Here is a 57,671-nt window from a genome sequence, read left to right as displayed (position 1 = left end):
TGGACTTTTTCTGTTTTTCCGGGTTCACCGTCAGTTCCTCGGCCAGGGCAAACAGCATTCTTATCGCTTCTGGCTTATTGGCCGTTGATTCGCCGCCAAGCACCTCTCCAGTTTCTGGATTGACGCCATTTGCTAGCGCTTTTAACATCGCCGATATCTTCATTGCCTCTCCTTGAATAATTTAACTAATCCATTAACACTCATAGAAATCAATCAATACCCGCAGACAAAGAACAAATCTTATATTTTGAATAAATAAAACTAATCCTTTTTCATTCAACTTAGAAAATCTCAATCGTGATGCAGTGCACAAAACGCTACCCTTTGCCGGTATTCTGAGGGGACAAACATGCTGCTACACATTCTTTATTTGATTGGTATCACCGCGGAAGCCATGACCGGGGCACTGGCCGCCGGACGTCGCCGGATGGATACGTTTGGCGTCATTATTATCGCCACTGCCACGGCGCTGGGCGGCGGTTCAGTCCGCGATATTCTGCTGGGCCACTACCCCCTCGGCTGGGTAAAACACCCTGAGTACGTAGTGATTGTTGCCATCGCTGCAGTACTCACAACCATCATGGCTCCCGTAATGCCACACCTACGCAAACTCTTTTTGGTGCTGGATGCACTGGGGCTTGTTGTCTTTTCTATCATCGGTGCGCAGGTTGCTTTGGATATGGGCGAAGGCCCAATCATTGCGACCATTGCCGCCGTTGTCACCGGCGTCTTTGGCGGTGTGCTAAGAGATATGTTCTGCAAACGAATTCCCCTCGTGTTCCAGAAAGAACTGTACGCAGGTATCGCCTTTGCTTCAGCCGTGCTGTATATCGCGCTACAGCACTACGTCAGCAGCCATGACGTCGTGGTGATAGCAACCTTATTATTCGGCTTTAGCACTCGGCTACTGGCGCTGCGCCTGCGGCTTGGGCTACCAGTATTCCATTACAAGCACGCCGATCACTGATGACCAAAACCCGGGATGTTATGCTGGCTAAGGAAGGCGGCCAGGGCAACCACCTGTGGATGCTTCATAAAATCGACTAGCTGCCTTGCCCGCTTAGCCCCCACTCCGGGTAAAGCTTGCCATCGGGATTGATCCCAGCCGCCAAGCTGCTGCCAGTGTTTGTCTTTAAGAACGGCATGCGCACTTCGCGGCAGCGGCATCCCTAAGGCCACTACCCAGCGAATAAACGGCTGTTTTCGGGACAACGAAAATTGATGCCATAACAACTCGGCTTTTTTCACCGAAATGCCTGGTAAACCAGACAGCATGGTCTTGTTCAAATCCAGCCATGAGAAAATGTGCTGAAAGCGTGACGTCATATGTAGATAGCGCCAGGTGCTTTGACTAACGCCCGCTAAATCCAGAACTCGCTTTTGGCCCATCCCCGTCAGGCGGGCAATAAATTGCTCTGCGCATTCAGATGAAGCATAAAGGCAAGTTACCGGTGTAAAAGCCACCATTTCCGGTATGGATGTGTCTCGCTGGCTGACGCGCCAGACGACTTCATCCATCCGAGGAATTCCCTGTCCCGCCAGACTTATTTTTACTTTATCACCCGCAACAACATCCCATTCCTGCCAGCGTTTTAGTGAGCCGATATTTACCCGTCGAACACGTTTATCGTCGAGCAGAACCTCTTCCAATTCAAGCACGACGGACACCTTGCCCGTTTGCCCCACGGCAAAATCAACGTTACGAACCACCGCGATTTGCTCAGCCGGCGGATATTTCCACGCTATGGCCCAGTCACCCTGCCCCGGCTGCCAGAATTTAGCCTCGGGTTCACGTTCCTGACGAATTACAATCCCATCCGTGACAAAGGGAAGCGGCTGGCGAAACCACCCCTCACGCAAGCGGGCAATTTCATCAATGTTTGCTACAGGTTGGGACCATAGAGCGGTCAGGGAAAAACCTGCGTCACGCAAAATATTGCTCTTTTCAGCAAGGCTTTCAGGGCCATCAGGCCAGGCCCAGATAAAAATACCCAGTGCGTTAGGATCGCTAACTGCTCCAGTACGAAGCATTTCCCCGGCAACTTTAGCTCTCGCATTCACGCCTCCTGCCAGGCTTTGAATATGGCCCTCCCGTTTCAGGAAAAGCTCGCCTTGCAATACGCTGTTCGCAAGTGGCCCAGATAAATGAAGTGGTATGGAATTAATACCAGCAGTTTTGTGTGTCCAGTCCTCTCCTTTAACACCGTTGCCACGGCTTAGCATCTTCACCAGTCGGCCGTGTTGATAGACCAATGTGATAGCCACCCCATCGACTTTGGGTTGCGCCCATAGGTTCTGTCGGCCTTTAGCCCATAACTCGACGGCACGTTTATCCGGTAACTTTTTTAGCCCCGTATGCGCAACAGGGTGAGACGAGCTCCCTGCCGAGCCCATCCTTGCAGATTCAGCCTCATTTCCCTGTTTAATGCAGCGCCGCCAGGCGGACAGTGTCTCTTTTAAATCATCGTAAACGGCATCACTCACCAGACTCTTTCCCTGCTGGTAATAGGCGTCATCCCAGAGAGATAACTGGTGTGCAAGGCGTTCAATCTCCTTCTGCGTTCTGACTTCAGGCCACGCTGGGCATGATGCTGTTACCGTAGATGAAATCCCCAGTAAAATGGCGAAAATTGCTAACGCTATCCCTTTCATACCACCCCCATTGTTTTCTCAGGGGAGGTATAACCGGGTCCAGCATCAATCACGAGCATGAAAGATCCCGTACACGAGGCGGGTCCCTAAAAACTAACCTCGTTGCATCGCGAGTGACAAAAAAGCGGAAAACATCACGTAAAACACGAGAAAAAACGTGTCGGACAATGACAAAACCTACGTACTGAGGCAGCGGTGTGTATAATATGCCGGTAGACGCTCTTCCCTTTATGCATACCGATTAAGTTAGAACTCATGGCTCAAGGCACGCTTTATATTGTTTCCGCTCCAAGTGGCGCGGGTAAATCCAGCCTCATCCAGGCTTTGTTAAAGACACAACCACTGTATGACACCCAGGTTTCCATCTCGCACACCACTCGCGGTGTACGCCCAGGTGAAAATCACGGGGAACATTACTTCTTTGTCAGCAAAGACGAATTCCAGCAGATGATCGCTGAAGACGCTTTCCTTGAGCATGCGGAAGTGTTTGGCAACTATTACGGTACGTCACGCCAGGCGATCGAAAATGTCCTGGCAACGGGCGTGGATGTATTTTTGGATATTGACTGGCAGGGCGCAGAGCAGATTCGTCAGAAAATGCCGCAATCCCGCAGCATCTTTATTCTGCCGCCGTCAAAAGACGAACTGGATCGCCGCCTGCGTGGTCGCGGCCAGGACAGTGAAGAGGTGATTGCAAAACGTATGGCGCAAGCCGTTGCGGAAATGAGTCACTATGCGGAGTATGATTACCTTATCGTTAATGATGACTTCGATACTGCCCTGTCTGATTTAAAGATAATCATTCGTGCCGAGCGTCTACGAATGGGTCGCCAAAAGATGCGGCATGACGCTTTAATCAGCAAACTATTGGCAGACTGACACCAGTTTCAGTATCATGCCCAGTCATTTCTTCACCTGTGGAGCATTTTAATTATGGCACGCGTAACCGTTCAGGACGCTGTAGAGAAAATTGGTAACCGTTTTGACCTGGTACTTGTGGCCGCGCGTCGCGCTCGTCAGATGCAGGTTGGCGGTAAAGATCCGCTGGTACCGGAAGAAAACGATAAAACGACCGTTATCGCACTGCGTGAAATCGAAGAAGGGTTGATCACCAACCAGATTCTCGATGTTCGTGAGCGCCAGGAACAGCAAGAGCAGGAAGCCGCAGAACTGCAGGCCGTAACTGCTATTGCTGAAGGTCGTCGTTAATTAGCCTGCGGGTAGCCCTTGTATCTGTTTGAAAGCCTGAATCAGCTGATTCAAAACTATCTGCCAGAGGAGCAAATTAAGCGCCTCCGGCAGGCATACCTTGTCGCACGTGATGCTCACGAGGGACAAACACGTTCAAGCGGTGAACCCTATATCACCCATCCCGTCGCCGTTGCCTGTATCCTGGCCGAGATGAAACTCGACCATGAAACGCTAATGGCAGCGCTTCTGCATGATGTGATTGAAGACACCCCGGCCACCTACCAGGATATGGAACAACTGTTTGGCAAAAGCGTTGCCGAACTGGTGGAAGGGGTTTCTAAGCTAGATAAACTGAAGTTCCGCGATAAGAAAGAGGCTCAGGCCGAAAACTTCCGCAAAATGATCATGGCGATGGTGCAGGATATCCGCGTCATTTTGATCAAGCTTGCTGACCGTACGCATAATATGCGCACGCTTGGATCATTGCGCCCGGATAAACGTCGCCGTATTGCCCGTGAAACCCTCGAAATTTACAGCCCACTCGCTCACCGCCTCGGTATTCATCACCTGAAAACCGAACTGGAAGAGCTTGGCTTTGAAGCGCTTTATCCGAACCGCTACCGCGTCATTAAAGAAGTGGTAAAAGCGGCTCGAGGTAACCGCAAAGAGATGATTCAAAAAATCCTCTCTGAGATCGACGGGCGTCTTCAGGAAGCAGGCATTGCCTGCCGCGTGAGCGGTCGCGAAAAGCACCTTTACTCCATTTACTGCAAGATGACGCTCAAAGAGCAGCGTTTCCATTCAATCATGGATATCTACGCGTTCCGCGTCATTGTCCACGACATGGATACCTGCTACCGCGTCCTCGGGCAGATGCACAGCCTCTATAAACCTCGTCCAGGTCGGGTGAAAGACTACATCGCCATTCCGAAAGCGAACGGCTATCAGTCTCTGCACACCTCAATGATTGGGCCGCACGGCGTCCCGGTTGAAGTGCAAATCCGTACTGAAGATATGGATCAGATGGCGGAAATGGGGGTTGCTGCGCACTGGGCTTATAAAGAGCAAGGTGAAAGCAGCACAACGGCACAAATCCGCGCTCAGCGCTGGATGCAAAGCCTGTTAGAGCTGCAGCAAAGTGCCGGTAGCTCATTTGAATTTATCGAGAGCGTAAAATCCGATCTGTTCCCGGATGAGATTTACGTTTTCACCCCGGAAGGGCGCATTGTAGAACTGCCTGCAGGCGCAACGCCGGTGGACTTCGCCTACGCGGTACATACCGATATCGGTCACGCCTGCGTGGGCGCCCGTGTTGATCGTCAGCCTTATCCGCTTTCACAGTCGCTGACCAGCGGGCAAACTATCGAAATCATTACCGCACCGGGTGCGCGTCCAAACGCCGCATGGCTTAATTTTGTCGTCAGCTCCAAAGCACGCGCCAAAATTCGCCAAATGCTGAAAAACCTGAAGCGTGATGATTCCGTGAGCTTAGGGCGTCGCCTGCTCAACCATGCGCTCGGTGGCAGCCGTAAACTGGCTGAAATTCCAGCCGAAAATCTCCAGCGTGAACTGGACCGTATGAAGCTTGCATCGCTTGACGACCTGCTGGCCGAAATTGGCCTCGGGAACGCAATGAGCGTCGTCGTGGCGAAAAACCTGCAAGGGGAATCACCAGTTGCTGCTCAGCCAGGCACGGTGCCTGCAACAAACCACAGCAACTTGCCAATCAAAGGTGCAGACGGCGTTCTGATTACCTTCGCCAAGTGCTGCCGCCCGATTCCGGGAGATCCTATCGTCGCTCACGTCAGCCCGGGTAAAGGGCTGGTTATCCACCATGAGTCTTGCCGAAATATTCGTGGCTACCAGAAAGAGCCCGAAAAATTCATGGCCGTGGAGTGGGATAAAGAGACCGAGCAGGAGTTTATCACCGAGATCAAGGTGGATATGTTTAACCACCAGGGTGCACTGGCGAACCTGACCGCGGCAATCAACACTGCGGGCTCGAACATCCAGAGCCTCAATACCGAAGAAAAAGACGGCCGCGTATACAGCGCCTTCATTCGCCTGACAGCCCGGGATCGCGTCCATCTGGCGAACATCATGCGCAAGATCCGCGTGATGCCAGATGTGATTAAAGTGACCCGCAACAGAAACTAGAGTTATGAATCCTCAACGTTATGCGCGTATTTGCGAGATGCTCGCCAGACGCCAGCCGGACCTGACCGTTTGTATGGAGCAGGTGCACAAGCCCCATAACGTCTCCGCTATTATCCGCACCGCCGACGCCGTGGGCGTGCATGAAGTGCACGCCGTTTGGCCGGGAAGCCGTATGCGCACGATGGCGTCTTCTGCCGCAGGAAGTAATTCCTGGGTTGAAGTTAAAACGCATAAAACTATCGGCGAAGCCGTCGGTCAGCTCAAAAGCAACGGCATGCAAATTCTGGCCACTCATCTTTCCGATAAAGCCGTCGACTTCCGTGAGATAGACTACACGCGCCCCACCTGCATTCTGATGGGCCAGGAAAAAACCGGCATTACCGAAGAGGCGCTCGCGCTTGCCGACCAGGACATCATTATTCCTATGATCGGTATGGTGCAATCCCTGAACGTGTCCGTTGCCTCAGCGCTGATCCTGTACGAAGCCCAGCGCCAGCGCCAAAACGCAGGCATGTATCAGCGTGAAAACAGTACGTTACCGGAAGCTGAGCAACAGAGACTGCTGTTTGAAGGTGGCTATCCTGTGCTGGCGAACGTTTCCCGCCGGAAAGGCTTACCGTACCCACATGTGAATCAGCAGGGTGAGATAGAAGCTGATGCCGCATGGTGGGCCACGATGCAGTCGGCGAAATAAGCCATGAAAGGCCGCCTGCTGGATGCCATCCCGCTAAGCACGCTTGCCGGAGTGGGCGCCAGCCAGAGCGGCAAGCTGGCCAAAATCGGCCTGCATACAATCCAGGATCTGCTGCTGCACCTGCCGCTTCGCTACGAAGACCGGACCCATCTTTACCCCATTAACGACCTTCAGCCGGGCCTGTACGCCACAGTAGAAGGCGAAGTGCTGAACAGCAATATCACCTTCGGCGGCCGCCGGATGATGACCTGCCAGATTAGCGACGGCACCGGCATTCTCACGATGCGTTTCTTCAATTTCAACGCCGCGATGAAAAACAGCCTTTCCGCCGGCAAGCGCGTGCTCGCTTACGGTGAAGCCAAACGCGGCAAATACGGTGCCGAGATGTTCCACCCTGAATACCGCATTCAGGGCGATCTCAGCACGCCGGATCTGCAGGAAACGCTCACGCCGGTTTACCCAACGACCGAGGGCATCCGCCAGGCTACGCTACGTAAGTTGACCGATCAGGCACTCGAGCTGCTGAATACCTGCGCAATTACCGAACTTCTGCCCGCCGAACTGAGTCAGGGCATGATGAGCCTGCCGGAAGCATTACGCACCTTGCACAGACCGCCGCCTGACATGAAACTGGCCGATCTGGAAACCGGTAAACATCCCGCGCAGCAAAGACTGATCCTTGAAGAACTGCTTGCCCATAATCTGAGTATGCTGGCGCTACGAGCCGGGGCACAACGCTACCATGCTCTGCCTCTGGTGAACCACGACGAGCTAAAAAACCAGTTGCTTGCTGCCCTTCCCTTTAAGCCTACCGGGGCTCAGGAACGGGTGGTTGCAGAAATAGAGCGCGATATGGCGCTGGACGTGCCCATGATGCGTCTGGTGCAGGGCGATGTAGGCTCCGGTAAAACACTGGTTGCCGCACTGGCAGCCCTTCGTGCCATCGCACACGGCAAGCAGGTTGGCCTGATGGCCCCCACCGAGTTGCTTGCGGAACAGCACGCGAATAACTTCCGTCAGTGGTTTGAACCATTAGGAATCGAGGTAGGCTGGCTGGCCGGGAAGCAAAAAGGCAAAGCCCGAATTGCGCAACAGGAAGCCATCGCCAGCGGCCAGGTTTCGATGGTGGTCGGCACTCACGCTATTTTCCAGGAACAGGTTCAGTTTGCCGGGCTGGCGCTGGTTATCATTGATGAGCAGCACCGTTTTGGCGTGCACCAACGCCTGGCGCTGTGGGAAAAAGGTCAGATTCAGGGCTTCCATCCTCATCAGCTGATCATGACCGCAACGCCGATTCCCCGCACGCTGGCGATGACCGCCTACGCCGACCTCGATACGTCAGTCATCGATGAACTGCCGCCGGGACGAACGCCTGTCACTACCGTGGCAATAGCGGACACCCGCCGCAGCGAGATAATCGAGCGAGTACGCAACGCCTGCCGCGACGAAAAACGCCAGGCATATTGGGTTTGTACGCTGATTGAAGAGTCTGAATTGCTGGAAGCCCAGGCTGCGGAAGTGACCTGGGAAGAGCTAAAAACCGCCCTCCCGGAACTTAACGTTGGTCTGGTACACGGGCGCATGAAGCCGCAGGAAAAACAGGCAGTAATGCAGGCCTTCAAGCAGGGCGAACTGCATCTTCTGGTCGCCACCACGGTGATTGAAGTCGGTGTGGATGTCCCCAACGCCAGCCTGATGATCATCGAAAACCCTGAGCGTTTAGGGCTTGCGCAACTCCACCAGCTGCGCGGCCGCGTAGGTCGTGGGGCGGTAGCCTCTCACTGCGTGCTGTTGTATAAATCCCCGCTATCCAAAACGGCACAGCTTCGCCTGCAGGTGCTGAGAGACAGCAACGATGGTTTTGTGATTGCGCAAAAAGACCTGGAGATCCGCGGGCCTGGCGAGCTGCTTGGGACTCGCCAGACGGGTAACGCAGAATTCAAGGTGGCCGATCTGCTGCGGGACCAGGGGATGATTCCGCAGGTTCAGCGCCTGGCGCGCCATATTCACGAACGCTATCCTGAACAGGCGAAGGCGCTGATCGAACGCTGGATGCCGGAAACCGAACGCTACTCCAACGCTTAAGCAAACAGCGGCAGCATCAGGAACAGCTTGATCACCACCGCATTCACGATGTCGATAAAGAACGCCCCCACCATCGGCACCACCAAAAACGCCATATGGGACGGGCCAAATCGCTCGGTAATCGCCTGCATATTAGCAATCGCCGTCGGCGTGGCGCCCATGCCAAACCCACAGTGGCCGGCGGCCAGCACGGCGGCATCGTAGTTTTTGCCCATTAAACGCCAGGTGACAAAAATGGCGTACAGCGCCATAAACAGCGTTTGTACGGCCAGAATAGCCAGCATCGGTAACGCCAGAGAGGCCAACTCCCAAAGTTTCAGGCTCATTAACGCCATCGCCAGGAACAGTGACAGACAAACGTTGCCCAACACGGAAACCGCCCGTTCGAAGACCCGATAGAAGCCCACGGCGGCAAGTAAATTACTGAGAATCACACCAATAAACAGTACGCAGACAAACGTCGGCAGCTCAAAAGGTGTGCCCTGCAATAATCCAGCAACGACGCGCCCCACTGTCAGGCAGATAGCAATCAACGCGATGGTTTCAATCATCACCAAAGAGGTAATGACTCGCCCGATGTCTGGCTTTTCAAACGCGCCGGGGATCTCGTTGTCTTCCGGCGCGCCATTCGGCGTAGACGAATGTTTAACCAGGTAGCGGGCAACCGGGCCACCAATTAAACCACCCAGCACGAGGCCAAAAGTCGCACAGGCCATAGCGACTTCCGTCGCATTCTGGAAACCATAGCGTTCGGTAAAGAGTTTGCCCCAGGCGGCACCGGTACCGTGCCCGCCGGACAACGTTATCGAACCTGCCAGCAGCCCCATCAGCGGATCGAGCCCCAACATGCTGGCCATACCGATGCCAATGGCGTTCTGCATAACCAGTAACCCAACGACGATAAACAGGAAAATTCCCACCACTTTCCCGCCCTTGCGCAAACTGGCGATATTGGCATTCAGGCCGATGGTGGCGAAGAAAGCGAGCATCAGAGGATCTTTGAGGCTCATATCAAACTCAATTTCCCAACCCATGCTTTTTTTCAGGACAAGCAGGGCGATTGCCACCAGCAGCCCACCGGCCACGGGTTCAGGAATAGTGTATTTTTTGAGAAAAGGGACCGAGTGGACCATTTTACGCCCCAGAAGCAGCACTAACGTGGCGGCCACCAGGGTAGAAAGGGTATCAAGATGAAACATTGCAGTGCTCCTTTTATTGCGCATCGATCGGTCGCGCGCTTAATTATCCTTCGCTGTTATTTCCTTCAGGGATGAAATCAGCCGGCACATTTTAACCAAAAAATGCGCCTTCGTTATAACTAATGCTCAATTTATGATATTTCGCTCTTATCACCTCAGGCTAGCAATCGTTTGCTTTTACCGTTCAGTCCGTTAAAATCAGCGCTTTTCCAGCCATGAGATCGTCACTGATGTCCGTGAATGTCGTAGAGTCAGACAATGCGCAACCGGTTGCGCAGACTCATCCGAGCGAATTAATTTATCGCCTTGAAGACCGCCCGCCGCTGCCACAAACCCTTTTTGCCGCCTGCCAACACCTGCTGGCGATGTTTGTGGCTGTGATTACCCCGGCATTGTTAATTTGCCAGGCGTTGGGGTTACCGGCATCGGACACACAGCACATAATCAGCATGTCTTTGTTTGCCTCTGGCGTGGCCTCAATTATTCAAATCAAAGCCTGGGGGCCGGTAGGTTCTGGTTTGCTGTCGATTCAGGGCACCAGCTTTAACTTTGTCTCTCCGCTGATTATGGGCGGCATGGCGCTGAAAAATGGCGGTGCGGACGTGCCGACTATGATGGCGGCACTCTTTGGCACGCTGATGCTTGCCAGCTGCACGGAAATGCTGATTTCACGCGTGCTGCATCTTGCTCGCCGTATTATTACCCCTCTGGTTTCCGGCGTGGTGGTGATGATTATCGGCCTGTCCCTGATTCAGGTTGGGCTGACCTCTATCGGCGGTGGCTATGGCGCCATGGCAGATCACACGTTTGGCGCACCGAAAAATCTGCTGCTGGCAGGCGCAGTTCTACTGGTCATTATCCTGCTGAACCGCCAGCGCAATCCTTATCTGCGTGTAGCGTCCCTGGTTATCGCGATGGCCGTGGGCTACCTGCTCGCCTGGGCGCTGGATATGCTACCCGCCACAACCCAGGCCGCTAACACCGACCTCATCATGGTTCCTACGCCGCTGTATTACGGACTTGGCATCGACTGGAGCCTGCTGATTCCGCTGATGCTGGTATTTATGGTGACCTCGCTGGAAACCATCGGCGACATCACAGCGACCTCCGACGTATCAGAGCAGCCGGTTTCCGGCCCGCTGTACATGAAGCGCCTGAAAGGCGGCGTACTGGCCAATGGTCTGAATTCCTGCGTTTCTGCCGTGTTCAATACTTTCCCTAACTCCTGCTTTGGCCAGAACAACGGGGTTATTCAATTGACCGGCGTTGCCAGCCGCTATGTGGGCTTTGTCGTCGCGCTGATGCTGATCGTGCTTGGTCTGTTCCCGGCAGTCAGCGGCTTCGTGCAGCATATCCCTGAGCCCGTTCTCGGCGGCGCAACGATTGTGATGTTCGGCACCATTGCCGCTTCCGGGGTGCGTATTGTCTCCCGCGAACCGCTGAATCGCCGTGCGATTATGATCATCGCCCTGTCGCTCGCCGTTGGCCTTGGCGTATCCCAGCAGCCGCTGATCCTTCAGTTCGCGCCTGACTGGCTGAAAACCCTGCTCTCTTCAGGCATTGCTGCCGGTGGGATCACTGCCATCGTGCTGAACCTGATTTTCCCGCCAGAAAAAGAATAATCCTTTCACGCGCCGGCAATGATTTTTTGCCGGCGCGAAATCTCCTTTGACAATCCCCTCCTTGAGCTAAAGCGGTAAATCGGGCATAACACCCTTAGCGAAACTGAAAGGGGTGGAAGGCAATGAAATTCCTCGGAAAGCTGGTTCTTATTCTGCTGGGCCTTGTCATACTGGCGCTGGTTGCCTTTTACATCCTGCTGCAAACCCGCTGGGGCGCGGGACAAATCAGCAGTTGGGTGAATGAAAAGACGAACTACCACCTCTCTTTCAACGAGATGGCGCATGACTGGTCTTCGCCCACCCACCTGGTCTTCCATAACGTCACTTTTGGCCGCGCGGGCCAGCCAGCAACGCTGGTCGCGAAGAACGTGGATATTGGTCTGAGTACGCGACAGTTTTCTCAGCCTCTCTATGTCGACACTATTTTGCTGCAGCAAGGGACGTTGAATCTCAGTGCAAACGCAGTTCCACTCCCACTCAAGGCAGATAAACTGCAATTGCAGGATATGGCAATTAACAGCCCGGATAGCGAGTGGAATCTCAGCGCCCAGCGCGTTGAAGGTGGTGTTTCTCCCTGGCAGCCTCAGGCAGGGAAAGTGCTTGGGAATAAAGCCACTATTGCCTTCAGCGCGGGCTCACTGACGCTCAATGGCGTCAACGCCAGCAATGTCCTGCTACAAGGGACGCTGGATAATGAACAAGTCACGCTGACCACTATCGGGGCGGATGTTGCCCGCGGTTCATTAACGGGAAGCGCTCACCGCAATAGCGACGGCTCGTGGCAGGTGGGCAGCCTGCGCCTCAACGATATTCGTCTGCAAACGGCAAAATCACTCACCGATTTTCTTGCGCCAGTCACATCTGTTCCCTCGTTAACTATCGATCGCCTTGAAATAACCGATGCGCGACTGGAAGGGAAAGAGTGGGCGGTAAGCGACCTTGCCCTTAGCCTGCGGAATCTGACGCTGGCGAACGGGGGATGGCAAAGCGATGACGGCCAGTTGTCGATGAACGCCAGCGAATTCATTAACGGTTCTCTGCATTTGCAGGATCCGATCGTGAACGTCGATTTTGCCCCGGCAGGTGCCACGCTCCGGCAATTTAGTTCGCGCTGGGAGGGCGGCCTGGTTCGTGCTTCCGGGCAATGGTTGCGCGACGGCAATCAAGCGGTGATGGATGAAGTGGTCGTAGGCGGGCTGGAATACACGCTCCCGTCCAACTGGAAAGCCCTGTGGATGGAGAAATTGCCTGACTGGCTGAACAGCGTTACCGTGAAAAAGTTCTCCGCTAACCGTAATCTGATTATCGATATCGACCCGAACTGGCCATTCCAGCTCACCGGGCTGGATGGCACCGCAACGAATATCCAGCTGGCACGAGATCACCAGTGGGGGATTTGGTCCGGCAATGCCTCGTTTAATGCCGCAGCAGCCACCTTTAACCGGGTTGACGTGCGGCGCCCGTCGCTGTCGTTAACGGCAAACCAGAGCCAGGTCGCGATTACGGAGCTAAGTGCCTTCGCGGGTGAAGGCTTACTGGAAGCCACGGCAAACGTAAGCCAGACGCCTCAGCGAGCGGTGAGCGTTAGTCTGAAGGGCCAGAGCGTGCCGGTGAATGTGTTACACGCCTGGGGCTGGCCTGCTCTGCCGCTGGAGGGGAACGGAAATCTGCAGCTTTCGGCGACTGGTCAGATGGCCGCTGGCACCGCGCTGAAGCCCACCGTAAATGGCACCTTGCAGGCCACCAGCACCAGCGGGCAACAGATTCAGCAGACTATGCGCCACGGAGATGTGCCCGCCGCGTAGTCTGCATCCTGACCTATTCCTCTTCGTTTCCGCCCTCTTCCAGAGGGCCGAACGGCTTAGCAGGCAACACCAGATAGACGCCTTCAAACACCGCGCCGGGCGTGTCATTGCCGTAGAGTTCGACTTCAAGCGCTACGCGAGCTTTGCGGCCCCGGGCCAGCCTGTCCAGATCGCCACTCAGCGACCCCAGGTCAGCCGTGGCCCCCGGTTTTCCGGTGATCGGTTTGCTATAACGGATATGGGCATCGGCCAGAATAATCGTCCCGCCGAGATGGCGCTCACGCAGCATCAGCCAGATTAGCCCCCAGCCGGTTAACGTGGCCAGCGAGAACAAACTCCCCGCGAAAAGCGTATGGTGCGGGTTTTGATTTCCCGTTTCCGGCATCGTGGTAATGAATTTTTGCCCGGTATACTGCTGAATACGCACGCCCATTTTCTCGCTCAGCGGAATATGTTCGTACCAGGCCTGCTGAAGCTGCCCGCACCAGTCGCCCCGGTGAAGGATATCGTCAAGCGTAGCCACAGGCTTGATCATCAGGAAATGGCGTACCGGCGTGGTTTGCGGAGTAGTGATTTCCCCCTGATTCACAAAGCCAAGCTTGGCAAAAAACGGGACTGCATCTTCACGTGCGCTACAGGTCACGCGCTTAACGCCTTCCTGGCGCGCCACGGACTCCAGCGCCATCGCCACCAGCGTCCCTAAGCCTTTATCCTGAACCGACGGATGCACCGCCATAAAGCGAATCGCGGCTTCGTTATCGGCATTGATATAGAGGCGGCCCACGGCAACAGTATTCCCCTCTTCATCGACTACCATCTGGTGATGCGCCATGGCATCCCAGGCATCGCGCTCTGAACCTTTTGGCTGGTGAAGCGGTTTGCGCAACATTTCCCAGCGGAACTGATAATAACGTTCTAGTTCTTCTTCTGTTTGTGGCACACGAAGGTGATACATACATTGTTCTCTCGTTGCGCGAGCCGGATGGCGAGGCTTACACCTGCAGCCAGAACGTCACCGGCCCGTCATTAATTAGCGAAACCTGCATATCGGCGGCGAATCGCCCGGTTGGGGCGTCGATACCTTGTTGTTTGCAGCGCTCGACAAAATATTCATAAAGGGCTTCGGCCTGCTGTGGCGCTGCGCCACCGGAGAAGCTCGGACGCATCCCGCGTTCCGTGTCAGCCGCCAGCGTAAATTGAGACACCACCAGCAGGCTGCCACCCGCTTGCTGAACGTTCAGGTTCATCTTGCCCTGCTCGTCGCTGAAAATTCGATACCCTAATACACGCTCGCACAGGCGATTGGCTTTCTGTTCGTTATCTTCTTTTTCGACACCCAGCAACACCAAAAGTCCGGGACCAATTTCACCCGTCACTTCACCCTCCACGGTGACGCTGGCACGGGTTACGCGCTGAATTAATGCAATCATTGTTCTTCCAGTTCTTCCTGCTCTGCAGCCTGTCTCAATTTACGGTAGTCGCCCAACGAAGCGGTAATTTCCGCCCCCAGCAACACGATACACCAGGTCCAGTAGACCCAGACAAATAATATGGGGATCACCGCCAGCACGCCGTAAATCAGCTGGTAAGAAGGGAACATGGTGATATAGAGGGCAAAACCCTTCTTGCCCAACTCAAACAGTAACGCGGCAACCAGCGAGCCTATCATCGCATCCTTTGCCCGCACGCTGGTTGTCGGCACCAGGCTGTAAAGCAGCCAGAACGCAAGCCAGGAAAGCAGCAGAGGGAAAATACGCAGCACTTCATCAAGCATGCTGTTGAGTTCTGAGGCCCAGCGTAGAGAAAGGAGGTACGAGCTTATCGCCAGGCTGGCCCCGGCCAGCAGCGGGCCAAGCGTCAGGATCATCCAGTAAATGGCAAAGGAGTACACTTTCGGCCGCACGCGCTTACTGCGCCAGATGGTGTTCAGCGCGCTGTCTACCGCATACATCAGCAGCAGCGAGGTGACGATAAGCCCAATGGCCCCCACCGCCGTCATCCTGTTGGAGTTCGCAACAAACTGTTCAATGTAGCGCTGAATTACGTCACCGGTGGCGGGCATAAAATTGGCAAAGATGAAGTGACGCAGCTGAACGCTGATATCGGCAAACATCGGGAAGGCGGCAAACAGCGCAAAAACAACCGCTACCAGCGGCACCAGAGACAGCAATGACACATAGGCAAGGTTACCTGCCAGGGTCGTCATATTGTCCTGGTCGATACGCTGCCACAGCAGTTTGCCCCAGGCCCAAAGCGGCCTGAGGCGATGCACAGTTTTACGGGGCACGCTTTTGATCATCCCTGTTTAGCAAACCAGTCCGGGATAGTCTGCTTGTCGATCACCTGAATGCTCGTGATGCCCAACGCTCGTGCACCATGAATATTGTCGGCATTATCATCGAAGAATACGGCCTGATCGGCAGAGAAGCCTTCTTCCTGCAGCACCTTGAGGTAGATTTCCGCGTCCGGCTTGCGCATCCCCATTTCCTGGGAGAGGTAGATTTTGTCAGCCGACTGCGCCACTTCCGGGTATTCATCAGGCCAGAAACCGGTATGCAGGCGGTTGGTGTTGGAAAGGACCACCACGCGATGTCCCTGCTCGCGAAGCTTCTGCATGACGCCAATGGTCTCTTTGCGCAAGCCAATGAAAATCGCCTGCCAGCCCGCGGCAAACTGCTCGTAGCTGAGCGCTACGTCCATTTCATGGCATAAACGTTCGGCAAAGACTTCGTCCGTTATCTGCCCACGTTCATGCTGATGGAAGGTTTCTCCCATCGCGAAACTTTTCTGCAGGTTGGCTAACGGCACCCGGCTGTAATCGCTCCAGACACCGAGCACGCGATTAAAGTCGATATCAACGATGACGTTACCTAAATCAAAGATATACAGCATGCGCACCTCCTTTCCGACATGGAGAAATAACTGTAGCGGGAAAGGCTGACTTTGACTATCAGAGGAAGGCGAGGTTGCGCATTCTAAGGCAGAAATAAAAAAGCCCCGCCTTTACAGGCAGGGCTTCAGCAGACTGCAGAAAAGAAACTTAAGCTTCTTTGCTACCACGACCCGCACGTTTACGGTCGTTTTCAGTCAGGTGGCGCTTACGGATACGCACGGACAGCGGAGTCACTTCTACCAGTTCGTCATCATCGATGAACTCCAGAGCTTGCTCCAGGGTCATTTTCTGCGCAGGAACCAGGGTGGTCGCTTCGTCAGTACCGGAAGCACGCATGTTGGTCAGCTTCTTACCGGTCAGGCAGTTTACGGTCAGGTCGTTAGAACGACTGTGAATACCGATGATCTGGCCTTCGTAAACTTCAGCCCCGTGGCCCAGGAACAACTTGCCGCGATCCTGCAGACCGAACAGCGCAAACGCAACCGCTTTACCCTGACCGTTAGAGATCAGTACGCCGTTCTGGCGCTGGCCCACTTCGCCCTGACGGATATCGTCATAGTGGCTGAAGGTGGAGTACAGCAGACCGGTACCGGAGGTCATGGTCATGAATTCGTTACGGAAGCCGATCAGACCACGGCTTGGGATAACGTAGTCAAGACGCACGCGGCCTTTGCCGTCTGGATTCATGTTTTTCAGGTCGCCTTTACGCTCACCGAGCGCCTGCATCACGGCACCCTGATGCTGCTCTTCAACGTCCAGAGTCACGTTCTCGAACGGCTCTTGTTTACGGCCGTCGATTTCGCGGAAGATAACTTTCGGACGGGATACCGCCAGCTCGAAACCTTCACGACGCATGTTTTCGATAAGAACAGACAGGTGCAGTTCACCACGACCGGAAACGCGGAATGCGTCCGCATCTTCGGTTTCTTCAACGCGCAGCGCAACGTTGTGAACCAGCTCTTTGTTCAGACGATCCAGAATCTGACGAGAGGTCACGAACTTACCTTCTTTACCGCAGAACGGAGAGGTGTTGACGTTGAAGAACATGGAAACGGTTGGTTCATCTACGGACAGCGCTGGCAGCGCTTCAACATTTTGTGGATCGCAAATGGTGTCGGAGATGTTCAGTTCGCCCAGGCCGGTGATAGCGATGATGTCGCCAGCTTCAGCTTCGGTAGACTCGATACGCTCCAGACCCAGGTGAGTCAGTACTTTACCGACTTTACCGTTACGGGTTTTCCCTTCGCTATCAATGATAGTGATCTGCTGGTTTGGCTTCACTTTACCGCGTTTGATGCGGCCGATGCCGATTACGCCAACGTAGTTGTTGTAGTCCAGCTGGGAAATTTGCATCTGCAGTGGACCATCGAGGTCAACGCTTGGTGCCGGTACGCGATCAACGATAGCCTGGTACAGCGGGGTCATGTCTTCCGCCATATCAGTGTGATCCATACCCGCGATGCCGTTCAGTGCGGATGCATAGATGATTGGGAAGTCGAGCTGTTCGTCGGTCGCATCAAGGTTAACGAACAGGTCAAAGACCTGATCCACAACCCAGTCAGGACGCGCGCCAGGGCGGTCAACTTTGTTGATAACCACGATCGGCTTCAAACCATGGGCAAACGCCTTCTTGGTTACGAAGCGCGTCTGCGGCATTGGGCCATCCATTGCGTCAACCACCAGCAGAACGGAGTCAACCATTGACATTACGCGCTCAACTTCACCACCGAAGTCGGCGTGTCCTGGGGTATCAACGATGTTGATACGGTAGTCATTCCATTTGATAGCGGTGTTTTTAGCGAGGATGGTAATCCCACGCTCTTTCTCCAGGTCATTGGAGTCCATCACGCGTTCAGTAGTTTCAGCACGCTCACTGAAGGTACCAGACTGCTGCAGCAGCTTATCAACCAGGGTAGTTTTACCGTGGTCAACGTGCGCGATGATGGCGATATTACGCAGATTTTCGATCACAACTTTGCCTCAGGCATTAGAAATAGCGCGTTATTGTACACGTATTAATCGAAGGACAGAACAGGATCACAAAGAACCTTTACAAACAATGCAGAAAGTAAGGGTTTGTGATCGCTTTCACGGAGCTAAAAAGGGAGCCATAACGTAAATTGCACCAATATGGTGCTCAGGTTTCATACTGAAGCACTATATTGGTGCAAATTATTCATCCTGGTGCAGCCCTTTTGCACTATGGTGCGCATGATAGCGCCTTTTTAGGGTGATTTAAAAGTTGGCACAGATTTCGCTTTAAACATTTCATGGCGAAAAGCCACATTAAGAAGTGTTTGATTACCTCGTTACCACGACGACTACACCAATCCGGGAGAGTTTAAGTATGTCCGCTGAACACGTTTTGACGATGCTGAATGAGCATGAAGTTAAGTTTGTTGATCTGCGCTTTACCGACACTAAAGGTAAAGAACAGCACGTCACTATTCCTGCTCATCAGGTAAATGCTGACTTCTTCGAAGAAGGCAAAATGTTTGACGGCTCCTCGATTGGTGGCTGGAAAGGTATCAACGAATCCGACATGGTGCTGATGCCAGACCCAACGACGGCGGTTATCGACCCGTTCTTCGCGGACTCTACCCTGATTATCCGCTGTGACATTCTCGAGCCAGGCACCATGCAGGGCTACGACCGTGACCCGCGTTCTATTGCAAAACGCGCTGAAGACTACCTGCGCTCTACCGGCATCGCAGACACCGTTCTGTTCGGGCCAGAGCCAGAGTTCTTCCTGTTCGACGACATTCGCTTCGGCAGCTCTATCTCCGGCTCCCACGTTGCTATCGATGATATCGAAGGCGCATGGAACACCGGCACCAAATACGAAGGCGGTAACAAAGGCCATCGTCCAGCGGTGAAAGGCGGTTACTTCCCAGTGCCACCGGTCGACTCTTCTCAGGACCTGCGTTCTGCTATGTGTCTGACCATGGAGCAGATGGGCCTGGTTGTTGAAGCTCATCACCACGAAGTGGCGACCGCTGGTCAGAACGAAGTGGCTACCCGCTTCAACACCATGACCAAAAAAGCTGACGAAATTCAGATCTACAAATACGTTGTGCACAACGTGGCTCACGCTTACGGCAAAACTGCGACCTTTATGCCAAAACCAATGTTTGGCGATAACGGTTCCGGCATGCACTGCCACATGTCTCTGTCCAAGAACGGCGTAAACCTGTTCTCCGGTGACAAATATGCTGGCCTGTCTGAGCAAGCGCTGTACTACATCGGTGGTGTTATCAAACACGCTAAAGCGATCAACGCCCTGGCGAACCCAACCACCAACTCCTACAAGCGTCTGGTCCCAGGCTACGAAGCTCCAGTTATGCTGGCTTACTCTGCCCGTAACCGTTCTGCTTCTATCCGTATCCCAGTTGTTGCGTCTCCGAAAGCACGTCGTATCGAAGTGCGCTTCCCGGACCCAGCGGCTAACCCATACCTGTGCTTCGCAGCGCTGCTGATGGCCGGTCTGGACGGTATTAAGAACAAGATCCACCCTGGCGAAGCCATGGATAAAAACCTGTATGACCTGCCGCCAGAAGAAGCGAAAGAGATCCCACAGGTTGCTGGCTCTCTGGAAGAAGCACTGAATGCACTGAGCGAAGACCGTGAGTTCCTGACTGCGGGCGGCGTATTCACCGACGACGCTATCGATGCTTACATCGCTCTGCGCACTGAAGAAAACGACCGCGTGCGCATGACTCCGCATCCGGTAGAGTTCGAGCTGTACTACAGCGTCTAATAGTTTAGAAATCCAACGAATTTCGTGTTGCAGTAAGGCGGCAACTGAGTGAATCCCTGGGAGCATAGCTAACTATGTGACCAGGGTAAGTGAGGGCAGCCAACGCAACTGTAGCGCGAAGGGCGTTAGGAGTTTTTGTTGCCGTGGAAACTTTGGCCCATCTTCGGATGGGCTTTTTTCTCCATCGGCCCCCCTTGTGACGCTGTTTTTTGTCACCCAAAGACTATAATGCACTAAAACGGTGCACGGAGACTGCTGTATGGCAACTGGCGCGCTGCCCGATGCTGGGCAGATTCTGAATTCTCTCATCAACAGCATCCTGCTCGTGGATGACGAGCTGGCGGTTCACTACGCCAACCCTGCGGCTCAGCAACTGCTGGCGCAGAGTTCACGCAAGCTGTACGGCACACCTTTGCCGGATCTCTTGAGTTATTTCTCGTTGAATATTGGCGTCATGCAGGAAAGCCTGATGGCAGGCCAGGGGTTTACCGACAACGAGGTGACGCTGGTCATTGATGGCCGATCGCACATTCTTTCTCTGACGGCGCAAAAGCTGCCGGAAGGGTACATCCTGATGGAAATGGCGCCGATGGATAATCAGCGTCGATTGAGTCAGGAACAGCTGCAACATGCGCAACAGATTGCTGCCCGAGATTTAGTTCGCGGCCTTGCGCATGAGATTAAAAACCCGTTAGGCGGCTTACGTGGCGCGGCGCAACTGCTGAGTAAAGCGCTTCCTGACCCGTCGCTGACGGAGTACACCAAAGTCATTATTGAACAGGCGGACCGCCTACGTAATCTGGTGGATCGTCTGCTAGGGCCTCAGCAGCCGGGCATGCACGTCACCGAAAGCATTCATAAAGTGGCCGAGCGCGTGGTGAAGCTTGTGTCGATGGAGCTGCCGGATAACGTCACTCTTGTACGGGATTACGATCCTAGTTTGCCGGAGTTTGCGCACGATCCTGACCAAATTGAGCAAGTTTTACTGAATATCGTTCGCAATGCGCTGCAGGCGCTGGGAAGCGAAGGGGGCGAAATTATCTTGCGTACCCGTACCGCTTTCCAGCTGACGCTGCACGGTTCTCGCTATCGCCTCGCGGCACGCATAGATATTGAAGATAACGGCCCGGGTATCCCGGCACATTTGCAGGACACGTTGTTCTACCCGATGGTCAGCGGACGAGAAGGCGGCACAGGGCTGGGTCTTTCCATCGCGCGTAGCCTGATCGACCAGCATTCGGGGAAAATCGAATTCAACAGTTGGCCTGGTCATACCGAGTTTTCGGTTTACCTGCCTATTCGGAAGTAGAGGTCATTATGCAACGAGGGATAGTTTGGGTCGTTGACGACGATAGCTCCATCCGCTGGGTCCTTGAGCGCGCGTTAACCGGAGCCGGATTAAGCTGCACCACCTTTGAGAATGGCAATGAGGTGCTGGACGCGCTGGCGACCAAAACCCCGGACGTGCTGCTGTCGGACATTCGTATGCCCGGCATGGACGGTCTTGCCCTGTTAAAGCAGATCAAGCAGCGCCATCCGATGCTGCCAGTTATCATCATGACCGCGCATTCGGATTTAGACGCGGCCGTTAGCGCCTATCAACAAGGGGCTTTCGACTATCTGCCAAAACCGTTTGATATTGACGAGGCGGTAGCGCTGGTTGAACGCGCTATCAGCCACTATCAGGAACAGCAACAGCCTCGAAATGCGCCGGATAACGGGCCAACGACTGACATTATCGGGGAAGCCCCGGCGATGCAGGACGTGTTTCGTATTATTGGCCGTCTGTCGCGCTCCTCCATCAGCGTACTGATTAACGGCGAATCCGGGACTGGTAAAGAGCTTGTGGCGCACGCGCTGCACCGCCATAGCCCGCGGGTTAAATCGCCGTTTATCGCGCTCAATATGGCGGCTATTCCCAAAGATTTAATCGAATCAGAACTGTTCGGGCATGAAAAAGGGGCTTTTACCGGCGCCAACCAGATTCGCCAGGGGCGCTTCGAACAGGCTGACGGCGGCACGCTGTTTCTCGACGAAATAGGTGATATGCCGCTGGACGTTCAGACTCGTTTACTGCGCGTGCTGGCCGACGGCCAGTTTTACCGCGTGGGCGGCTACGCGGCGGTTAAAGTAGATGTCCGTATTATTGCCGCAACCCACCAGAACCTTGAGCAGCGGGTGCAGGAAGGCAAGTTTCGTGAGGACTTGTTCCACCGCCTGAACGTGATTCGAGTACACCTGCCTCCCCTTCGCGAACGTCGGGAAGATATTCCGCGTCTGGCACGCCATTTCCTGCAAGTGGCCGCACGCGAACTGGGCGTAGAAGCAAAACTGCTGCATCCCGAAACGGAAAACGCCTTAACGCGTCTGGCCTGGCCCGGCAACGTGCGCCAGCTGGAAAACACCTGTCGCTGGCTGACGGTCATGGCAGCGGGTCAGGAAGTGCTTATTCAGGATCTCCCGAGCGAGCTGTTTGAAACGACAGTGACAGAAAGCGGCGGGGTCACGCAGACCAACCCGGACAGTTGGGCCATGCTGCTGGCACAGTGGGCGGAACGAGCGTTGCGTTCCGGTCATCAGGATCTGCTTTCTGAGGCTCAGCCGGAAATGGAACGCACGCTGCTAACCACTGCGCTGAGACATACTCAGGGGCATAAACAGGAAGCAGCTCGCCTGTTGGGCTGGGGCCGAAACACGCTGACTCGTAAGCTAAAAGAGCTGGGTATGGAGTAAAGCCTGGCCATTTTGTAAAGAAGCAAATCAGCCCGCAAACTGCTGCTATTTTGTACTTTACTGTCGCACCGGGTTAAGTATGATCGGGCGCGTTCAGGCAGGAGAGTCAGTTATGTTGGAATCCATGATTCATATGGTAACGCGTGGCGCTGAAGCTGGTGCAGCCGCGGGCCATTCGCCGCAGACGGCGGTAGCCGCGGTGATGTGCGCGTTACTGGTGAGCTTCTTTAGCTAAAAGAGAAGGCGGGGAAACCCCGCCTTTTTTATATCACTCTGGAAAACTGCTGCAGGCGCGCCTTTTGCCTCAGGTAGGCATCAAAGCACATGCAAATGTTGCGAATCAGCAGGCGTCCCTTGCCGGTCACCTGAATCCCCTGCTCACTGACCTCCACCAGCCCATCTTTCGCCAGCGGCGCCAGCAGGCCTAAGTCCTCGGCAAAGTAATCCGCAAACGTCAGCGACCACGCCTGCTCAATGTCGGCGAAGTTCAGCTGGAAGTTGCAGATCAGCGCCTTGATAACATCGCGGCGCATGCAATCGTCCCGCGTGAGCGCCAGGCCACGCCACAGCGCATTGCCCTGCTCATCCACCTGCTGATAATAGCGCTTCAGCTCTTTCTGGTTCTGGGCATAGCAGTCACCGATCATGCTAATGGCCGACACGCCAAGCCCCAGCAGATCGGTATCCCCTTGAGTGGTATACCCCTGGAAATTACGGTGTAGCTTGCCTTCCCGCTGGGCAATCGCCAGTTCATCGTCCGGGCGGGCAAAGTGATCCATCCCGATAAACTGGTAACCAGACCCCGTCAGCGAGGCGATGGTTTCCTGCAGAATATCCAGTTTCTGCTGCGCGCTCGGTAAGTCAGCGTCTTTAATCTTGCGCTGGGCAGCGAATAGCGTCGGCAGGTGAGCATAGTTGAAAACGCTGAGGCGATGCGGGCTTAGCTCGGCCACGCGCTTAAGCGTGAAGGCAAAGCTTTCCGGCGTTTGCTTTGGCAGGCCGTAAATCAGGTCAATGTTGGTGGAAGTAAACCCCAGTGCCCGCGCGCGCTCGATCAGCGCGAAGATAAACTCTTCATCCTGCTCTCGGTTGACGAGGCGCTGCACTTCTTTATTGAAGTCCTGAACGCCCATGCTAAGACGGGTAAAGCCTTCCTGCCGAAGATGGTCGAGCACATCCAGTTCAATTTCGCGCGGATCAACTTCAATAGACAGTTCCGCGTCATCATTAAAATGGAAATTGCCACGCAACAACGCCATCAGGCGGCTTATTTGCGCTTTGCTCAGATAAGTTGGCGTCCCGCCGCCCCAGTGCAGCTGGCTCACCTGTCGGCCCGTAAACAGCGGCGCACGGTGGATGATTTCCTGCTCCAGCGCATCGAGATACTGATCGGCCTTGTGCTGCTGGCGGGTCACAATTTTATTGCAGCCACAGAAATAGCAAAGCTTGTGGCAGAACGGGATATGCACGTAAAGCGACAGAGGTCGCTCCGGGTAACGGGCAACCGCCTGCAAAAATGCTTGTTCGCCAAAGGCTTCAGAAAATTCCAGTGCGGTTGGATAAGAGGTGTAACGCGGCCCTGAATAATTATATTTCTGGATCAGAGCCAGATCCCAGTCAATTAACTGCTCAGACATACTCACTCCTTGCGGTGTTGTCGCCGGCGCCGACGAGGCGAAGCTGGCCCGCTCGTTCCACGAGCCATAACCCTTCGCCGCAGCGAATTCTGCAGCCGCGACAGCCGCCGTAGTTTAACGAATAACCACAGCAGATAACACACCAGCGGAATAACCATAAGAAGAACAGGTAATCCCATAGGAGTAAACGTCAGTTACCGCCCTTCAGCAGACGCATCAAATCATCCGCTTTTTCTTCTTCCTCTTCATCGTCTTCCCAGGCGATACCGAGCTGTTCCATCAACGCATCGATGCGATCGAGCTTCGCATCCACCCAGGACTGCTCTTCTTTACTCAGGGTTTCGCCCGCTTCCAGACGCTCGAGCAGCCCGTCCAGGCGCTCATCGTTTTCCAGCATATCCAGCTCAGCCTGTGGTGTTAGCATAGGTTTCTCGCTCTTCGGTTTGTGCTGTTTAGCGACCGGTGCTGCATCGGTTACGCCCAGTTGAATTGGTTTTTTACTGCCAATACGAGGGTCTTTAGTCTGACCCGATGATTTGCCGCCTTTAGCCTGGCTTTCGCCATTCGCACGGCTCCCCGCTGCGTGGCCACGGTGTTTTTTCTGACGCTTGCGCTCACGCGCTTCCTGGTCGATCTCTTCGCGTGATTTACGGCGTGCTTTTGCCGGTTTTTTACCTTGTGGTGCCGAGTTTGGTTGCTTCATGATAAGTCGTCTTAAGCCATTTTATTCAGTATAGAATTGCGGCGGAATCTAGCAGAAAGCAAGCAAAGAAAAAAGGCGACAGGTTAACCCGCCGCCTTTTTCTTATTCTGGCCCCCATAAAGGAGCAAATATTCCATGTTAGCTTGAGACAACCCTGTCCTTCCCTCGCCGACACACTCACTTTACCGCTACGCTTGTCATTAACAAGGTAGCCGCTCACGCTCACGGCTTCCCATGCGATGAATCAATCAGTTAATTATTTGAAAATAAACAACTCTTGAATACATAGTGACTAATATTCACCGGGATATCTGTCATTTGCTATAGCAAATGGCTTACAAAATCGATCCACTTCGCTGTAAGCCTTATGCTTCTGGCGAGAAACACGGCGTTTTCTGCTCGTTCAGGTATAATCCCCGGCAAATGCTTACCTGACGGAGACAACCGTTTTGAAAAACTGGAACTATCAACTGACTAAGTTCGTGCTCAGCGCACCGGACATTCGCCATCTGCCTTCTGATACCGGTATTGAGGTTGCTTTCGCAGGCCGCTCTAACGCGGGGAAATCCAGCTCGCTGAACACGCTGACCAATCAGAAAAGCCTGGCGCGTACCAGTAAAACCCCTGGCCGTACCCAGCTAATCAACCTGTTTGAAGTTGCCGAAGGCAAACGCCTGGTAGACTTACCTGGCTACGGCTACGCCGAAGTCCCGGAAGAGGTGAAACACAAATGGCAGCGCGCGCTGGGGGAATACCTGCAAAAGCGTAACAGCCTGAAAGGCCTGGTCGTACTGATGGATATCCGTCATCCGCTTAAAGATCTTGATCAGCAGATGATTGAGTGGGCCGTCGCCAGCAATATCGAAGTCATGCTGCTGCTGACCAAAGCCGATAAGCTGGCATCGGGCGCGCGTAAAGCCCAGCTGAATATGGTGCGTGAAGCAATTCTGGCGTTTGGCGGGAATATCGAGGTTGAAGCGTTCTCTTCCCTGAAGAAAACCGGCGTTGATAAACTGCGTTTGAAGCTGGATAGCTGGTACAACGATCTTCCGCCGGCGGTGGAAGAGGAAGCGGCTGAAGAGTAAGCCATTCCTTCACGGATCGTCTGCTTACTTTCAGTTCACAACGCGGCCCAGGCCGCGTTTTTCTTTTCTTTCGCGCAATAAAAAACGCCCCAGTCATTTCTGACTGGGGCGGCTAAATATTCAGCCAAATCCGATTACGTGAAGTAAAAGGTCTGAAAGATAGAACATCTTACCTCTGTACCCTACGCGAATAACTTTACTCCTTTTTAATCGCTCAAAAAAGCATTTTTTGTAGTTTTTTTTCACTTTTTGCATCACATTCTTGAAGCATCATCACAAAAAGCTATGACTTATGTTGCTTAGTTACAAAAACATGACCTGAGCAATTGTCGATTAATGCGCCTCATCCCAGTTTTTACCGCTGCCCACTTCCACCAGCAGCGGCACGTCGAGCTTCATGCTGCTTTCCATCAGCTCATGCACCTTTTTAGACACCGCTTCCACGTCGTCTTTGTGTACTTCGAACACCAGTTCATCGTGCACCTGCATTATCATCTTCACACGTGGCTTGTCTGTCTCCAGCCAGCTGTCGACGGCGATCATCGCGCGCTTGATAATATCGGCAGCGGTACCCTGCATCGGGGCGTTAATTGCCGCACGTTCCGCGCCGGCGCGGCGAGCACCGTTGCTGGAATTGATGTCCGGCAAGTAAAGACGGCGGCCATCCAGCGTTTCAACATAACCCTGATCTTTCGCCTGAGCACGCGTACGCTCCATATACTCCAGCACGCCCGGATAGCGCTCGAAGTAGAGATCCATATACTTTTGGGACTCTTTACGCGGAATATTGAGCTGGCGGGAAAGGCCAAAGGCGCTCATGCCGTAGATCAGACCAAAGTTAATCGCTTTCGCGCTTCGGCGCTGCTCGCCGGTGACGCTTTCAAGCGGCAGACCAAACACTTCCGCAGCGGTGGCGCGGTGGATATCTTTCCCTTCGGCAAAGGCGCTTAACAGGCCTTTATCACGGGAGAGGTGAGCCATAATGCGCAGTTCAATTTGCGAGTAGTCCGCAGAAAGAATCACGTAATCTTCAGGCGCAATAAAGGCCTGGCGAATACGACGCCCTTCTTCGTTGCGAACAGGAATGTTCTGCAGGTTAGGATCGGTAGAAGATAAACGCCCGGTGGCCGTAACAGCCTGGTGATAAGACGTATGTACACGTCCGGTTATCGGGCTAATCATCAGCGGTAACTTGTCGGTGTAGGTGGATTTCAGCTTAGCCAGGCCACGGTATTCCAGGATCACTTTCGGCAGCGGATAGTCCAGCGCCAGCTCTTCAAGCACCTCTTCAGACGTCGAAGGCGCACCGCCCGGCGTTTTCTTCAGCGGCTTAATACCTTGCTTTTCAAAGAGAATGGTTTGCAGCTGCTTTGTAGAAGAGAGATTGAATTCTTCTCCAGCGATTTCATGAGCTTTGAGTTCAAGCTCGGCCAGGCGTTTAGTCAGCTCACCAGAATGCGCGTGCAAAATAGCCGGGTCGATTTTCACGCCGTTGCGTTCAATGCGCGAAATCACCGGCACCAGCGGCATTTCGACGTTTTTAAAGATGTTAAGCGGGCCCTCAACCTTCTCGAGCTTAGGCCACATCTTTAGATGCAGCTGCAGGGTAACGTCGGCGTCTTCTGCCGCATAGCGCCCGGCAGTTTCCAGATCGATCTGGTTAAAGGTCAGCTGCTTTTTGCCCTTGCCGGCAATCTCTTCGAACGAGATGGTTTGGTGCTTCAGCCAGCGATCGGCCAGGCTGTCCATATCATGACGACCTGCAACGCTGTCCAGCGTGTAGGATTCCAGCATGGTGTCAAAAGCGATACCCCGCAGCTCAATGCCATAATTCTGCATGATGCCACGGTCGTATTTCAGGTTCTGCCCGACTTTCAGCGCTTTCTCGTCTTCCAGTAGCGGCTTAAGTAGCTCCAGCGCGCGCTCGCGAGAAATCTGCTCCGGCGCGTCGAGATAGTCATGCGCAACGGGAATATAACAGGCCACTCCGGGTTCAGTGGCAAAGGAAAGCCCCACCAGATTGGCACTGACGTTGTCCAGGCTGTCGGTCTCGGTATCAAAGGCAAAGAGCGGCGCTTTTTTCAGCCGCTCAATCCATTCAATCAGTACGCTCTCATCCAGGATAGTGACGTAATTGTCATAAGAGAGCTGGCTGGCTGGCGCTTCCGGTTCGGCTTCAATCTCAGCGGCTTTCTGCGGCTGCACGGCCGGTTTAGCCCCTTTGGCCTGCATCCATTTCCCGGCCTCTACGTCAGTTATCCAGCGCTTGAATTCATACTGCTTGAAGAGTGTCAGCAGTTCGTCTGCCGCCGGCGGCTGGACTTCAAGCTGCTCGCAGCCCAGTTCCAGCTCAACGTCGGTCTTAATGGTCGCGAGCTTATAGGAGAGGTAGGCCAGCTCTTTGCTTTGCTCCAGCTTAGCAGCCATGGTTTTCGCACCGCGGAAGGTAAGTTCGGCTATTTTTTCAGGGTTGGCGTAAAGCGTATCCAGACCACCCAGCCCCTGAAGCAGCGCCTGTGCCGTTTTTTCACCCACGCCCGGCACGCCAGGGATGTTGTCCGAAGAGTCACCCATCAGCGCCAGGAAGTCGATAATCAGCTCCGGAGGCACGCCGTATTTTGTCTGCACCTCTTCCGGCCCAAGAATGGTATTAGTCATGGTGTTAATCAGCGTCACGCCCGGCGTCACCAGCTGCGCCATGTCTTTATCACCGGTACTGATTAATACCGGACGACCGGCTTTTTCAGCCTCCAGCGCCAGCGTACCAATAACGTCATCAGCTTCAACGCCAGAGACAGCCAGTAAAGGCAGGCCCATCGCTTTAACCATCGCATGCAGCGGCTCAATCTGCGCTCTGAGATCGTCCGGCATTGGGGGTCGGTGCGATTTATAGTCCTCAAACAGCTCATCACGGAACGTTTTGCCTTTGGCATCAAACACTACGGCAGCGTGCGTCGGCTGGTATTGCAAAATCAGGCTACGCAGCATGTTCAGCACACCGTACATCGCCCCTGTTGGCTCGCCACGGCTGTTCGTCAACGGTGGGAAGGCATGATATGCCCGATAAAGATAGGAAGAGCCATCAACGAGGATAAGCGGGTTGTCTGCGATCTGGACCATAATGTTCCGTTCCATGCCTGTGATTAATGTATTGCTAAAGGATGCCATAGCCTGGCCAAAAACATGAACTATTGGGCGCAATATGCTGAAAAGAATTCCTGGATCGGGAGATCCTGCGTGAGATCGTTTTTGTGGATAACTTTGTGTATATTTTTTTAACTAACTAATTTCACGGCATTATTCTTATCGACGAGTTATTAAATATATTTTAATTTCAGTAGGTTAAATGAAAGTTAGTTTAGCCTTACTGAATTAACCAGCGATCGTTTGATGTGGATATATACTCAGACGAGTAAGAAAAATGGGCCATTGTTCTCCCCATAAATGCGATCGGTGAAAATCCTGTTCATTTGGCGAGTCGCCATTATAGGTTTTCTGATAAGATCCGCCCCTTATTGCCGCTAATATCAGCATTCCATACACCCTAACCAGCAAAAACATTACCTATGTCGAGATTACTCGCCGCGATCACATTGGTGTTAAGCATTGCACTGACTATTCTGGTCACGGTCGCCTGCTCTGTTCCTATCATTTTGGCCGGGATCGTTAAGCTGATGCTGCCCGTTCCAGCTATCTGGCGCTCGATCTCGGTATTTGCTGATTTCATGATGTACTGCTGGTGCGAAGGGCTCGCATTGTTGCTGCGCCTCAATCCTTATTTGAAATGGGATGTCGAGGGGTTAGAAGGTCTGAATAAAAAGAACTGGTATTTGTTAATCAGCAACCATCAGAGCTGGGCAGATATCGTGATCCTTTGCGTGTTATTCCGCAAACATATCCCCATGAACAAGTATTTCCTTAAGCAGCAGCTTGCCTGGGTTCCTTTTATGGGGCTGGCCTGCTGGGCGCTGGATATGCCGTTTATGAAACGCTATTCAAGAGCTTATTTGCTGCGTCACCCTGAACGCAGGGGTAAAGATGTCGAAACGACGCGTCGTTCATGTATGAAGTTTCGTGCTCACCCTACCACTATTGTGAATTTCGTTGAGGGCTCGCGCTTTACCGCGGAGAAAAAGAAGCAGACCCGTTCACCGTTTAACTACCTGTTACCGCCGAAAGCGGCAGGTATAGCGATGGCGATGAATGTGCTGGGCAAACAGTTTGATAAGATGCTGAACGTGACGCTGTGTTACCCGGAGAATAGTCTTCTGCCGTTCTACGATATGCTTTCAGGCAAAATGACAAAAATCGTTGTGCGGGTTTCTTTGGTGCCGATTACCGAAGAGCTTCATGGAGATTATGTTAACGATAAGAGCTTTAAGCGCCGTTTTCAGCTCTGGCTAAATATGCTGTGGAGCGAGAAAGATACGCAGCTGGAAGCGCTACTCTCTGGGGATAAAAAAGCCGGTCAATGACCGGCTTTTTTAATCTTATTTCTTCTCAACCAGGTATTTCACCGTGTCAGCATACTGCTGCACGAAGATATCCATGCTGCTGGTGTCCATGCCCTGCATATTCAGCTGATATTTGCCGTTAACGTACATGGCTGGTACGCCCTGCAGCTGGAGGTCTGCTGCCGCTTTTTCTTGCTGAGCAACCAGAGATTTCACCACAAAGCTGTTCCAGGCCGCATCGTACTCTTCAGGCTTCACGCCCGCGTCGATGAACACTTTGCGGATATCGGCATCATTCTGCACGGTTTGTGTTTTCTGAACGGCTTCGAACATTGGGGAGGAGATTTTATCTTCTACGCCCAGCGCCATAGCAACAGCCCAGGCCTGGGTCAGATCTTTGCCTAATGGGCCAAGGAACTCAACGTGGTACTTAGTCATTTTAGTGCCTTCAGGCAACTTTTTCTTCACGTTATCAGACACATGAAGAACCTGTTCAAACTGGTAGCAGTGTGGGCAGTAGAACGAGAAAAATTCTAATACCTGCGGCTCACCGGCAACCGGTTTATCCAGGGTAACGTACTGTTTACCGTCGGTAAACTGTGCTGCAGAAGCGCTAAATGCCAGGATCATGCCCGCCAGCGCCAGCCAAATCTTCTTCATAATCAACTCTCTCCTGAATTTTACTGATTAATACATTGGCGTTAATTGTAATGGAGGTTCTCGTAGAACCCGGACCTGCTCTGTAAAGCTTACAGTCTGTTTTCTCCAGAAATCTTCTTCACTAAACCACGGGAAATTTCGGGGGAATGCGGGGTCATCCCAGCGTCGCATCAGCCACGCGAGATAATAGACGATGCGCATAGCGCGTAACGGTTCAATAAGGGTTAGCTCGCTGGTATCAAATGTCGAAAACTCTTCGTAAGCTTCAATAATGGTTTCTAACTGCATTCGCTGTTCGGCTTTATCACCATTAAGCAGCATCCAGATATCCTGCACAACTGGGCCATTACGAGCATCATCAAGGTCAACAAACAGCGGCCCGTCGCGCCAGAGGATATTGCCAGGATGGCAATCACCGTGCAGGCGCAATGGTTCAAAATCAGTGTGCCAGGTGCGTTTAACTTCCTCTATCAACGCATCCGTTGCAGCCAGAAAATCTTTCTTAAGGGCGCGGGGAATAAGCTCGCTATTTTCAAATAGCTCGCGCGGCTGGAAGAGATATTCATCCAGACCAAAGGTTGGGCGATGCTGAAAGAGCTGCTGGCGACCCGTTTGATGGATGCGGCCGAGATAGCGGCCCACCCATTCCATCTGATCGATGTTATCAGTTTCATATTGCCGTCCTCCCAGGCTTGGGAACACGGCAAACATAAAGCCCTGATGCTGCAGAAGAGTGTTTCCAGCAAAACGAAGAGGAGCTGCCATGGGCACTTCATCGGCCAGCAATTCCAGCGCAAAGTGATGTTCTTCTTCAATTTGCGCCGCGGACCAGCGATGTGGGCGATAAAACTTAACCACAAAACGCTGGCGTTCTTCATCCTGAAATTGATAAACGCGGTTTTCAAAACTGTTTAACGGCGTCAGTCCCGAATCCACCCGAATACCCTGTTCAAAAAGAGCATCGAGGATTGTATCCGGATGTAGAGTCTGGAAATTAAATGCGCTGTCTGTCATCCCGGCAACCGGAAGTAAATACGAATGCTTCAGGATAACATTTCAAAACCGCTTAAGTGTTTCGACTTACAAGCTTTTACTCTTTTATTCCTTAATGACGCCGCGAGCGCGCAACAGTGCCGTTTTGAAGTCTTCTTCATAATCTTTTTTTAGGCCAGGGATCGCATCATCTTTTGCAGAATCGCGCATTTTCAGGTGGTAGATCAGTACATCGTCAGTGAGATCGGCCAGTTCACCGCGATAGCCTGACTCAGCGGCCAATTTCTGCAAGAATTGTATCAGGTTAAGATCTGGCTCTTTCTGCCATGCAGGCTGAAGCAGTTCAAGAAGTTCGTTAAGGCGCTTACATTTCATGTTGGTGTTCCTTATCACAGGTGAAAGACGACACGTTAGCAGGCTCAAACCCACATTAAAAGAGGCGATATTCGTGCAGCGATTAACAGAAGTCACCGGTGTTGTGCTAGCCGGTGGCAGGGGAAGCAGAATGGGCGGCAATGATAAGGGATTAGTCCTGCTTAACGGCCAGCCACTTTTCCAGCACGTCCTCAATGTATTAAAACCACAGGTAGGCAATGTTGTAATCAGCGCCAACAGGAACCCTGAGATCTATCAGCAAAGCGGGATTTCGGTTATTCAGGATTCAATGAGTGATTTCCAGGGACCATTGGCCGGCATGTTAGCCGTGATGGAACAAACTGAAAGTGAGTGGCTGCTATTCTGCCCCTGCGATACCCCCAATATTCCCGCCGATCTTGCGCGTACGCTTTGGCAAGCGCGTGGGAATGCGTTGGCAATATGGGCAAATGATGGGCTACGGGATCACCCCGGCGTAGCCTTGCTTCATCATTCGCTTTGCTTGTCATTGAGAGAATATCTGCTCGCTGGCGAAAGGCGAGTGATGCATTTCTTACTTAGCGCAGGAGGACATTCAGTCTCTTTTGATGGCCAGGCTGCTTGTTTTACCAATATAAATACTCTCGATGAGCTTTCACAATGGCAGAAATAATGACAACGCCGCCTTTACTGGCTATTTCGGCCTGGAGCGGAACAGGAAAAACCACATTATTGAAGCAGCTGATCCCACTTCTATTGGATAAAGGCATCAGGCCAGGACTCATTAAGCACACGCATCATGATATGGATGTAGATAAACCAGGGAAGGATAGCTATGAACTCCGTAAAGCTGGCGCCGCGCAGACCATTGTCGCCAGCCAAAAGCGCTGGGCACTAATGACTGAAACTCCGGAAGAACCTAATCTGGATTTATATTATCTCGCCTCAAGAATGGATAATCGCAAACTGGATCTAATTCTGGTCGAAGGTTTCAAACACGAAGCTGTGGCTAAGATTCTTTTATTCAGGCAGGAAACTGGCCATAAAGCTGAAGCATTAGAGATCGATAGACATGTCATTGCTATAGCCAGCAATGTGCCGCTCACGGCTTCTGTTCCTGTATTGGATCTTAATAATGCAGATGGGATTGCTGATTTTATCTATGAATGGGTAGAACTGCAGTAATACGGAGAAATATGTGTTTTATGCCATGTTTTAATCTGTAAAAAGCAAAAAACCCCGGCCTTTCGGTCGGGGTTAATGCTTAATTTGATGCCTGGCAGTTCCCTACTCTCGCATGGGGAGACCCCACACTACCATCGGCGCTACGGCGTTTCACTTCTGAGTTCGGCATGGGGTCAGGTGGGACCACCGCGCTACGGCCGCCAGGCAAATTCTGTTATTGACCGTCATGCTCGCACACAACCATCAATCTAATCCTGAACTAAGCTGAAAATTTACTTTCTGTCTCTAAAAACACCTTCGGTGTTGTAAGGTTAAGCCTCACGGATCATTAGTACTGGTTAGCTCAACGTATCGCTACGCTTACACACACAGCCTATCAACGTCGTAGTCTTCAACGTTCCTTCAGGACCCTTAAAGGGTCAGGGAGAACTCATCTCGGGGCAAGTTTCGCGCTTAGATGCTTTCAGCGCTTATCTCTTCCGCATTTAGCTACCGGGCAATGCCATTGGCATGACAACCCGAACACCAGTGATGCGTCCACTCCGGTCCTCTCGTACTAGGAGCAGCCCCCCTCAATTCTCCAGCGCCCACGGCAGATAGGGACCGAACTGTCTCACGACGTTCTAAACCCAGCTCGCGTACCACTTTAAATGGCGAACAGCCATACCCTTGGGACCTACTTCAGCCCCAGGATGTGATGAGCCGACATCGAGGTGCCAAACACCGCCGTCGATATGAACTCTTGGGCGGTATCAGCCTGTTATCCCCGGAGTACCTTTTATCCGTTGAGCGATGGCCCTTCCATTCAGAACCACCGGATCACTAAGACCTGCTTTCGCACCTGCTCGAGCCGTCACTCTCGCAGTCAAGCTAGCTTATGCCTTTGCACTAACCTCACGATGTCCGACCGTGATTAGCTAACCTTCGTGCTCCTCCGTTACGCTTTAGGAGGAGACCGCCCCAGTCAAACTACCCACCAGACACTGTCCGCAACCCGGATCACGGGTCTACGTTAGAACATCAAACATTAAAGGGTGGTATTTCAAGGTTGGCTCCACGCAGACTGGCGTCCACGCTTCAAAGCCTCCCACCTATCCTACACATCAAGGCTCAATGTTCAGTGTCAAGCTATAGTAAAGGTTCACGGGGTCTTTCCGTCTTGCCGCGGGTACACTGCATCTTCACAGCGATTTCAATTTCACTGAGTCTCGGGTGGAGACAGCCTGGCCATCATTACGCCATTCGTGCAGGTCGGAACTTACCCGACAAGGAATTTCGCTACCTTAGGACCGTTATAGTTACGGCCGCCGTTTACCGGGGCTTCGATCAAGAGCTTCTCCTTACGGATAACCCCATCAATTAACCTTCCGGCACCGGGCAGGCGTCACACCGTATACGTCCACTTTCGTGTTTGCACAGTGCTGTGTTTTTAATAAACAGTTGCAGCCAGCTGGTATCTTCGACTGCCTTCAGCTCCAGGAGTAAATCCCTTCACCTAACGACAGCGTGCCTTCTCCCGAAGTTACGGCACCATTTTGCCTAGTTCCTTCACCCGAGTTCTCTCAAGCGCCTTGGTATTCTCTACCTGACCACCTGTGTCGGTTTGGGGTACGATTCAATGTTACCTGATGCTTAGAGGCTTTTCCTGGAAGCAGGGCATTTGTTACTTCAGCACCGTAGTGCCTCGTCATCACACCTCAGCGTTAACAGAAGTCCGGATTTACCTAAACTTCCCGCCTACATGCTTAAACCGGGACAACCGTCGCCCGGCTAACATAGCCTTCTCCGTCCCCCCTTCGCAGTAACACCGAGTACAGGAATATTAACCTGTTTCCCATCGACTACGCCTTTCGGCCTCGCCTTAGGGGTCGACTCACCCTGCCCCGATTAACGTTGGACAGGAACCCTTGGTCTTCCGGCGAGCGGGCTTTTCACCCGCTTTATCGTTACTTATGTCAGCATTCGCACTTCTGATACCTCCAGCAAACCTCACAGTTCACCTTCAACGGCTTACAGAACGCTCCCCTACCCAACAACACATAGTGTCGCTGCCGCAGCTTCGGTGCATGGTTTAGCCCCGTTACATCTTCCGCGCAGGCCGACTCGACCAGTGAGCTATTACGCTTTCTTTAAATGATGGCTGCTTCTAAGCCAACATCCTGGCTGTCTGTGCCTTCCCACATCGTTTCCCACTTAACCATGACTTTGGGACCTTAGCTGGCGGTCTGGGTTGTTTCCCTCTTCACGACGGACGTTAGCACCCGCCGTGTGTCTCCCGTGATAACATTCTTCGGTATTCGTAGTTTGCATCGGGTTGGTAAGCCGGGATGGCCCCCTAGCCGAAACAGTGCTCTACCCCCGAAGATGAGTTCACGAGGCGCTACCTAAATAGCTTTCGGGGAGAACCAGCTATCTCCCGGTTTGATTGGCCTTTCACCCCCAGCCACAAGTCATCCGCTAATTTTTCAACATTAGTCGGTTCGGTCCTCCAGTTAGTGTTACCCAACCTTCAACCTGCCCATGGCTAGATCACCGGGTTTCGGGTCTATACCCTGCAACTTAACGCCCAGTTAAGACTCGGTTTCCCTGCGGCTCCCCTATACGGTTAACCTTGCTACAGAATATAAGTCGCTGACCCATTATACAAAAGGTACGCAGTCACCCCATAAAGAGGCTCCCACTGCTTGTACGTACACGGTTTCAGGTTCTTTTTCACTCCCCTCGCCGGGGTTCTTTTCGCCTTTCCCTCACGGTACTGGTTCACTATCGGTCAGTCAGGAGTATTTAGCCTTGGAGGATGGTCCCCCCATATTCAGACAGGATACCACGTGTCCCGCCCTACTCTTCGAACTCACAGCCTGTGCATTTTAGTGTACGGGAGTATCACCCTGTACCCTGCGACTTTCCAGACGCTTCCACTAACACACAAACTGATTCAGGTTCTGGGCTGCTCCCCGTTCGCTCGCCGCTACTGGGGGAATCTCGGTTGATTTCTTTTCCTCGGGGTACTTAGATGTTTCAGTTCCCCCGGTTCGCTTCATTACGCTATGTATTCACGTAATGATAGTGTGACGAATCACACTGGGTTTCCCCATTCGGAAATCGCCGGCTATAACGGTTCATATCACCTTACCGACGCTTATCGCAGATTAGCACGTCCTTCATCGCCTCTGACTGCCAGGGCATCCACCGTGTACGCTTAGTCGCTTAACCTCACAACCCGAAGATGTTTCGCTTCAGATTATGAAAATTTGAGAGACTCGAACATGTCTTAACCTCATTCTTTATTACGGAAGAATGAGACGACATGTCGTTTCAATTTTCAGCTTGTTCCGGATTGTTAAAGAGCAAATATCTCAAACATGACTCTTTCAAGTCAGCTTTGAGATATAACGGCACGCAACTTTCACTTACATACCAGCAAGTGGCGTCCCCTAGGGGATTCGAACCCCTGTTACCGCCGTGAAAGGGCGGTGTCCTGGGCCTCTAGACGAAGGGGACACTGAAGTCTCAATCGCAAGACGCCTTGCTTCTCTACATCTATCAGACAATCTGTGTGAGCACTACGCGGGTTGTATCTTTTAGGTAAGGAGGTGATCCAACCGCAGGTTCCCCTACGGTTACCTTGTTACGACTTCACCCCAGTCATGAATCACAAAGTGGTAAGCGCCCTCCCGAAGGTTAAGCTACCTACTTCTTTTGCAACCCACTCCCATGGTGTGACGGGCGGTGTGTACAAGGCCCGGGAACGTATTCACCGTAGCATTCTGATCTACGATTACTAGCGATTCCGACTTCATGGAGTCGAGTTGCAGACTCCAATCCGGACTACGACGCACTTTATGAGGTCCGCTTGCTCTCGCGAGGTCGCTTCTCTTTGTATGCGCCATTGTAGCACGTGTGTAGCCCTACTCGTAAGGGCCATGATGACTTGACGTCATCCCCACCTTCCTCCAGTTTATCACTGGCAGTCTCCTTTGAGTTCCCGGCCGAACCGCTGGCAACAAAGGATAAGGGTTGCGCTCGTTGCGGGACTTAACCCAACATTTCACAACACGAGCTGACGACAGCCATGCAGCACCTGTCTCAGAGTTCCCGAAGGCACCAATCCATCTCTGGAAAGTTCTCTGGATGTCAAGAGTAGGTAAGGTTCTTCGCGTTGCATCGAATTAAACCACATGCTCCACCGCTTGTGCGGGCCCCCGTCAATTCATTTGAGTTTTAACCTTGCGGCCGTACTCCCCAGGCGGTCGACTTAACGCGTTAGCTCCGGAAGCCACGCCTCAAGGGCACAACCTCCAAGTCGACATCGTTTACGGCGTGGACTACCAGGGTATCTAATCCTGTTTGCTCCCCACGCTTTCGCACCTGAGCGTCAGTCTTTGTCCAGGGGGCCGCCTTCGCCACCGGTATTCCTCCAGATCTCTACGCATTTCACCGCTACACCTGGAATTCTACCCCCCTCTACAAGACTCAAGCTTGCCAGTTTCGAATGCAGTTCCCAGGTTGAGCCCGGGGATTTCACATCCGACTTAACAAACCGCCTGCGTGCGCTTTACGCCCAGTAATTCCGATTAACGCTTGCACCCTCCGTATTACCGCGGCTGCTGGCACGGAGTTAGCCGGTGCTTCTTCTGCGAGTAACGTCAATCGCTAAGGTTATTAACCTTAACGCCTTCCTCCTCGCTGAAAGTACTTTACAACCCGAAGGCCTTCTTCATACACGCGGCATGGCTGCATCAGGCTTGCGCCCATTGTGCAATATTCCCCACTGCTGCCTCCCGTAGGAGTCTGGACCGTGTCTCAGTTCCAGTGTGGCTGGTCATCCTCTCAGACCAGCTAGGGATCGTCGCCTAGGTGAGCCATTACCCCACCTACTAGCTAATCCCATCTGGGTTCATCTGATGGCAAGAGGCCCGAAGGTCCCCCTCTTTGGTCTTGCGACGTTATGCGGTATTAGCTACCGTTTCCAGTAGTTATCCCCCTCCATCAGGCAGATCCCCAGACATTACTCACCCGTCCGCCGCTCGTCACCCAGAGAGCAAGCTCTCCCGTGCTACCGCTCGACTTGCATGTGTTAGGCCTGCCGCCAGCGTTCAATCTGAGCCATGATCAAACTCTTCAATTTAAAAGTGTTTGATGCTCAAAGAATTAAAACTGTTTATAAAATCAGTAGTCACTCTTCAAGACTTGATATTTTTTTGCATCCGAAGATGCTGAGATATCAATCCTGCGAGTGCCCACACAGATTGTCTGATAAATTGTTAAAGAGCAGTGAGTCAGTCGCTTTCGCTTGCTAACTCGAGGTGGCGTATAATACGCTTTCCTCTTTCAGAGTCAAGCGTTTATTTTCGCTTTCGTCTGACTGACTACCGGGTTGTGAAGCCGCTTTCGAAGCCGCTTCGCCGTGTCAGTGGAGGCGCATTATAGGGAGTTCTCAGAGCCTGACAACCCCTAATTTGAAAAAACTTTCTGACCGCATTCTTTTTCACCAATGCCGCGCAGAAAGCCAGCAAATCAGGGATATTTGCTGCATAAATCACCGCAGAATCACCACCGGTGGCATACTAGGGTAAGAAATACAGCTAAAGGAATTGCGTCATGTCTTTATCCACTCAACAACTCGCCGCCCAAAAAAACCTTTCTTATGTGCTGGCGGAGAAATTAGCCCAGCGAATTCTCAAGGGTGAATATGCGGCAGGCAGCATTCTTCCGGGCGAGATGGAACTGGGTGATCTCTTTGGCGTCAGCCGGACGGCCGTTCGTGAAGCCGTCAAAACGCTAGCCGCTAAAGGCATGCTGTTGCCTCGCCCAAGGATTGGCACTCGCGTCATGCCCCGCAGCCACTGGAACTTCCTTGATAAGGAACTGATAGCCTGGTGGATGACCAAAGATAACTTCAGCCATGTAGTAGAAGAGTTTTTGATTATGCGTAATAGCCTGGAGCCACAGGCCTGCGCATTAGCCGCTATTAATAGTAATGAGCAACAGCGTACCAGGCTGGCTCAACTGATGGCGCAAATGACAGAACTGCAGACGGCCTTTGACCGCCAGAGGTGGATTGAAGTGGATATGGCCTACCACGAACTCATCTATGAAATGAGTGGTAACCCTTTCATGACATCTTTCGCGAACTTATTCAGATCGATTTATTACAATTACTTCACCGCGATTACCGATAACGAAGTCATTAAGCTCGAGTTGCATCAGGCGATTGTGGATGCCATTGCTAAGGGAGAGGGGCAGGCCGCTTTTAACGCCTGCCTGGCGCTATTAAAGGAACCCGTCACTCATCGGTAGTCTAAAGCGCACATAACCTTCAGGATAATAATGACGAAAACAGCACGCAGCATGGCCGGCCTGCCGTGGATAGCCGCAATGGCGTTCTTTATGCAGGCGCTGGATGCCACCATTCTTAACACCGCGCTACCGGCAATAGCCCATAGCCTGAATCGCTCCCCGCTGGCCATGCAGGCTGCCATTATTAGCTACACCTTGACCGTCGCCATGCTTATCCCGGTAAGCGGTTGGTTAGCAGACCGCTTCGGCACACGCCGCGTATTTATGCTGGCCGTTAGTTTGTTCACTCTCGGCTCCTTTGCCTGCGCCATGTCGGGATCTTTAACCGAGCTGGTCATCTTTCGCGTGATTCAGGGTATTGGCGGCGCAATGATGATGCCGGTTGCGCGTCTGGCATTACTTCGGGCTTACCCACGCAGCGAGCTGTTGCCTGTGCTCAACTTTGTCACTATGCCCGGCCTCGTCGGCCCCATTATCGGCCCACTGCTCGGCGGCGTTCTGGTCACCTGGGCAAGCTGGCATTGGATCTTTTTAATCAATATTCCGATTGGTATTCTGGGCCTGCTGTATGCCCGCAAGTACATGCCCAACTTCACCACGCCGAAACGCGGGTTTGATATGAGCGGCTTCCTGTTGTTTGGCGCGGGGCTGGTGCTGATCTCAAGCGGCGTTGAGCTGTTTGGCGAGCGAATTGTCGCCAGTTATATAGGCATGTTAGTGATTCTGGGCGGTGTTTTATTGCTGCTGGCGTATGTCTGGCATGCTCGCCGCGTTCCAACACCACTCATTCCCCTGCCTCTCTTTAAGACGCGCACCTTTTCCGTGGGCATCGTCGGCAATATAGCCTCACGCCTCGGTACCGGCTGCGTGCCTTTTTTAATGCCGCTAATGCTGCAAGTCGGTTTTGGTTATTCGGCGCTGCTGGCGGGCTGCATGATGGCGCCGACCGCTGTGGGTTCGCTGCTGGCTAAATCGACGGTGACTCAAGTACTGCGGTGGATGGGTTACCGTAAAACGCTGGTAGGGATAACCGTCGTCATCGGCCTGCTCATTGCCCAGTTCTCGCTGCAGTCACCGGGCATGGAAGTCTGGCTGCTGATCCTGCCCCTCTTTATATTAGGGATGGCAATGTCGACGCAGTTTACGGCCATGAATACCATCACCCTTGCGGACCTGACGGATGAAAACGCCAGCAGCGGCAACAGCGTGCTGGCCGTGACTCAGCAGCTTTCTATTAGCCTTGGGGTTGCCGTTAGTGCCGCGGTGCTACGTGCATGGGAAGGAATAGACAGCGTCAATACCATCGAACAGTTCCATTACACACTGCTAACGATGGGCGCGATAACGCTGGTTTCTTCGGTGGTATTTCTGCTGCTGCGCCCCAAAGACGGGCGCAACTTAATCAAAGAACGCCACAAGCCTTAAACAGAGCTTCGTTCCACCAGCTCTGGCGTCAGCAGTAAGCGTTGCTGCGCCAGATCGGGTTGCCCCATCCGGTGGATCAGCACATCCACGGCCAGCTCGCCGAGCTCATCTTTAGGCTGGTGAATCGTCGTCAGCGGCGGCGTCATGTAGCGCGCAAGTTCAATATCATCGTAGCCAATCACCGCCATATCCTGCGGAATGCTAAGACCTGCCTGATATAAAGCATGGTAGGCCCCAACGGCCATAGCGTCATTCCCCATGAATACCGCGTCCGGCCTGTCCGCCAGGGTAAGCAGCTCGCTCATGGCGCTAAACCCGCCCTGAAATTCGAAGTCGCCGATAATTTCATAGCCAGGGTAAATAGTCAGCCCGGCCTGAGCCATGGCTTTCCGGTAGCCTTCAAGCCGCAGTCTGGCAGGCGTTTTGTCCTGCGGCCCGGCAATACAGGCAATACGGGTATAGCCATTATCGATCAGGTGCTGTGTCGCCATCTCCCCGCCGAGCAGCGAGTTATCCTGAATCACATCGCTCTGCCCCTCAAACGGGGCCCAGTCCATCATTACGGTCGGGATAGTCGGGTAGCGGTTGATGATTTCAGGCGAAGGCTGATGCGTTTCGGTGCATAGCAGCAGCAATCCATCGACGCGCTTTTGCAGCAGCGTTTCCAGATTTCGGTTCATGCGGTGCTCATCGCCTTCAGTGTTACACAGCACCAGGCTGTAGCCACGCTCAAAGCAGCTGCGCTCCACGCCGCGAACCAGTTCAGAATAGAAGGGGTTGCTACTCGCAGTGATCAGCATGCCAATGGTATGCGTTTGATTGAGCTTAAGGCTGCGGGCCAACGCAGAAGGAGCATAGTTCAGCGTTTTTACCGCTGCCTCAACCTTCTGGCGAATGGCATCGCTAACAAAGCGATCGTTATTAATGACGTGAGAAACGGTAGAAGTAGAAACGCCCGCCAGGCGGGCGACGTCTTTCATGGTAGCCATGGCTTACCTCTGCTGCTGCAGGAACTCATCTATTTCCTTGCGCCACGGCACGGACGGCTGAGCACCTTTTCGCGTCACGGCAATTGCAGCGGCAGCGTGAGCAAATCGTACGGCGTCTTCCATCAGTTTTTCTTCCAGCAGCGCAGTCACCAGCGCGCCGTTAAAAGTGTCGCCAGCGGCGATAGTATCGACAGCTTTTACCTTAAAGCCCGGCACTCGTTTGCCGTGACCTTTTTCGCTTAGCCATACGCCACGGCTACCTAGCGTGATAATCACCGTGTCGATACCTTTACCGTGCAGCACTTCTGCAGCTTTGGCGGCATCTGCATCGCTCTCAACGCGCACGCCGGTCAGCTTTTCTGCCTCAGTTTCGTTCGGGGTGATCATATCTAACAGAGACAGAAGCTCATCAGAGAGTTCACAGGCCGGGGCGGGGTTAAGAATCACTTTGGTCTGGTGCTGATGGGCAATTTTAGCCGCTGCCAGCACGCTCTCAAGCGGGGATTCCAGCTGCATTAATAAAGCAGAAGATTCGGCGATTTTCTGCTGTTGCGCTTCCACCAGCTTGGGAGTCAAAGCGGCATTCGCGCCGGCGTGAATGCCGATCACGTTTTCACCTGCGCCGTTGACAAAAATCAGTGCCACGCCGGTCGCTTCATCTTTAATCGTGCTGATTGGCGAAGTATCAATATTGTCGCTGGCAAGCTGCTTACACACGCGGCCGCCGGTATCGTCATCGCCCACACAGGCAATAAACGCAATGTCTGCTCCACTGCGCCCTGCCGCAACGGCCTGGTTCGCACCTTTACCGCCGAACGCCACCTGATACCCCTGCCCGGTAACGGTTTCGCCAGGAGTAGGGAAATGTTCGAGGTTGAGGATATGGTCAGCATTGATGCTGCCAAGAACGACGAGTTTGCCTGTGCTTTTCATATCTTAATATCCAGTTTGAGTGCGCCGCTCATGCCTGAGCGGCGCGTTGCCCTGCTTTTCTTTGATTCTTATTTGGTGATCAGTTTCAAATCAACCGGGATTTTCGCATCTACTTTCTCGCCTTTCAGCACTTTATCAGCGGTTTCCACACCGATAACGCCGATCTGGTCAGCCATCTGGGCAACCGTTGCGCCCAATTTGCCGCCTTCAACCGCTTTCACGCCGTCAGCTGTACCGTCGAAACCAACGACCAGCACATCAGATTTACCCGCGGTTTGCAGCGCACGCAGGGCACCCAGTGCCATTTCGTCGTTCTGAGCAAACACAGCCTGAACATTAGGGTGTGCAGTCAGCAGGTTCTGCATAACGTTCAGGCCTTTAGTACGATCGAAGTCAGCAGGCTGGCTGGCCAGTACGTCAAATTTATGTGCCGCAACTGCCTGTTTGAAACCTTCACCACGTTCACGGGCCGCGGAAGCACCGGCAATACCCTGCAGTTCAATAACTTTCGCGCCGTCGCCCAGTTTCTTAGCGATGAAATCACCGGCCATTTTGCCGCCAGCAACGTTATCAGAAGCGATGTGGCTCACCACGGTACCCTGGTTGGCCATACGGTCGAGGGTGATCACCGGGATTTTAGCCTGGTTTGCCATCTTAACGGCATTGCCCACCGCGTCGGAATCCGTTGGGTTAATCAGCATTAATTTGGTGCCGCGAACCGTTAAGTCCTGCACGTTGGCCAGCTCTTTTGCCGGATTGTTTTGTGAATCCAGCACCACCAGGTTGTAGCCCAGTTTGTCGGCTTCTTTCTGCGCGCCATCTTTCAGCGACACGAAGAACGGGTTATTCAGGGTAGAAACCACCAGCGCGATGGTGTCTTTTGCCATGGCGTTTGCGCTTACGGTGGCGCTCAGGGCGACAGCGGAAACCAGGGTAGCCAGTTTTTTCATGTTCATAGTCAGATGTCCTGTAGGGTTATGGTTTTACTGCTTTTTATTGTCCACCAGCACCGCCAGCAAAATTACCACCGCTTTGACGATCATCTGGTAATAAGAAGAAACACCTAATAAATTCAGACCGTTGTTCAGGAAGCCGAGGATCAATGCCCCGATCAGCGTGCCGACAATCCGGCCTTTGCCGCCTGCCAGGCTGGTGCCGCCCAGCACAACCGCCGCGATAGCATCCAGTTCATATCCCGCGCCCGCCGTTGGCTGCGCAGAGGAAAGACGCGCTACTTCGATGATCCCGGCCAGTGACGCCAGCAGACCACACAGAGAGTAGACGATGATTTTCACTTTGTTGACGCTAATGCCTGACAGACGAGTCGCCGCTTCGTTACCGCCGAGCGCATAGATGTAACGTCCCAGGCGAGTATGGTGCAGCATGTACCACGCGGCCAGGAAGACAATCGCCATGATCCAGACCGGCGTTGGGATCCCCAGCGGGCGGCCAATACCGAACCAGCCAAACAGGTCCGCATTGTCCGAGAAGCCGGTGTTCATCGGGCTGCCGTTGGTGTAAACCAGCGTCACCCCGCGCAGCAGCAGCATCATCACCAGCGTGGCAATAAAGGCCTGAACCCGCCCTTTCGCGACAATCACACCGGTTACGGCACCAATGGCAGCCCCAAGAGCCAGCGCAGCGGCAACGGCCACCAGCGCATTCACCTCAAAGCCCACAATTGAGGCCGCCACCGCCCCGGTCAATGCCAGAAGAGAACCGACGGACAGGTCGATCCCGGAGGTCAGAATGACCAGCGTCATCCCCACCGCCATAATGGCGTTCACCGAGGTTTGCTGCAGGATGTTGAACAGGTTATTCACGGTAAAGAAGTTCGGGCTCAGGGCCGAGACAATCGCAATCAGCACCAGCAGAGCGATCAGCGATTTTTGCTCCATCAGCCACGCTTTGGTGAACCAGCGACGGGTGGACACGGTCTGGGTACTCATTTATCTAACTCCTGATTCACTCGATTAAGCTTACCGACGGCCGCGGCCATCAGCGCCTCCTGGGTGGCATCTTCACGGGAGAATTCACCGCTCAGTCGCCCTTCGTGGATAACCATAATGCGGTCGCTCATGCCCAGCACTTCCGGCATCTCGGACGACACAAGGATGATGCTCAACCCTTCGGCTTTAAACTGGTTAATTAACTGATAAATTTCTTTTTTCGCCCCGACGTCCACGCCACGAGTTGGCTCGTCGAGGATCAACACTTTCGGGCGGGTCATCAGGCCGCGCGCGATGGCGACTTTCTGTTGGTTACCGCCGGAAAGCAGGCCGATTGGCTGTTCCATGGACGGCGTTTTGACGTTGAACAGGCGAATAAAGTCCTGTACCGCCTGCTGCTCATCTTTGTGCTTCAGGCTGCCGGCCCCGCGGCTGAAATAGCGCAGCGCGGTCAGCGACATGTTCTCCTTCACCGACATCCCTAATACCAGGCCATCACGCTTGCGGTCTTCAGAGATATAAACGATGCCGTTAGCCAGGCCATCCTGCGGAGAACGCGTTACCACTTCGCGGCCATCGAGTGCCACATAGCCGCCGGTTCTGGGCAGAGCGCCGTACAGCACTTTCATCAGTTCGGTACGCCCGGCGCCCATCAGCCCGGCAACGCCAAGAATTTCGCCTTTGCGCAGCGTGAAAGAAACCTCCTTCACACCTGGGCCAGATACGTTATCAACCCGCAGGCGAATGTCGCCCGGCTGCTTGTCCAGATGTGGGTACTGGTCTTCCAGCTTGCGGCCAACCATCATTTCGATCAGCGTATCTTCGGTAAGCGTGGAGACTTCGCGCTCGGCAATAAACTGCCCGTCACGCAGAACGGTAACGTCGTCGCACACCTCAAAAATTTCTTTCATTCGGTGGGAGATATAAACGATGCCGCAGCCCTGAGCCTTCAGCTCACGGATAACGCGGAACAGCGACTCGGTTTCCGTGTCGGTCAGCGCATCGGTCGGTTCATCCATAATGATGACTTTGGACTCAAAGCTCAGCACCTTGGCAATCTCAACCATTTGCTGATCGCCAATCGACAGCTCGCCCACCAGACGTTCGCTGGTGTAGCGTAAATTCAGCTTCGCCAGCAGCTTGTCGGCTTCGCGGTACATCTTCTTCCAGTCAATGTTGCCAAAATGCCCGACAAACTCACGGCCAAGGAAGATGTTCTCCGCGATGCTGAGCTGCGGGATCAGGTTGAGTTCCTGGTGGATAATCCCGATGCCAGCTTCCTGAGAGGCTTTTGGCCCGCTAAAGGCGGTTTCCTTTCCCAGCCACAGCAGCGAACCGGCATCTTTGGTATAGATCCCGGTCAGAACTTTCATCATCGTGGATTTGCCGGCGCCGTTCTCACCCACCAGCGCCATGGCGCGGCCCGGGTAGACGTTCAACGCCGCGCCAGACAGGGCTTTCACCCCTGGGAACGATTTATCGATCCCTTTAAGTTGCAGTAAGGGTTCCATGCTGACCTCCTCAGAAGGTTACGCCGGCACAGAGAATGATATTCGCATACGGGGAGCACTCCCCGCTGCGAATAACCGCATGTGCATCCGCGGTGTGCTGCTTGAACTGCTCATGGCTGATGTAACGAATAGTTATGGTGTTTCCCTGGTGTTTTTGCAGTTGCTCAATATGGATGAGCAACGTTTCGTGAAGTGCGGGATTATGTTGTTTGATTTCAGAAGCAATGATTGCCGCCTCAACCTGCATTTCCTGCGTTACCACGTCCACGACCTGCATAAAGCCCGGAACGCCGTGAGTTAATGCCAAATCAATGCGCTGAGTATGGCGCGGAATTGGCAGCCCGGCATCGGCAATCACCAGCGTATCGGTGTGCCCCAGGCGGGAGATAACGGCCGAAATATCAGCGTTAAGAACGGTACCTTTCTTCATTTTCCTGCTCCACTAGCGAAACGTTTCGCTGATAATGAGTGTAGGAAAAGAGGTGACGGTTAAACAACCACCAGGTTAAAGAAGTGTGATCAACATCGAAACGTTTCGACAGCAAAAGTAAAACGGCAACTATGGTTGCCGTTTTTAATGTTTATTCCCTCTCCCTGTGGGAGAGGGCCGGGGTGAGGGCATCAGGCCAGTAAAGACTGGCTGACTTAAATCTCGACCTGGGTGCCCAGTTCGATAACCCTGTTCGGCGGGATCTCAAACTGATCAGGCGCGCGTAGCGCATTTCGCTGCAGGGCGAGGAACAGCTTGCCGCGCAGGCGAAGGTACCAAGGACGCTTACCGATAATCAGCGACTCATGCGACATGAAGAACGAGGTTTCCATCATCCGGCAGCTCAGGCCTTCCAGACCGCAGCGGTGGAAAATCTCTTCCACGTTCGGCGTTTCACGCCAGCCGTAGCTGGCCACCACGCGCCAGAAGGTGGGCGACAGCTGCTCAATAGAAACGCGCTTAACGTTGTGAACGTATGGGGCGTCTTCGGTGCGCAGCGTCAGCAGAACGACTCGTTCATGTAACACTTTGTTGTGCTTGAGGTTATGCAGCATAGCAAACGGGATCACGTTCAACGCGCGGGACATATAAACCGCTGTGCCAGGCACGCGAACAGGCGGAGACTTCTCAAGGGACGCAATCATCGCTTCGAGAGAGTTACCGTGCTCGTGCATGCGGCGCAGCAGGCGGAAACGCTCGCTCTTCCACGTCGTCATGATGGTAAACATGACAAGCCCCAGCGTGAGCGGCAGCCAGCCGCCGGAGACGATTTTCTCGAGGTTAGCAGAGAACAGCGGCACGTCGATAAACAGGAAGCCCACGCACATCAGGAGCACAGCAATTTTATTCCAGTGCCAGTTTTTGCGCGCGACGGTACAGCAGAGAATCGAGGTCAGCACCATCGTGCCGGTTACTGCGATCCCGTATGCCGCCGCCAGGTTACTTGAATGTTCGAAGCTAACGATGACGATCACCACGGCGATATACAGAATCCAGTTAATCGCTGGAATGTAAATCTGCCCGGATTCCATTTCCGAAGTATGGATGATGCGCATCGGCGAGAGATAACCCAGGCGAACCGCCTGACGCGTCAGCGAGAATACGCCGGAAATCACGGCCTGAGAGGCAATCACCGTTGCCAGCGTCGCCAGAACCAGGAGCGGGATCAGCGCCCAGTCAGGTGCCAGCAGGAAGAACGGGTTTTTAATCGCTTCCGGGTTCTTTAACAGCAGCGCGCCCTGACCAAAATAGTTAAGGACTAATGACGGCAGAACCGCAATAAACCATGCGATACGAATAGGGAGCTTACCAAAGTGCCCCATATCGGCATACAGCGCTTCAACGCCGGTGATAGCCAGCACAACCGCCCCGAGCGCAACGAACGACACGGCTTTATATTGCACGAAGAAATTCACCGCCCAGGCCGGGTTAAGCGCCTGCAGAACTTCCGGGTTGCCGATAATACTGCGCGCCCCCAGTACAGCTAGCGTCAGGAACCACAGCAGCATAACAGGCGCGAACAGCTTGCCCACGATGCCGGTGCCGTGTTTTTGAATCATAAACAGCAGCGTCAGAACAATAATAGAAAGGGGGACAATGTACTGATCGAGCTGCGGCGCGGCTATCTCAAGGCCCTCTATGGCCGACATCACCGATATCGCCGGCGTGATAACCACCTCGCCGTAGAAGAAGCTGCCGCCAATCAACCCCATGATCACCAGTACAGAGGTCATTCGCGCCGTCGTATTACGCCCGGCAAGCGACATCAGCGTTAAGATCCCGCCTTCCCCGGCGTTATCCGCCCGCATCACGAAGGTGAGATATTTGATGGAGACGACCAGTACCAACAGCCAAAAAATTAACGACAAAAAGCCAAACACGGCGTCGCGTTCAACGCCAAACCCAAACTGCCCGGACAGACATTCACGAAGGGTATAAAGCGGGCTGGTACCAATATCACCGTACACAACCCCGATAGCAGCCAGCGTAACGGCCGGCAACGATTGTTTATTATCAGCGCTCATAGACTAATCTTTTGTTGGAATCCCGAAAACGTGTGCTTAGTCCCTTGGCCCACAAAACGGCGCACAGTATGCACGATAATTGTGTAAATCGTACTCCTAAATGCATTTGACTTATCTCAGCTCAAACGTTGCATGCGGCATAATCAGCACATTAACTGGCTAAAAATAAACGCTATACTCGCGTTTCTCCACAGGGTTAACCGCGTAAGGATGCAAAGCTAATTATGGCTCAATCACATTTGCTGGCTGAAAGAATTTCTCGTCTCAGCCAGGCGCTGGAAAAGGGACTTTTTGAACGTCAGCACGCCGTTCGTCTCTGCTTGCTGGCGGCACTGAGCGGCGAAAGCGTCTTTTTACTTGGCCCGCCAGGCATTGCAAAAAGCCTGATCGCTCGCCGCCTTAAATTTGCCTTTCGCGAAGCGCGCGCCTTTGAATATCTAATGACTCGCTTCTCAACGCCAGAAGAAGTTTTTGGCCCGCTTTCTATTCAGGCGCTAAAAGATGAAGGCCGCTATGAGCGCCTGACCGCCGGCTACCTGCCGGAAGCCGAAATCGTGTTTCTGGATGAGATCTGGAAAGCCGGCCCGGCAATTCTCAACACCCTGCTGACCGCCATTAACGAACGCCGCTTCCGCAACGGCGCCAGCGAAGAAAAAATCCCTATGCGCCTGCTGGTGGCCGCCTCCAACGAGCTGCCCGAAGCGGACAGCAGCCTGGAAGCACTGTATGACCGCATGCTGATCCGCCTTTGGCTCGACAAGGTGCAGGACAAAGCGAATTTCCGCTCAATGCTCATCAGCCAGCACGACGAAAACTTTAATCCGGTCACCGAAAACCTGCAGGTTACAGATGAAGAATATTTCACCTGGCAGCAGCAAATTGGCGGTGTTGCGCTGCCGGACGACGTTTTTGAACTGATCTTCACCCTGAGGCAGCTGCTTGAGGCCACGCCGGGGGCGCCTTATGTTTCCGACCGCCGCTGGAAAAAAGCCATTCGTCTGCTGCAGGCCAGCGCCTTCTTTAACGGCCGCGATGCCGTGGCGCCTATCGATCTTATCCTGCTCAAAGACTGCCTGTGGCACGACACGGCGACCATGAATTTAATGCAGCAGCAGATTGAAGTTTTGATGACCGGGCACGCGTGGCAGCAGCAGGCCATTCTGAGCAAACTCAGCGCCATCGTGCAGCGCCACCTTCAACTCCAGCAGCAAAGTAGTGACCGGGATGCTTTTACCGTCCTCAAGCAGACCGGCATGTTCAGCCGCAAACCGCAGTACCAACTGCCGGATGAGATAACCGGCGAAACGCTGACGCTTTTACTGCAAAAGCCGCTGAAGCTGCACGATATCGAAGTGATTCATATCACCCTGGCGCGTGAGGCGCTGGCGCAGTGGCTTAATAAAGGAGGCGAGATCCGCGGCAAGCTGAACGGCATTGGCTTTGCACAGCTGCTTAACCTTGAAGTGGACAACGGCCTGCACCTGACTATTCGCGATGTCAGCCTTCAGGCCACGCGGCTGGCACTACCGGGCCACCAGCAGCAGGGCGTACCGGATGAGATCAAAAAGCAGTTTGACGATCTCGATGCCGCGTTACACCAGCAGCACGAGCGTTTTAACGATCAGCAAAAATGCCTGTTTATTGAAAGCGACTGGCTGGGAAAAATTGAAGCCAGCCTGCAGGACGTCGCGGCGCAGCTGAAACAGGCCCGGCAATGATAAGCGTTGAAACGCTGGATATGATCCTGGCTATTGGTGAAGGCGAACTGATAGAAGAGATCATTATTACCCTGCTGGCTGCCCCGCAGCTGGCGGTGTTTTTCGAAAAATTCCCGCGTTTGAAAAAAGCAGTTAGTGAAGACTTACCTCGCTGGCGAGACCAGCTCAAAGGCCGCCTGAAGGACGGGCACGTCCCGGATGAGCTGGCGCAGGAAGTTCTTTGCTACCAGCAGAGCCAGTTACTTACCACCGGGCAGCTCATCATGCGGCTGCCGGAAATAATCCAACTGCTGCATAAGCTCGGCTCGCCGTTCTATGAACAGGCCAAAACGCTGGTGGCCGATAACCCGCACTTCACCCCGGCGCAGCATACGCTGTTTCTGCAGCGCTGGCGCTTGAGCCTGGTAGTACAGGCCACATCACTTAACCAACAGCTGTTAGAAGACGAGCGCGACAAGCTGCTGGCGGAGATTCAGGAACGGCTGGCGCTTAGTGGGCAACTGGATCCGGCTCTTGCCGAAAACGATAAAGCAGCGGGCAAGCTGTGGGACATGAGCGGCGGTACGCTCAAGCGCGGGGATTATCAGCTGATTGTACAATACGGCGAGTTTCTTACCGGCCAGCCGGAGCTGATGCAGCTTGCCGAACAGCTGGGCCGCTCCCGCGAGGCAAAATCAGTCCCACGGAAAGATTCCCCCACGGAACCCTGGCGTATGCTGGTTCGGGAACCTGCCACCGTGCCCGAACAGGTTGATGGCCTGCAGCGCAGCGACGATATCCTGCGCCTGCTGCCGCCTGAGCTGGCAACCCTGGGCATTACAGAGCTGGAATTTGAGTTCTACCGCCGCCTGGTGGAGAAGCAACTGCTCACTTACCGCCTGCACGGTGACGCATGGCGTGAAAAAGTCATCGAACGCCCGGTCGCCCACCAGGATTTTGACGAACAGCCTCGCGGGCCATTTATTGTCTGCGTGGACACTTCCGGCTCAATGGGCGGGTTCAACGAACAATGCGCCAAGGCCTTTTGCCTGGCGCTGATGCGCATTGCCCTCGCCGATAACCGGCGCTGCTTTATTATGCTGTTTTCCAGCGAAGTGGTGCGCTATGAGGTTAGCGGGCGGGACGGCATCGATCAGGCGATCCGTTTTTTAAGCCAGCACTTCAGCGGCGGGACGGATCTTGCCAGCTGTTTTCGCTCGATCCTGGAAAAAATGCAAACCGGAGACTGGCACGATGCCGATGCGGTAGTGATCTCAGATTTTATCGCCCAGCGTCTGCCAGACGATGTCGTCAGTAGCGTGAAGGCGCTGCAGCGGCAGTATCAGAATCGCTTTCACGCCGTCGCCATGTCGGGACACGGAAAGCCCGGCATCATGCGCATTTTTGACCATATCTGGCGCTTTGACACCGGGATGAGAAGCCGCCTGCTACGTCGCTGGCGGCGCTAAGGCTTATAACAGATCGCTAACATTAGCCTGCACTTCTGGCGACCAGACGCCGCACTGAACCTGCCCGATATGCGGCAGTTGAAGCAACAGCATCGTCAGGCGGGACTGGCCAATGCCGCCGCCAATGGTTTGCGGCATTTCACCTTTCACCAGCGACTGGTGCCATTCGAGCTGGAGCCTGTCTTCATCTCCGGTGATCGCCAGCTGACGCTTCAGGGTTTCCGCATCCACGCGGATCCCCATAGAAGAAAGCTCCAGGGCATCTTCCAGCACCGGGTTCCAGACCAGGATATCGCCGTTCAGCCCCGGTAAACCGGCTTCCCCGCCCGTTGACCAGTCATCATAATCCGGGGCGCGAACGTCGTGACGCTTTCCGTCCGACAGCTTGCCCCCGATACCGATTAAGAAGACCGCACCAAGCTCCTTAGCGATAGCCCGCTCGCGTCCTTTCGCGTCCAGACCAGGGAAACGCTGCAATAACGTTTCGCTGTGAACAAAATGGATTTTCTCCGGCAGCAAAGCGGCCAGGCCAAACCGTTCACTCACTTCCGCCTCGGTAGCCTTAATGGCCGCCCAGATGCTCTCTACGGTTTGTTTTAGCGTGCCGGTGTGACGTTCGCCGTCACCCATCACGCGTTCCCAGTCCCACTGATCGACATAGACCGAGTGAATTGGGGATAAACGGTCTTCATCGGGGCGAAGGGCTTTCATGTGCGTGTAAAGCCCTTCGCCCGCGCTGAAGTCGTGCTGGCCGAGCGTTTTTCTTTTCCATTTGGCCAGCGAATGCACCACTTCAAACTGCGCCTGCGGCAAGGTTTTTACCTTAACCTGCACTGCTTTCTCGCAGCCAGAAAGGTTGTCCTGTGTTCCATCCCCCACGCGGCTGAGGATCGGCGCCTGTACTTCTATCAGGCCCAGCTTCTCTTCCAGCTGACGGGAAAAATGGGTTTTCACAAAACTGATCTGACGTTGTTTAGCAATCCAGGCGGTTTTCATGGCTTTTCTCTTTGTTGTGGTGTTTCTGCCATCGATTAAGCAACAGAAACGTCACCGTATTCAATAATCAACAATAAAAAAGGCCAGCCTCTTTTTAATCGACGAATTTAAGGCTATAAAAAATGGAAAATCGGCATTTATCATAGGAAAAAGTGATGGATAATTATCAGATCGACAATCTCGATCGCGGCATACTCGAAGCATTAATGGCCAATGCCCGCACCGCATATGCAGAATTGGCCAAACAGTTTGGCGTCAGCCCGGGCACCATTCACGTTCGCGTAGAAAAGATGAAGCAGGCGGGGATCATTACCGGCGCGCGCATCGACATCAGCCCGAAGCAGCTCGGCTACGATGTTTGCTGCTTTATCGGCATTATTCTGAAAAGCGCCAAAGATTATCCCTCCGCCCTGACCAAGCTGGAAAACCTGGATGAGGTGACCGAGGCTTACTACACCACCGGCCACTACAGCATCTTTATTAAGGTGATGTGTCGATCCATTGATGCACTCCAGCAGGTACTTATCAACAAGATCCAAACAATCGATGAAATTCAGTCCACTGAAACGCTGATCTCGCTCCAGAACCCGATCATGCGTACTATCCGGCCCTGATCGTTAATTTTAATACCCATATTATCCACAGGTAGATCCCCGCTCTTTCACAGCGTACAATACGCGACGATTTGAAAAGGCGGGACACAATGGCTGATATCACTCTGATTAGCGGCAGTACTCTGGGCAGTGCCGAATATGTAGCAGAACATCTGGCAGAGAAGCTTGAAGAAGCGGGACACGGCACTGAAATGCTACATGGCCCTCTTTTAGAGGATCTGAAAGCCAGCGGTATCTGGCTGGTGGTCTCTTCCACGCATGGTGCTGGCGATCTGCCGGACAACCTGCAGCCTTTCTATGACGCTATAAATGAACAGCGCCCGGATCTGAGCGACGTAACCTATGGCGCGATCGGGATCGGCAGCCGTGAATACGACACGTTTTGCGGTGCCATAGAGAAGATCGATCTGCTTCTGACCGAATGTGGTGCGACCCGCATAGGATCCTTGCTCAAAATTAACATCCTCGATCACGACATTCCTGAGGATCCAGCCGAAATTTGGGTAGGTTCCTGGATTAATTTACTCCCTGAAGTGTAAATATTGCGCGATTAGATGTGGATAACTCTGGTTAAAAGCTTGGATTAACCCGTAGTTATCCCAATAACAACCGTTGTTCACTTTTTGAGTTGTGCATAAACCTCAATTCTGATCCCAGCTTATACGGTCTGGGATCACTGGTAGTACACAGCAAACGATCCTTTCCAGGTTGTTGATCCTAAAATGGATAAATGGCTTATCCACAGGGAGGGTCGATCCTAATAAGAGATCACAATAAAGAGATCTTTAAATAAAAAAGATCTTCTTTTAATAACCGAAGATCCCGATGCTTTCTCGAAAGACTAAAGTTGAGTAGAATCCCCAGCCCGGGAAGTCACAAACCCTCATTCGCGAAACCGAGGCAGTTACCATGTTTTATCCAGATCCTTTTGACGTCATTATCATCGGCGGGGGTCATGCAGGCACAGAGGCGGCCATGGCCGCAGCTCGTATGGGTCAACAGACCCTGCTTCTGACACACAATATCGACACGCTGGGACAGATGTCCTGTAACCCGGCTATCGGCGGTATTGGCAAGGGACATTTGGTTAAGGAAGTGGATGCTCTCGGTGGCCTGATGGCTACTGCTATCGATCATGCAGGTATTCAGTTTAGAATACTAAACGCCAGCAAAGGCCCGGCAGTCCGCGCCACTCGTGCGCAGGCAGACCGTGTACTTTACCGGCAGGCCGTGCGCACCGCGCTCGAGAATCAGCCAAACCTGATGATTTTCCAGCAGGCGGTTGAAGATCTTATCGTTGAGAACGATCGTGTCGTCGGCGCAGTGACCCAAATGGGTCTCAAATTCCGTGCGAAAGCGGTTGTGCTTACCGTAGGAACCTTCCTCGATGGGAAGATCCACATCGGGTTGGATAACTACAGCGGTGGTCGTGCTGGCGATCCTCCGTCGATCCCGCTCTCACGTCGCTTACGTGAGCTGCCGCTGCGTGTCAGCCGTCTGAAAACGGGGACTCCTCCGCGCATTGACGCCCGCACCATTGATTTCAGCGTACTTGCTCCGCAACACGGGGATAACCCGATGCCGGTCTTCTCCTTCATGGGGAATGTGAGCCAGCACCCTGAGCAGGTACCTTGCTACATCACGCATACCAATGAGCAAACTCACGAGGTCATTCGTAATAACCTCGACCGCAGTCCAATGTATGCAGGGATTATCGAAGGCATTGGTCCTCGTTACTGCCCGTCTATCGAAGACAAAGTGATGCGTTTTGCCGATCGCAACGCGCACCAAATCTTCCTGGAGCCTGAAGGGCTGACCAGCAACGAGGTTTACCCGAACGGGATCTCCACCAGCCTGCCATTTGACGTTCAGATGCAAATAGTTCGTTCGATGAAGGGAATGGAGAATGCGAAGATCGTTCGCCCAGGTTACGCGATTGAATATGACTTCTTCGATCCGCGCGATCTGAAACCAACGCTGGAAAGCAAGTTTATCCAGGGGCTGTTCTTTGCTGGTCAGATTAACGGCACCACCGGTTACGAAGAAGCCGCTGCTCAGGGTCTGCTTGCCGGTCTCAATGCCGCGCGTTTCTCTGCCGAGAAAGAGGGGTGGGCGCCGCGTCGCGATCAGGCTTACCTTGGCGTGCTGGTTGATGACCTGTGCACTCTGGGGACCAAAGAACCGTACCGCATGTTCACTTCTCGGGCTGAATATCGCCTGATGCTGCGTGAAGACAACGCCGACCTGCGTCTCACCGAGGCTGGCCGTGAGCTGGGTCTGGTGGATGATGCTCGCTGGGCTCGCTTCAACGACAAACTTGAAATGATCGAACGTGAGCGTCAGCGCCTGAAAGATATCTGGCTGCACCCGCATTCTGAGCAGGTGGCAGAGGTAAACGCACAGCTCAGTGCGCCGCTTTCCAAAGAAGCTAACGGCGAAGATCTGCTGCGTCGTCCAGAAATGACCTACGCGGCGATGACACAGCTGTCGACCTTTGCGCCTGGACTGGAAGATCCTCAGGCTGCCGAACAGGTCGAGATCCAGGTTAAATACGAAGGCTACATCGCACGCCAGCAGGATGAGATTGAAAAACAGCAGCGTAACGAGAATACTTTGCTGCCGGCTACGCTCGACTATAGTCAGGTGAGTGGGCTTTCTAACGAAGTGATCGCCAAACTTAACGATCATAAACCGGTTTCCATTGGCCAGGCATCGCGCATTTCCGGGATTACCCCTGCGGCAATCTCTATTTTGCTTGTCTGGCTTAAAAAACAAGGGCTGCTGCGACGCAGCGCTTAAAAACAGACGACAACGGGCCAGGCAATCCTGGCCTCTTTTTTTGATGGGTTTACGACGTGCTGACTAAATTATCTCGCCTGCTGAAAGACGCCGGCATCACCCTGCCAGAACATCAACAACAGCAGCTGGTGGGCTATGTCTCGCTGCTAGACAAATGGAACAAAGCCTACAACCTGACTTCGGTGCGTAATCCTGATGAAATGCTGGTGCGGCATATTCTGGACAGCATTGTGGTCGAACCGCATTTGCAGGGAAGCAGGTTCATCGATGTCGGCACTGGCCCTGGTCTGCCTGGCATTCCGCTGGCTATCGTGCGCCCTGATTCGCATTTCACTCTGTTGGACAGCCTCGGCAAGCGTGTGCGGTTCCTGCGGCAAGTCCAGCATGAGCTGAAGCTGGAAAACATTACTCCGGTACAGAGCCGCGTGGAAGATTTCCCGGCGGAACCCCCTTTTGACGGCGTGATCAGTCGGGCATTTGCCTCGCTAAGCGACATGGTGAACTGGTGTCACCATCTGCCTGCCGCGCACGGGAAGTTCTATGCGTTGAAAGGGGTACGTCCGGATGAAGAAATTACCGAGCTACCTGCGGGCTTCACTGTGGAAGATATCGTCAA

At 53.4% G+C, this 57,671-nt stretch carries 46 protein-coding genes, 1 tRNA gene and 3 rRNA genes (2 of these 50 cut by a window edge); 24 read left to right on the top strand and 26 right to left on the bottom strand.

From position 1 onward, the window contains the following. Nucleotides 1–163, bottom strand: the 5' end (the start) of a protein-coding gene (locus LH86_RS05380) for a hypothetical protein (RefSeq protein WP_039299099.1). The gene continues 227 nt to the left of window position 1, outside the view; only the first 163 of its 390 coding nucleotides appear in the window; it begins with the start codon at nt 161–163; its stop codon lies off the left edge, out of view. 186 nt (nt 164–349) lie between these two features. On the opposite strand from LH86_RS05380, the gene LH86_RS05375 reads away from it, so the two are divergent. Next, nucleotides 350–967, top strand: coding sequence for a trimeric intracellular cation channel family protein (locus tag LH86_RS05375; protein WP_039299095.1), 618 nt, complete (start codon nt 350–352; stop codon nt 965–967). Here LH86_RS05375 and ligB read toward each other — a convergent pair. Further along, nucleotides 961–2,652, bottom strand: coding sequence for an NAD-dependent DNA ligase LigB (gene ligB, locus LH86_RS05370; protein ID WP_039299092.1), 1,692 nt, complete (start codon nt 2,650–2,652; stop codon nt 961–963). The two genes, LH86_RS05375 and ligB, sit on opposite strands and share 7 nt — an antisense overlap. A 255-nt stretch (nt 2,653–2,907) precedes the next feature. Between ligB and gmk the strand changes: the two genes are divergently transcribed. The 5 genes from gmk to recG are packed head-to-tail and all read left to right on the top strand — an operon-like array spanning nt 2,908 to nt 8,779. After that, nucleotides 2,908–3,531: a guanylate kinase gene (gene gmk, locus LH86_RS05365; RefSeq protein ID WP_039299088.1), complete on the top strand. Its 624-nt coding sequence runs from the start codon at nt 2,908–2,910 to the stop codon at nt 3,529–3,531. 54 nt (nt 3,532–3,585) lie between these two features. Continuing rightward, nucleotides 3,586–3,861: a DNA-directed RNA polymerase subunit omega gene (gene rpoZ / locus LH86_RS05360; protein ID WP_008457417.1), complete on the top strand. Its 276-nt coding sequence runs from the start codon at nt 3,586–3,588 to the stop codon at nt 3,859–3,861. Nucleotides 3,862–3,879: 18 nt separating this feature from the next. After that, the gene (spoT, locus tag LH86_RS05355) at nt 3,880–6,000 is read left to right on the top strand and encodes a bifunctional GTP diphosphokinase/guanosine-3',5'-bis pyrophosphate 3'-pyrophosphohydrolase (RefSeq protein WP_039299085.1); all 2,121 of its coding nucleotides are present in this window, start codon (nt 3,880–3,882) and stop codon (nt 5,998–6,000) included. 4 nt (nt 6,001–6,004) lie between these two features. Further along, nucleotides 6,005–6,694, top strand: coding sequence for a tRNA (guanosine(18)-2'-O)-methyltransferase TrmH (gene trmH, locus LH86_RS22710; protein WP_039299082.1), 690 nt, complete (start codon nt 6,005–6,007; stop codon nt 6,692–6,694). 3 nt (nt 6,695–6,697) lie between these two features. After that, on the top strand, nt 6,698–8,779 hold the full coding sequence (gene recG / locus LH86_RS05345) for an ATP-dependent DNA helicase RecG (protein WP_039299079.1): 2,082 nt from the start codon (nt 6,698–6,700) through the stop codon (nt 8,777–8,779). Here the strand turns inward: recG and gltS are convergent. Further along, nucleotides 8,776–9,978, bottom strand: coding sequence for a sodium/glutamate symporter (gene gltS / locus LH86_RS05340; protein ID WP_039299078.1), 1,203 nt, complete (start codon nt 9,976–9,978; stop codon nt 8,776–8,778). The two genes, recG and gltS, sit on opposite strands and share 4 nt — an antisense overlap. A 230-nt stretch (nt 9,979–10,208) precedes the next feature. On the opposite strand from gltS, the gene LH86_RS05335 reads away from it, so the two are divergent. Both LH86_RS05335 and LH86_RS05330 read left to right on the top strand, forming a co-directional pair. After that, entirely contained in the window at nt 10,209–11,600 is a 1,392-nt protein-coding gene (locus LH86_RS05335) for a nucleobase:cation symporter-2 family protein (RefSeq protein ID WP_039299077.1), read from the top strand. Nucleotides 11,601–11,722: 122 nt separating this feature from the next. Beyond that, a complete protein-coding gene (locus tag LH86_RS05330; RefSeq protein ID WP_039299076.1) occupies nt 11,723–13,405 on the top strand; it encodes an AsmA family protein in 1,683 nt (560 codons plus the stop codon). 13 nt (nt 13,406–13,418) lie between these two features. On the opposite strand, the gene fabY is transcribed toward LH86_RS05330, so the two are convergent. The 5 genes from fabY to typA all read right to left on the bottom strand — a co-directional run bounded on the left by fabY (nt 13,419) and on the right by typA (nt 18,269). Further along, nucleotides 13,419–14,360, bottom strand: coding sequence for a fatty acid biosynthesis protein FabY (gene fabY / locus LH86_RS05325; RefSeq protein WP_039299073.1), 942 nt, complete (start codon nt 14,358–14,360; stop codon nt 13,419–13,421). Nucleotides 14,361–14,397: 37 nt separating this feature from the next. Further along, on the bottom strand, nt 14,398–14,835 hold the full coding sequence (gene dtd / locus LH86_RS05320) for a D-aminoacyl-tRNA deacylase (protein ID WP_008457399.1): 438 nt from the start codon (nt 14,833–14,835) through the stop codon (nt 14,398–14,400). Continuing rightward, nucleotides 14,832–15,704 carry a virulence factor BrkB family protein gene (locus LH86_RS05315; protein WP_039299070.1) on the bottom strand — a complete coding sequence of 291 codons (873 nt, stop codon included), beginning with the start codon at nt 15,702–15,704 and terminating at the stop codon, nt 14,832–14,834. The genes dtd and LH86_RS05315 overlap by 4 nt, the downstream gene beginning before the upstream one ends. Continuing rightward, nucleotides 15,701–16,297 (bottom strand): glucose-1-phosphatase, encoded by a 597-nt coding sequence (gene yihX / locus LH86_RS05310; protein WP_039299067.1) that lies wholly within the window; start codon nt 16,295–16,297, stop codon nt 15,701–15,703. The genes LH86_RS05315 and yihX overlap by 4 nt, the downstream gene beginning before the upstream one ends. Nucleotides 16,298–16,445: 148 nt before the next feature. Next, on the bottom strand, nt 16,446–18,269 hold the full coding sequence (gene typA, locus LH86_RS05305; RefSeq protein ID WP_039299064.1) for a ribosome-dependent GTPase TypA: 1,824 nt from the start codon (nt 18,267–18,269) through the stop codon (nt 16,446–16,448). 376 nt (nt 18,270–18,645) lie between these two features. Here typA and glnA point away from each other — a divergent pair, with 376 nt between their 5' ends. The 4 genes from glnA to LH86_RS22545 all read left to right on the top strand — a co-directional run bounded on the left by glnA (nt 18,646) and on the right by LH86_RS22545 (nt 23,023). After that, the gene (gene glnA / locus LH86_RS05300; RefSeq protein WP_008457394.1) at nt 18,646–20,055 is read left to right on the top strand and encodes a glutamate--ammonia ligase; all 1,410 of its coding nucleotides are present in this window, start codon (nt 18,646–18,648) and stop codon (nt 20,053–20,055) included. 259 nt (nt 20,056–20,314) lie between these two features. Further along, nucleotides 20,315–21,364 carry a nitrogen regulation protein NR(II) gene (glnL, locus tag LH86_RS05295; RefSeq protein ID WP_008457392.1) on the top strand — a complete coding sequence of 350 codons (1,050 nt, stop codon included), beginning with the start codon at nt 20,315–20,317 and terminating at the stop codon, nt 21,362–21,364. A gap of 8 nt (nt 21,365–21,372) precedes the next feature. Next, nucleotides 21,373–22,788: a nitrogen regulation protein NR(I) gene (gene glnG, locus LH86_RS05290; protein ID WP_039289127.1), complete on the top strand. Its 1,416-nt coding sequence runs from the start codon at nt 21,373–21,375 to the stop codon at nt 22,786–22,788. Between the two features lie 112 nt (nt 22,789–22,900). After that, complete coding sequence (locus LH86_RS22545) at nt 22,901–23,023, top strand: YshB family small membrane protein (RefSeq protein WP_156107011.1); 123 nt, start codon at nt 22,901–22,903, stop codon at nt 23,021–23,023. Nucleotides 23,024–23,051: 28 nt separating this feature from the next. On the opposite strand, the gene hemN is transcribed toward LH86_RS22545, so the two are convergent. Further along, on the bottom strand, nt 23,052–24,425 hold the full coding sequence (hemN, locus tag LH86_RS05285) for an oxygen-independent coproporphyrinogen III oxidase (RefSeq protein WP_039299061.1): 1,374 nt from the start codon (nt 24,423–24,425) through the stop codon (nt 23,052–23,054). A gap of 190 nt (nt 24,426–24,615) precedes the next feature. Continuing rightward, a complete protein-coding gene (gene yihI / locus LH86_RS05280; RefSeq protein WP_039299058.1) occupies nt 24,616–25,128 on the bottom strand; it encodes a Der GTPase-activating protein YihI in 513 nt (170 codons plus the stop codon). A 449-nt stretch (nt 25,129–25,577) separates the two neighbouring features. Between yihI and yihA the strand changes: the two genes are divergently transcribed. Beyond that, nucleotides 25,578–26,213: a ribosome biogenesis GTP-binding protein YihA/YsxC gene (gene yihA / locus LH86_RS05275; protein WP_008457383.1), complete on the top strand. Its 636-nt coding sequence runs from the start codon at nt 25,578–25,580 to the stop codon at nt 26,211–26,213. Between the two features lie 333 nt (nt 26,214–26,546). On the opposite strand, the gene polA is transcribed toward yihA, so the two are convergent. Further along, the gene (polA, locus tag LH86_RS05270) at nt 26,547–29,333 is read right to left on the bottom strand and encodes a DNA polymerase I (RefSeq protein ID WP_039305941.1); all 2,787 of its coding nucleotides are present in this window, start codon (nt 29,331–29,333) and stop codon (nt 26,547–26,549) included. Nucleotides 29,334–29,779: 446 nt separating this feature from the next. Here polA and LH86_RS05265 point away from each other — a divergent pair, with 446 nt between their 5' ends. Further along, entirely contained in the window at nt 29,780–30,688 is a 909-nt protein-coding gene (locus LH86_RS05265; RefSeq protein ID WP_039299054.1) for an acyltransferase, read from the top strand. A 15-nt stretch (nt 30,689–30,703) separates the two neighbouring features. Here LH86_RS05265 and dsbA read toward each other — a convergent pair whose 3' ends face one another. The 3 genes from dsbA to LH86_RS05250 form a co-directional block, all read right to left on the bottom strand. Further along, complete coding sequence (gene dsbA / locus LH86_RS05260; protein ID WP_039299051.1) at nt 30,704–31,327, bottom strand: thiol:disulfide interchange protein DsbA; 624 nt, start codon at nt 31,325–31,327, stop codon at nt 30,704–30,706. 27 nt (nt 31,328–31,354) lie between these two features. Further along, nucleotides 31,355–32,341 carry a serine/threonine protein kinase gene (locus LH86_RS05255; RefSeq protein ID WP_039299048.1) on the bottom strand — a complete coding sequence of 329 codons (987 nt, stop codon included), beginning with the start codon at nt 32,339–32,341 and terminating at the stop codon, nt 31,355–31,357. A gap of 84 nt (nt 32,342–32,425) precedes the next feature. After that, nucleotides 32,426–32,695, bottom strand: a complete 270-nt coding sequence (locus LH86_RS05250; protein ID WP_039289114.1) for a YihD family protein — start codon at nt 32,693–32,695, stop codon at nt 32,426–32,428. Here LH86_RS05250 and mobA point away from each other — a divergent pair. Together mobA and mobB are read left to right on the top strand one after the other, a co-directional pair. Then, the gene (gene mobA, locus LH86_RS05245) at nt 32,694–33,347 is read left to right on the top strand and encodes a molybdenum cofactor guanylyltransferase MobA (protein WP_071842812.1); all 654 of its coding nucleotides are present in this window, start codon (nt 32,694–32,696) and stop codon (nt 33,345–33,347) included. The two genes, LH86_RS05250 and mobA, sit on opposite strands and share 2 nt — an antisense overlap. Further along, complete coding sequence (gene mobB / locus LH86_RS05240; protein ID WP_039299046.1) at nt 33,335–33,859, top strand: molybdopterin-guanine dinucleotide biosynthesis protein MobB; 525 nt, start codon at nt 33,335–33,337, stop codon at nt 33,857–33,859. The genes mobA and mobB overlap by 13 nt, the downstream gene beginning before the upstream one ends. Before the next feature lie 89 nt (nt 33,860–33,948). Here the strand turns inward: mobB and rrf are convergent. From rrf to LH86_RS05220, 4 genes are all read right to left on the bottom strand, one after another. Next, nucleotides 33,949–34,064, bottom strand: a 5S ribosomal RNA gene (gene rrf / locus LH86_RS05235). Nucleotides 34,065–34,166: 102 nt separating this feature from the next. Then, nucleotides 34,167–37,072: ribosomal RNA gene (locus LH86_RS05230) — 23S ribosomal RNA — on the bottom strand. A gap of 212 nt (nt 37,073–37,284) precedes the next feature. Then, nucleotides 37,285–37,360, bottom strand: a tRNA-Glu gene (locus tag LH86_RS05225). Between the two features lie 85 nt (nt 37,361–37,445). Beyond that, nucleotides 37,446–38,987 (bottom strand): 16S ribosomal RNA (locus tag LH86_RS05220). Together the 16S, 23S and 5S rRNA genes with 1 tRNA gene alongside form the textbook arrangement of a ribosomal RNA operon. 473 nt (nt 38,988–39,460) lie before the next feature. Between LH86_RS05220 and LH86_RS05215 the strand changes: the two genes are divergently transcribed. Together LH86_RS05215 and mdtD are read left to right on the top strand one after the other, a co-directional pair. Further along, nucleotides 39,461–40,159: a FadR/GntR family transcriptional regulator gene (locus tag LH86_RS05215; protein ID WP_039299045.1), complete on the top strand. Its 699-nt coding sequence runs from the start codon at nt 39,461–39,463 to the stop codon at nt 40,157–40,159. 30 nt (nt 40,160–40,189) lie between these two features. Further along, nucleotides 40,190–41,584: a multidrug transporter subunit MdtD gene (gene mdtD / locus LH86_RS05210; protein ID WP_039299042.1), complete on the top strand. Its 1,395-nt coding sequence runs from the start codon at nt 40,190–40,192 to the stop codon at nt 41,582–41,584. On the opposite strand, the gene rbsR is transcribed toward mdtD, so the two are convergent. The 7 genes from rbsR to kup form a co-directional block, all read right to left on the bottom strand. Continuing rightward, nucleotides 41,581–42,573 carry a ribose operon transcriptional repressor RbsR gene (gene rbsR, locus LH86_RS05205; protein WP_039299040.1) on the bottom strand — a complete coding sequence of 331 codons (993 nt, stop codon included), beginning with the start codon at nt 42,571–42,573 and terminating at the stop codon, nt 41,581–41,583. The genes mdtD and rbsR overlap by 4 nt on opposite strands. A 3-nt stretch (nt 42,574–42,576) precedes the next feature. Next, nucleotides 42,577–43,506 carry a ribokinase gene (rbsK, locus tag LH86_RS05200; protein WP_039299037.1) on the bottom strand — a complete coding sequence of 310 codons (930 nt, stop codon included), beginning with the start codon at nt 43,504–43,506 and terminating at the stop codon, nt 42,577–42,579. A gap of 68 nt (nt 43,507–43,574) precedes the next feature. Further along, entirely contained in the window at nt 43,575–44,462 is an 888-nt protein-coding gene (gene rbsB / locus LH86_RS05195) for a ribose ABC transporter substrate-binding protein RbsB (protein ID WP_039299035.1), read from the bottom strand. 27 nt (nt 44,463–44,489) lie between these two features. Then, nucleotides 44,490–45,455: a ribose ABC transporter permease gene (rbsC, locus tag LH86_RS05190; protein WP_008457775.1), complete on the bottom strand. Its 966-nt coding sequence runs from the start codon at nt 45,453–45,455 to the stop codon at nt 44,490–44,492. Further along, nucleotides 45,452–46,966: a ribose ABC transporter ATP-binding protein RbsA gene (rbsA, locus tag LH86_RS05185; protein WP_039299033.1), complete on the bottom strand. Its 1,515-nt coding sequence runs from the start codon at nt 46,964–46,966 to the stop codon at nt 45,452–45,454. Before rbsA ends, rbsC begins: the two co-directional genes overlap by 4 nt. Nucleotides 46,967–46,976: 10 nt before the next feature. Further along, on the bottom strand, nt 46,977–47,396 hold the full coding sequence (gene rbsD / locus LH86_RS05180; RefSeq protein WP_039299032.1) for a D-ribose pyranase: 420 nt from the start codon (nt 47,394–47,396) through the stop codon (nt 46,977–46,979). A gap of 215 nt (nt 47,397–47,611) precedes the next feature. Next, on the bottom strand, nt 47,612–49,480 hold the full coding sequence (kup, locus tag LH86_RS05175) for a low affinity potassium transporter Kup (RefSeq protein WP_039289105.1): 1,869 nt from the start codon (nt 49,478–49,480) through the stop codon (nt 47,612–47,614). A gap of 224 nt (nt 49,481–49,704) precedes the next feature. Here kup and ravA point away from each other — a divergent pair, with 224 nt between their 5' ends. Both ravA and viaA read left to right on the top strand, forming a co-directional pair. Further along, on the top strand, nt 49,705–51,198 hold the full coding sequence (ravA, locus tag LH86_RS05170; protein ID WP_039299031.1) for an ATPase RavA: 1,494 nt from the start codon (nt 49,705–49,707) through the stop codon (nt 51,196–51,198). Next, nucleotides 51,195–52,646: an ATPase RavA stimulator ViaA gene (viaA, locus tag LH86_RS05165; protein ID WP_039299029.1), complete on the top strand. Its 1,452-nt coding sequence runs from the start codon at nt 51,195–51,197 to the stop codon at nt 52,644–52,646. The genes ravA and viaA overlap by 4 nt, the downstream gene beginning before the upstream one ends. 3 nt (nt 52,647–52,649) lie before the next feature. Here viaA and asnA read toward each other — a convergent pair whose 3' ends face one another. Then, the gene (gene asnA / locus LH86_RS05160; RefSeq protein ID WP_039299027.1) at nt 52,650–53,642 is read right to left on the bottom strand and encodes an aspartate--ammonia ligase; all 993 of its coding nucleotides are present in this window, start codon (nt 53,640–53,642) and stop codon (nt 52,650–52,652) included. Nucleotides 53,643–53,797: 155 nt separating this feature from the next. Here asnA and asnC point away from each other — a divergent pair, with 155 nt between their 5' ends. From asnC to rsmG, 4 genes are all read left to right on the top strand, one after another. Further along, entirely contained in the window at nt 53,798–54,256 is a 459-nt protein-coding gene (gene asnC, locus LH86_RS05155; protein WP_008457765.1) for a transcriptional regulator AsnC, read from the top strand. 89 nt (nt 54,257–54,345) lie between these two features. Then, nucleotides 54,346–54,795 carry an FMN-binding protein MioC gene (gene mioC, locus LH86_RS05150; RefSeq protein WP_039299026.1) on the top strand — a complete coding sequence of 150 codons (450 nt, stop codon included), beginning with the start codon at nt 54,346–54,348 and terminating at the stop codon, nt 54,793–54,795. 370 nt (nt 54,796–55,165) lie between these two features. Continuing rightward, on the top strand, nt 55,166–57,055 hold the full coding sequence (gene mnmG / locus LH86_RS05145; protein ID WP_039299017.1) for a tRNA uridine-5-carboxymethylaminomethyl(34) synthesis enzyme MnmG: 1,890 nt from the start codon (nt 55,166–55,168) through the stop codon (nt 57,053–57,055). A 56-nt stretch (nt 57,056–57,111) separates the two neighbouring features. Then, nucleotides 57,112–57,671, top strand: the 5' portion of a protein-coding gene (gene rsmG / locus LH86_RS05140) for a 16S rRNA (guanine(527)-N(7))-methyltransferase RsmG (RefSeq protein WP_039289099.1). Its footprint extends 64 nt past the window's final position; the window shows 560 of its 624 coding nt (coding positions 1–560); its start codon is at nt 57,112–57,114; its stop codon lies off the right edge, out of view.

The organism is Cedecea neteri (assembly GCF_000758325.1).
Classification (GTDB): Bacteria; Pseudomonadota; Gammaproteobacteria; order Enterobacterales; family Enterobacteriaceae; genus Cedecea; species Cedecea neteri_B.
This window is presented reverse-complemented; position numbering and strand designations above follow the sequence as displayed.

What these genes read in the sequence shown, in the direction of transcription:
- glnL (WP_008457392.1), top strand. Translation starts at nt 20,315, where the DNA reads ATGGCAACTGGCGCGCTGCCCGATGCTGGGCAGATTCTGAATTCTCTC.
- LH86_RS05375 (WP_039299095.1), top strand. Translation starts at nt 350, where the DNA reads ATGCTGCTACACATTCTTTATTTGATTGGTATCACCGCGGAAGCCATG.
- LH86_RS05330 (WP_039299076.1), top strand. Translation starts at nt 11,723, where the DNA reads ATGAAATTCCTCGGAAAGCTGGTTCTTATTCTGCTGGGCCTTGTCATA.
- ligB (WP_039299092.1), bottom strand. Translation starts at nt 2,652, where the DNA reads ATGAAAGGGATAGCGTTAGCAATTTTCGCCATTTTACTGGGGATTTCA.
- kup (WP_039289105.1), bottom strand. Translation starts at nt 49,480, where the DNA reads ATGAGCGCTGATAATAAACAATCGTTGCCGGCCGTTACGCTGGCTGCT.
- LH86_RS05335 (WP_039299077.1), top strand. Translation starts at nt 10,209, where the DNA reads ATGTCCGTGAATGTCGTAGAGTCAGACAATGCGCAACCGGTTGCGCAG.
- LH86_RS05315 (WP_039299070.1), bottom strand. Translation starts at nt 15,704, where the DNA reads ATGATCAAAAGCGTGCCCCGTAAAACTGTGCATCGCCTCAGGCCGCTT.
- polA (WP_039305941.1), bottom strand. Translation starts at nt 29,333, where the DNA reads ATGGTCCAGATCGCAGACAACCCGCTTATCCTCGTTGATGGCTCTTCC.
- glnG (WP_039289127.1), top strand. Translation starts at nt 21,373, where the DNA reads ATGCAACGAGGGATAGTTTGGGTCGTTGACGACGATAGCTCCATCCGC.
- dsbA (WP_039299051.1), bottom strand. Translation starts at nt 31,327, where the DNA reads ATGAAGAAGATTTGGCTGGCGCTGGCGGGCATGATCCTGGCATTTAGC.
- trmH (WP_039299082.1), top strand. Translation starts at nt 6,005, where the DNA reads ATGAATCCTCAACGTTATGCGCGTATTTGCGAGATGCTCGCCAGACGC.
- viaA (WP_039299029.1), top strand. Translation starts at nt 51,195, where the DNA reads ATGATAAGCGTTGAAACGCTGGATATGATCCTGGCTATTGGTGAAGGC.
- asnA (WP_039299027.1), bottom strand. Translation starts at nt 53,642, where the DNA reads ATGAAAACCGCCTGGATTGCTAAACAACGTCAGATCAGTTTTGTGAAA.
- rbsK (WP_039299037.1), bottom strand. Translation starts at nt 43,506, where the DNA reads ATGAAAAGCACAGGCAAACTCGTCGTTCTTGGCAGCATCAATGCTGAC.
- fabY (WP_039299073.1), bottom strand. Translation starts at nt 14,360, where the DNA reads ATGTATCACCTTCGTGTGCCACAAACAGAAGAAGAACTAGAACGTTAT.
- rbsR (WP_039299040.1), bottom strand. Translation starts at nt 42,573, where the DNA reads ATGGCTACCATGAAAGACGTCGCCCGCCTGGCGGGCGTTTCTACTTCT.
- rbsA (WP_039299033.1), bottom strand. Translation starts at nt 46,966, where the DNA reads ATGGAACCCTTACTGCAACTTAAAGGGATCGATAAATCGTTCCCAGGG.
- dtd (WP_008457399.1), bottom strand. Translation starts at nt 14,835, where the DNA reads ATGATTGCATTAATTCAGCGCGTAACCCGTGCCAGCGTCACCGTGGAG.
- LH86_RS05265 (WP_039299054.1), top strand. Translation starts at nt 29,780, where the DNA reads ATGTCGAGATTACTCGCCGCGATCACATTGGTGTTAAGCATTGCACTG.
- mnmG (WP_039299017.1), top strand. Translation starts at nt 55,166, where the DNA reads ATGTTTTATCCAGATCCTTTTGACGTCATTATCATCGGCGGGGGTCAT.
- yihX (WP_039299067.1), bottom strand. Translation starts at nt 16,297, where the DNA reads ATGCTGTATATCTTTGATTTAGGTAACGTCATCGTTGATATCGACTTT.
- rpoZ (WP_008457417.1), top strand. Translation starts at nt 3,586, where the DNA reads ATGGCACGCGTAACCGTTCAGGACGCTGTAGAGAAAATTGGTAACCGT.
- LH86_RS05250 (WP_039289114.1), bottom strand. Translation starts at nt 32,695, where the DNA reads ATGAAATGTAAGCGCCTTAACGAACTTCTTGAACTGCTTCAGCCTGCA.
- mobB (WP_039299046.1), top strand. Translation starts at nt 33,335, where the DNA reads ATGGCAGAAATAATGACAACGCCGCCTTTACTGGCTATTTCGGCCTGG.
- rbsB (WP_039299035.1), bottom strand. Translation starts at nt 44,462, where the DNA reads ATGAACATGAAAAAACTGGCTACCCTGGTTTCCGCTGTCGCCCTGAGC.
- ravA (WP_039299031.1), top strand. Translation starts at nt 49,705, where the DNA reads ATGGCTCAATCACATTTGCTGGCTGAAAGAATTTCTCGTCTCAGCCAG.
- mobA (WP_071842812.1), top strand. Translation starts at nt 32,694, where the DNA reads ATGTTGGTGTTCCTTATCACAGGTGAAAGACGACACGTTAGCAGGCTC.
- recG (WP_039299079.1), top strand. Translation starts at nt 6,698, where the DNA reads ATGAAAGGCCGCCTGCTGGATGCCATCCCGCTAAGCACGCTTGCCGGA.
- rbsC (WP_008457775.1), bottom strand. Translation starts at nt 45,455, where the DNA reads ATGAGTACCCAGACCGTGTCCACCCGTCGCTGGTTCACCAAAGCGTGG.
- rbsD (WP_039299032.1), bottom strand. Translation starts at nt 47,396, where the DNA reads ATGAAGAAAGGTACCGTTCTTAACGCTGATATTTCGGCCGTTATCTCC.
- hemN (WP_039299061.1), bottom strand. Translation starts at nt 24,425, where the DNA reads ATGTCTGAGCAGTTAATTGACTGGGATCTGGCTCTGATCCAGAAATAT.
- LH86_RS22545 (WP_156107011.1), top strand. Translation starts at nt 22,901, where the DNA reads ATGTTGGAATCCATGATTCATATGGTAACGCGTGGCGCTGAAGCTGGT.
- yihI (WP_039299058.1), bottom strand. Translation starts at nt 25,128, where the DNA reads ATGAAGCAACCAAACTCGGCACCACAAGGTAAAAAACCGGCAAAAGCA.
- gmk (WP_039299088.1), top strand. Translation starts at nt 2,908, where the DNA reads ATGGCTCAAGGCACGCTTTATATTGTTTCCGCTCCAAGTGGCGCGGGT.
- mdtD (WP_039299042.1), top strand. Translation starts at nt 40,190, where the DNA reads ATGACGAAAACAGCACGCAGCATGGCCGGCCTGCCGTGGATAGCCGCA.
- mioC (WP_039299026.1), top strand. Translation starts at nt 54,346, where the DNA reads ATGGCTGATATCACTCTGATTAGCGGCAGTACTCTGGGCAGTGCCGAA.
- glnA (WP_008457394.1), top strand. Translation starts at nt 18,646, where the DNA reads ATGTCCGCTGAACACGTTTTGACGATGCTGAATGAGCATGAAGTTAAG.
- LH86_RS05215 (WP_039299045.1), top strand. Translation starts at nt 39,461, where the DNA reads ATGTCTTTATCCACTCAACAACTCGCCGCCCAAAAAAACCTTTCTTAT.
- gltS (WP_039299078.1), bottom strand. Translation starts at nt 9,978, where the DNA reads ATGTTTCATCTTGATACCCTTTCTACCCTGGTGGCCGCCACGTTAGTG.
- asnC (WP_008457765.1), top strand. Translation starts at nt 53,798, where the DNA reads ATGGATAATTATCAGATCGACAATCTCGATCGCGGCATACTCGAAGCA.
- LH86_RS05255 (WP_039299048.1), bottom strand. Translation starts at nt 32,341, where the DNA reads ATGACAGACAGCGCATTTAATTTCCAGACTCTACATCCGGATACAATC.